Here is a 57,671-nt window from a genome sequence, read left to right on the forward strand (position 1 = left end):
TTTTCGTCTCATAATTTAAGATTGTGGTACTGCCACTGGTAAGGCTGATGGCAAACATGGCAATAACAATGATAATCAGCACAATATTCACAGAAAGTAAGATGCGGCAGCGCTTCTGTAATTTCGTTTCCTGTTGTTCCTCTGAATTTTTATCAGTATTTTCATTCTGGTGCTCACCAGATTTTTCTTTGCCAGCTACATGGTCAAGGTCTAAGCCCATATCTTTCACCGGAATACCTGGTATTTCGGATGCATCCACCCCGGGCAGTCCTTTCAGATAATCCTGCAGTTCTTTTAGATAGGCATATCCTATCGGTGTATGGAACAATTCCTGAGCCATGATTCTCTGGTAGATTTCCTGTACCATCTGTGGATTATCCATGTTCATATTATCATGTATGTACTGGATTCCTTCCACTTCCTTTTTTGCCAATTTTGCCTGTTCTTCATTTTCAAATACGAATCCACTTACTTCCCAGACTTTGCCATCTAATTCTTTTTGTTCCATATTTCCTCCTGCAATTTACAATCCCAGAAAAGTCTTTTTATAAAATGGTGCAACCTCACCAATCAGCTCCATTGCCTTTTCGTCTGCTTCATGCATATCAAGACGCATATAGCCAAGGGACGGCTTTACAGCTTCAGCAATTCCTTCAAAGACGCTCTTTCTCTCACCCTTAAACTCTACAACCAGCAAATAACTAATGTCATCCTTACGTTCAATCTTCGTTACCAGATATGCTTTCTTAATATTCTTCTGTTTCTTCATATATTCACTGAGTATCTGTTTCAGTTCATCCGCCTCCGCAATTGGCTCACCAACAAATACACCCGTTTTCTTTTCAACAAGATTGCCAGATGCCATCTCAGCTTCCTGCCTCTTATATCGTTTGAAATAACCTATAATAATTTTCTTCCGGTTCTCTTCTACCCGAAGTTCCATACTGCCCGGATTGATTACAAAATCTCGCTCTCCTGCAATCTTCATCAGCTGGTCAAAACTGACTTTCTGTCCCTTCCATTCCTTTACATTATAAATCTTCTGGAAACTCTGCCAGTCTGTATACACCGGCATCCACTGTGCTCCATTGCTATCCTGTAACAATGCAAACTGAAGGGCTGTTCCCTTTTTTCCGTCTGCATCCTTTTCTTCCTTCGGGTCCTCTACCACTTTTACCGGACATAAGAATTCCCCGCGGACTACCTCTTTTAACATACGGTCACATAAGAACTGCTCCGCACGTTTCCACTGTTCATCTTTCTTTTCTTCAAATAAAATCTGTCTGTGTCTTGCCATTGCAAGAATCAGAGCCGGATTTACAACCGGAATCTGTGCTTTGGAAAGCTCGGAAAAATCCGGTGGTGGAAGCAAATCATCTCTTTTTAATCTGCAGGAATAGCTTCCCACATCCAGTATCAGATCTTCCATACCCCACCAGTGGAGGTTTGCCCAGAAGAACATCTGCTTGTCTCCTCTGATTCCTTTTAATTCCAGTTCTACATTCTGCTCTTTATAATGTTCTATTGCCTTTTGGGCAAATTCTTTCGTTGAAAAGATTAATACACTTCCGTCCCCCATAACACGCGGGTAACCGGTATGCTTGTCCCATGCGCAGTAAAGCTCTTTGCATCCCTTTATTTTATCTGCCAGAATCTCGTTAAACACTTCTATCTTCTTTAAAAAGTTATCTGCCACAAAGGTTTTCTTCTTATGATGTACTTCTGCAGAACGAATCAGAAATTCCAGCTCCTCTAAAGTAAGCTTTGCAAGCTCCTGTTCATCCGGCATTTCATAATTCAAAAGATGGGTCTCTAATAATTCTTCTTTACGCTCTTTACTAATTTCCATGTTCTTCTCCTATATCTTTCCTTAAAACAATCACGTTATTTCTATTTTAATATAAAAATGCCATAAAGTAAAATAGAATCCTTCCGGATTCTACTTTATCTTTCACGCAGTTTACATCAGTTCTTCAATGACTCCTGTTTCATTGTATTTTCTGCAGTCAATGACACGCTGATTGGAAGAACCTTTGAATTTTAATGTAATATCATATAGCTCTGCCACATAAGGGCCATCCACCAGCACATCGATTAAGGATAATAATTCTTTCGTATCCTCGGTATATCTTCTTCCCTCCGGTACCAAATCCTTATCCAGTACATATCCGGTATATGCCCATATGTCTTTTTCCGGATGTTCCGTCCGCACCCGCTTGATAAATGGAAGCAGTGCATGCTGGTTTTCCGGTTCAAAAGGGTCTCCTCCCAAAAGAGTCAGTCCCTTGATATAGGGAGATTCCAAAGATGCAAGAATTTCATCTTCTACTTCTTTTGTAAATTCCTCTCCATTTTTAAAGTCCCATGTTTCCGGCTGAAAACACTCTTTACAGTGGTTCCGGCAGCCGGATACAAACAGCACCGTTCTTACACCGGTGCCGTTCGCAATATCATTATATTTAATCGCTGAATAATGCATTTTCTTTTCACTTTCTTTTTATAAGTGAAGTACACGCTCCTTGATTTCCTGGGTTCTTCCCTGATTCCAGAACTGGGAACCAATATAACCACAGGTACGTCTTGCCACGTTCATCTTATCCTGGTCACGGTTGTGGCAATGCGGGCACTCCCATACTAATTTTCCATCATCATCTTTTACAATCTGAATTTCACCATCATAGCCGCATACCTGGCAGTAATCGCTCTTGGTATTTAACTCTGCATACATGATATTCTCATAGATGAATTTCATTACAGATAAAACAGCATCCAGATTATCCTGCATGTTCGGAACTTCCACATAGCTGATTGCTCCACCCGGTGAAAGTGCCTGGAACTGGGATTCGAATTTCAGCTTGGTAAATGCATCAATGTTTTCGGTTACATGCACATGATAACTGTTGGTAATGTAATTCTTATCGGTAACGCCCGGAATAACTCCGAATCGTTTCTGTAAACATTTTGCAAATTTATAAGTGGTAGACTCAAGCGGTGTTCCATATACGGAGAAATCAATATTTTCTTTCTCTTTCCACTCCTTGCAGGCATCATTTAACCGCTGCATTACCTTTAAGGCAAATGGTGTAGCTGCCGGGTCGGTATGTGGTTTTCCAGTCATATATCTGGTACATTCGCAAAGTCCTGCATAGCCCAGTGAAATAGTAGAATATCCACCATATAAAAGCTTGTCTATGGTCTCGCCCTTTTTCAGACGGGCAAGTGCTCCGTACTGCCAGAGAATCGGTGCCACATCAGAAGGTGTTCCCTTCAGGCGGTTATGACGCGCCATCAATGCACGGTAGCAAAGGTCCAAACGCTCATCAAATAGCTTCCAGAATTTTTCAAAATCTCCGCCGGAAGAGCACGCCAGATCTACCAGATTCAAGGTTACCACGCCTTGATTGAAACGACCGTAGAACTTTGGCTTGCCATCTTCATCATGATATACGGTAAGGAAGGAACGGCAGCCCATACAGGTATAGCAGTTGCCATCTTTTAATTCCTTCATTTTCTTCTCAGAAATATAATCCGGAACCATACGCTTTGCAGTACATTTTGCTGCTTTCTTGGTCAGATAATAGTATTCCGAATCCTCATGGATATTATCCTCTTCCAATACATAAATCAACTTTGGGAATGCCGGTGTAATCCATACGCCATCCTCATTCTTAACACCCTGATAACGCTGGTCTAACACTTCCTCTATAATCATGGCAAGGTCTTTTTTCTCCTGCTCATTCTTTGCTTCGTTCAGATACATGAACACGGTTACGAATGGGGACTGTCCGTTGGTAGTCATCAGGGTTACTACCTGATACTGGATAACCTGTACGCCCCGCTCGATTTCCGCATGAAGTCTTCTTTCCACAATGCTGTTAATCTTCTCTTCGCTCAGCTCCACACCGCTCTCTTTTAATGTCTGCAGCAGCTCTGCATGAATTTTCTCACGGCTGATCTGGACAAATGGTACTAAATGTGCCAGTGAAATACTCTGTCCGCCATACTGGGAGCTTGCCACCTGAGCAATAATCTGGGTTGCAATATTACATGCTGTAGAGAAAGAATGTGGCTTGTCAATTCTGGTTCCGCTGATAACGGTTCCGTTCTGTAACATATCCTCTAAATTTACCAGATCACAGTTATGCATATGCTGTGCAAAATAATCTGCATCATGGAAATGGATAATTCCCTGTTCATGTGCCTCTACAATATCCTCCGGGAGAAGGAATCTTCTGGTAATATCCTTACTCACCTCACCAGCCATATAGTCACGCTGCACGCTGTTTACGGTTGAATCCTTATTGGAATTCTCCTGTTTTACTTCTTCATTATTACATTCAATCAGACTTAAAATCTGTTCATCCGTAGAGTTGGATTTACGTACCAGGGCACGTTTATAGCGGTAAGTAATGTATTTCCGGGCAACAGAAAAAGCCCTCTTGTCCATTAACTGATCCTCCACTAAGTCCTGAATATCTTCTACATTCAGGGCATGGTTGGCATCCTTACAGGAATCCTCTATATATTGTGCAATCTCCTTAATCTGGTCTGCAGTCAATCGTTCCGCTTCCACCACCTCATGGTTCGCTTTATTGATTGCAATAATAATTTTTGAAATGTCAAAAACAGCCTCTGCGCCGCTTCTTTTAATGATTTTCATTGAAATCCTCTCCCATAAAAAAATAGTCTATTCGCATAAAATCGGCACAAAACTGTACTAGATTTTGTGTCGAATCTCTTCAACGCATATACAGTATACCATATCTTGTGTTTTACGCAAGGGAAATATACAAGATTCATGAATTTTTTTCAGAAAAATTTTTTTAGAATTTAACGCTTTTTTCATAATCTGGACAATTATTTTTCACAAAATCCGGGTATACTACAAATATCAATAGAGAACAGGTTCATCCCCCAATGTCTTGTCTCTCTATTTGATAAAACTTTTTTCATAAATTTTCATAACTCCCCTTTGTACCCCCGCAGTGCTGTGGGGGTATTACCTTTGTAAAACCATTTTTCAGACTGTAAAAACCCCGTCTCAAATATCAATGCGATATCGAAACGGGGCTTACTTCATTTTTAATCTATTTTTTAGAAATCTACTTCTGTGTCATAGTAACAGCATTTCAGCAGTTTTTCCATTTCTTCCTGACTTGGCTGTCTTGGGTTGGAGCCGGTGCAGGCATCCAAAATTGCATTGGCTGCAATCTCAGGCAGTCTCTCTAAGAATACTTCTTCCGGTACAAAGCCCTGCTCAGCCGGATAGCTGTCCGGTCCGTAGTTCTTAATACAGTGCGGAATATTCAAGTCATCATTCATCTTACGCAGGTACTGGATTAAAAGTGCGACTTTCTCGTCCAGTGTCTCTCCGCCAAGCTTCATAAAGTCTGCAATCACGCCATAACGTTTCTTTGCAGTCTCATCCTTTGCATTAAATGCAATAACCTTCGGCAGATACATGGCATTAGCTGCGCCATGAATAATATGTGCACCGTAGTCGGCAAATGCGGCACCGGTCTTATGTGCCATAGAATGTACGATTCCAAGCAGTGCATTGGAAAATGCCATTCCAGCCAGACACTGGGCATTGTGCATGGCATCACGTTTTGCCATATCTCCGTTATAGGAATCAATCAGATCATGCTGAATCATTTCGATAGCATGGAGTGCCAGCGGGTCTGTATAATCACTGTTGGCAGTTGAAACATATGCTTCAATTGCATGCGTCATCGCATCCATTCCGGTATGGGCTACCAGCTTCTGCGGCATGGTCTCTGCCAGTTCCGGGTCAACGATTGCTACGTCCGGTGTGATTTCAAAATCCGCAATCGGATATTTGATTCCCTTCTCATAATCCGTTATGATGGAAAATGCAGTTACTTCTGTTGCTGTTCCTGAGGTAGAAGAAATTGCACAGAAATGTGCTTTCTTTCTTAATTTCGGAATTCCAAATACCTTACACATATCTTCAAAGGTAATATCCGGATATTCATATTTAATCCACATTGCTTTCGCAGCATCAATTGGAGAACCACCACCGATTGCTACAATCCAGTCCGGCTGAAACTTCTCCATAGCGGCTGCACCCTTCATCACGGTCTCAACAGATGGATCCGGTTCAATTCCTTCAAACAGTTCCACTTCCATACCTGCTTCTTTCAGATATGCCTCTGCTTTATCCAGGAAACCAAACCGTTTCATGGAGCCTCCACCAACACAGATCATTGCGCGCTTTCCTTCGAAGTTCTTCAGTGCCTCCAATGCACCTTTGCCGTGGTATAAATCTCTTGGTAATGTAAATCTCTGCATTCGTAATACCTCCTTGATAATCATTGTATATTTACTGATATATTTTTATCATAACACAATAATATACAAAAGGTAACTGGATTTTTCTTATTTTTTGTGAAATTTTTATAAAATTTGGTTATATTTTCCTCTTACTTTGTTGTTTCAGCAGCAGCCGCATCCTGCACCAGCGGATTCGTATCCCGGGTAGTATCTGCCGCCGTCTTTCCTGTCCTGTTGCTTACTGCCTTGCTGATTTCTTTCACCTTATCTGTCGTTTCATAATCCTCTACATCAAATAAATAGCGGTGCAGCAAATCTACATTAGTCTCCAAATCCGTTGGTACAACTACTGCTCCGATGGATTTTTCCATCATCTTGGTGTCTAACTGGAATGGCCAGCCCTGGGTATCTGCAAGCTCATACTCTTTGACATGGGCTGCAAGTCCCAATATCTCTGTGGTAGAAAGGCTGGTAGAAATGTCCGGAAACAGCTTGTCTACCAAATCATTTAAAGTAAGGATGTCTGCCTGCTTTGCTTTTTCTACAATCTTTCCTACTACAATACGCTGGCGCTCGGTCCGACGGAAATCGTCTCCGCCGCTCATTCGGTCGCGGCAATAGGCAAGTGCCTGTATTCCATTGACCTGCTGCACGCCCGGTCCGGAAACCGGCTTGCCATGGGTTCCCATGACTTCATTCATTTCATCAATCCAGATATGCATATTGCTGGCTTCTTCCTTGGTAATATCCAACTCTATTCCACCTAATGCATCCACAACTTCCATTACCGCATTGAAGTCTACGGATACATATTCGGTAATATTCAAATCCAGATTCTTATTTAACGCCGCTACTGCACCGGTCGGTCCTCCCTTGGCATAAGCTGCATTCAGTTTCCGCAGGCTGTCTTTATCATCTACTGCCAGAAAGGAATCCCGGTATACGGATACAAGCTTCACTTCCTTGGTATCATCATTGATACTGGCAATCATGATACAGTCGCTGTTTCCACTTTCATAATTTCCACTGCTCCGGTTGTCAATTCCAAAGATAGCTATATTGGTATAATTATCTAACACTTCCTGGGTCTCGCTGTCTATATTAATATTCAGCTTCTTCGCGTCTAAGGAACCGGTATTATTGATTTTATTCAGCTTACTCATTACATAAAATACTACCAGCAAAATGAGTATCACTAATACTTCTACAATAAAAAGTATCAGTTTTCTCTTTCTTCTCTGCCTTTTTCCAACCTTCTTTTTCGGACCTGTCTTCGCCTTCTGCTTTTCCATGCCCATAGTTCCTCCTTACTTTGATATACTTATACTCCTTAATCCGGACTGTTTTTCCACAGTCCATTAATTCAAATATATCTTACTGGAATTGGTTGGTCAATGTCTCACAGACAACCTTAAGAATCGGTTCCATAAATTTAACGAAATCTTAAGTTTTCGTATTAATCGAAGGCAGAACTCTTTCCATTATACCAATGATCCCACATTGCATCATTTACCACAACATACTGTCCGTTATAAATTGCAATGGCATGGGTACCGCCATCCAGTGTACAGCCAATAATAAGAAGCTCATCCTCATAGCCATCTACATCATAGGTAACTTCTTTGATAATCTGTGTCATATCCCAGTCTGCATAAATCGTTCCCCTGACACCGTCAATCCAGCAGGTTGCCTTTACCGGCTCGTCCCAGAATTCAAAATAGTCTTTATCATTACGCACGGAACTTGGAAGCACAGATTCCGGAATATCAGCATATTTTTCACTTCCATTTTCATCCTCTGGTGCATCCGTTGTCTCTGTATCCTCAACCACGCCATCTATTGGCTGGTCTGCATTTACCGGAACTTCTTCTACTGCCGGAACATTTTCCTGTACGGTCGTATTTTTATCATTTGATTTATTGTAGCTGATGACACCAACTGTCACTGCACTTGCTATAGATGCCGTTGCCACGATTCCAATTACCGCTTTTCCAGCTGCAGTTGACAAAAATGATATCTTTCTTGCTGTGCCTGCGGCTTTTACCGCTGTTGAGGCTGCAGTTTTTCCTGCACCATATGTACTCTTTGCTATACTTTTTCTACATTCACTTAATAAAAGCTGGGTGGATGGCTCTGCCGCAGATACAACCATTTCCTTTTTCAACAGATACAGCAGTAACGGCATTGGTGCAACACTGTAAAGCTTGTATCCCCTCTTCTGCAGTTCCTCTGCCTTTGTCTTGATATTATTCCTGCCATAACGCAGTCTTGATTTCACTGTAGCTTCCGGGCAGCCCAGCTGTTCTGCAATTTCTTTTGTGGTAAGTCCCTCTAATTCAAAGGCAATTACCACCAGACGCTGCTCGTCAGACAATGCATCGATCAGCTCATGCACCAGCTGTCTGGTCTCTTCTTTCGTATATTCTAATTCCGGCTCATTTTCCCAGACGCTTACTGCCTGATCCATGATTTCTGCATCTTCTTCCTCACCACTTTCCATGCGTAAATCTAGCGGTGTATGATTGCGTTTTTCCAGTTCATTTTTTGCTGTATTTACCACAATCTGTGCTAACCAGAAATCAAACTTTTCCGGTTCTTTTAGTTTATCCAGATTTTTCCACGCTCGTATGTATGCTTCCTGCAAAACATCTTTTGCTGCCTCTTCATCTTTCACATATTTTAAAGCCAGATAATATTTATTATTTTTTGTTGTATCATAAAGAAATTCAAATCCCGTCGAATCTCCATTACATGCTTTTTCAACTGCCTGTGTATATATCATTTTCTTTTCCTTCTTTCTTCCTTATTTCTCATGTGTTTTTCCTATAACGCCTGATTTCTTAAAATTTTAACAGAAACAGCTCTTCCACCGCAAGCACATTTCCATCTTCTTTTCTCACCAGTCACGACTGTCAATATACTCATTTAAAGCTGCTTCTGCCTCCGGTCCATAGGCATTGCAGGATAACGTTCCACCACTGTTTTCACTTTCTTCCAGTGCAAAATTTTCCACTGCATACCAGACACCCTGATATACATATATGGCACAGGCACCTTTTACATAGGAAGATAACATATAGTTATTGTGATGACCGGTTGAGTAAAACCACTGCATGTGGATTCTATATGCGCTTCCCGCAGAATTTAATGCTATGTTTTCTCCATAATTGCCACAGCCATTATGGGAAAAATCTGATACAATTGCTTGTGCTCTCTGACATGCAAAATTGTATATGTCCTCATCCCAGGTAAGTGCATTGAGGCCTGCTGCTGTTCTCTCTGCATTCACATAAGACCACACCTCTTCGGCCGCACTTCTGTCAAAACCATCCGGATGAACCTCCGGCATATCAATCCATGTTCCTTCATTGACATCATATATCATTCCGTCATGTGGCGGCTTATTTGAATCGGTTGTATCTGCTACTGTTGTATTCTTTTTCTTACCGCTTTTATTTTTATCTGACTGTTCTGTCTCCCCAGTCTTTCCTTGCTCTGTTCCTGTCTCATTTTCTCCCTCTGTGTTTTCTTCCGCTGTATCTTCTTCTACCCCAAGTTCCGGTTCTAAATTTTCAGTTTCTTCTGTCTTCTGCGCCAATCTGACTGTTTCAATAGCTGTTTCTGCAGCATTTTCTACTATAACTTTTACCCTCTTCTGTGGTGTTTTCTCTGCTACTTTTTCTTTTTCCGTAGTCGGACTTCCCTTTGCTTCTGTCACATTACTACATCCTGTTAATGTGAGCGTTGCTGCCATCAAGACAGCAAGTGCAATATATCCAGGTTTTCTCATTTTCATCCTAATCTTTCACCTTCCTTTTTGTGATTTGTTCTGTTCATAATCTGTTTGCGAACCGAGCAATCCGTATCCTCGTTCATTTCAAAATTCTGCATGTCCTTATGCATCAGCAGCACAAACCATTTTATTATGTTTTTCATCTGTCCTTCCTCCCTTCTATTAAGTAAGACAGGAGGGATTGGAAAAAAGATTTAAATTTTCAAAAAAAATAAGAGCAGTCTGTGAAACCACTCTCATTTCTATAACATTTTATTTTGCACTTCTTTTCGTATAACCGCAGTCGCAATACGGTCCACCCGAAGCGATTGTATATTCCCTGGCAAAATTACTGACACAATCTGCTTCACTCATTGTATAGTCAAGGCGGCACATTGCAGGTATCAGCTTAGTCAGTCCCAGTTCATTCATCAGTGTGCAGATTCCACAAGTTGTAAATCTCGCTTCGTATCCGCTGCCATCCTCATACTCATAAAATTCCATATTCCAGGAATAAGGATTTCTGTCACCTGCTTTGAATTTTGCAATCTCTTTCTTTGCTTCGATATCTGATTCTGAGAATTTTTTCTTTCCACCTGTCCGGCAAAACCACTGCATAAATCCCGTCATCATGGATTGCTTGTAATATTCCGTTGCAGATTCAACCTCCGGCAGTTCCGGCATACTTCATATTAATTCGCCCTCCACTTTTCCAGCACCGATGATGATTTCTCACAATCCGGATATTGCGAATACGCTTTCGTATTCTGCAAATATTTCTACTTGTACATTTGTCGAATATACCGACAGAATTCTCATCTAATATTAGCTTTCCTTAACACATTATAAATTAACACTTCTCAGCACAAATTCTCTATCTCTGCAAATCCGAATCTGGAACGTGCTTTATAAATTTTTTCCGATCCCCTCAAGTTCGTTCATGGAATCCTTGTTTTTTTCAAGTTCATCTCTGGCTGTTGCGTAATATGATTTTTTGAAAAGCATATCCCATGAAAGATATTTTGCCATACAGTCAAACTGCTTATCAATCAGCTCATACTGGATACTGTCTACGGGAGAACCGCCTACAATAATCGTGCCAACTTTTTTATTTTTTAACTGCAATCCACGACAGTAGCACTTATCAATGATAAGTTTCAATTGTGCTGACATTCCCCACCAATAAACTGGTGTAGCAAAAAGAATCATATCTGCGGCAGCAATTTTATCAATTGTAGGATTTGTATCATCCTTATCGACGCATCCCTTAGAGCATTGACAGACACCACATCCCTTGCATGGTGCAATGTTGAGTTTGTCAGGTTCAATGATTTCAATTTCATTCTTTTCTGATGCTCCTTTTATAAATGCATTGATTGCTGTCAGCGTGTTTCCTTTTCTGGCACTTCCATTAATGATTACAATTTTCATACGTGTATCCTCCAACTTCCAATTGTTTTAATTCTTCTCAGTTCCACCTTCTTGCCCTTCGGACAAGAAGTATCCCCCGCTCAAAGAGCTCGGTCAATTCAAATCTTCTATTGCTTTCAGCCTCTGCTGAAGACTGAAAGTTACCTTCGCTTTACTATTTCTAATAGTTTTCTCACATAATCATCTGCGTGGTTTATTGAAAACTCTCCATGATACATATTAGGAAGAACTTGTATAAAACTATCCTGCAATTTTTCATGAATGATTTTAGCAGATTTTTTCATTAATTGCTTTTCTTTTTCTCCAACATAAATTTGAACGGTTGCTTCACACTCTCCAATGCCATCTTTTAGTGAATATACTGAGTTTTCCTGTAAAAAGGCAATCATATCACTCTTTCTAATAGCACAAGTATCTTTGTAATATTCATCAAACAAATTCGACTTTATTCGTAGTGATTTGAATTGCAATTTTGAAAACCACTTATACTTTATTAAGCCATAGCAACTTCCAAACGCCGGTTTAATCATAGAATATGTAAATTTTGAAGGTATCACAAGTACACTTTCCACTATTGCATACTTACATATATCTTTGCGTTGAGATAAAATTTCAAGCAAAATCTGCCCTCCAAGCGATAGTCCTCCCATCATTAAAACAGAACCGCCCAATTTGCTATTTACAAATTCTATAATATCCAAAGCATTATTCTCTATCGTTGTAAACTGCTTATCACATCCTGCATGACCATCTAATATAGGCAAAACCACATGATAATCTATTTGAAGTCTTTCAGCAACCTCTTTGTAATTCCACCATGATAAACCGCCTCCGTGTAAGAGGATAATTACATCGCTGTTTTCTTTTCCATATTCTACATAATTCAACCTCTTTCACCTCGCTGTAAACTTCCGATTCTAATGTTTCTATTATACCATAATGATACTATTATAAAAAAGGAAAAAGAGCTCCTTCGAGCTCTTTTGAGTCAGTTCTGCAACTTGAATTTTCAAATTAGTCTTTGCAAATAACCTTTGAACCTTCACCATCAATTACAATTCCCTGACGGTTGTTAATCGGGCATAGATTCAAATCCGAAAACTCAGTCATTATTTTCTCGGTAACTTTCTTAAATGGTGCTGTAAGATAATGCGGAAGAACATAGAAATCAATCAAATCAAGCCCTGCATCATCTTCTTGTGAGTAGTCCTCTGGCTTTTCATCCATTTGCTCGATATATTGGATGCTTGGAGCGCATATAATTGCGCCTGCCGACTCGCCGATCATCAATTTTCCATTTGCCAATTCCTTTTTCAGTAGCCCATCAGTTCCCGTTTTACGGAGCTGGTCCATAAGAAAGAAAGAATTTCCGCCGGTAAAATATATCACATCTGCTTCTTCAAAAACAGACTGTATCGTTGAATAAGCCTCCGTTGAAATATCAATTTCAGTTACGATTGCTCCCAACTTTTTGAATAATTTTCGAGCCGAGCCGACATAACCGGTGTAGCCTTCACGCAGTGAAGCTGTTGGAATAAATGCGACTTTCTTATTTTCAATTTCTTCCTTTATCAGACTTCCCACACTTGAAAAGTGCGAACATAAAAATAGCTTCATCAATATTCTCCTTTATAAATTTCGATTTGTCAAATTCAAATCCGCATTATATCTTAAAAATAACGGCATTATATATCACTTTCGCAACCATACAATGCCGTTACTTTTATTTTCTTCGATACACCAAACCAAACATATTCCTGTATACGATAATATCATATACAGAGTTCGACTTGTTCAGCTTTAGTGGACTAGACGGGAGTCGAACCCGTGTCCAAAAACCAATCCCCTGTCCTTCTACGAGCGTAGTTCATAATTTGACATTCCCTCTGCAATTCCGGTATGAACACCGTAACTGTTTCAGTAGCTTCATCATACGCCCACGGGTTCAAAGCTTTGCCCGTGTCGTTTCTCACATAGTCGAAGCCTGGGTCCTAAAGTGTGAGTGCTCTAGGTCAGACTGCTGCCATTAGGCAGCGTAAGCTAATTTATTATCGTTAGCGTTTAATTTTAAGTTTGGAATTTAACGCATCACCCTGCGGCTCGCTTCTCCAGCTTCATAATCCCTGTCGAAACCTTTACTAGCCCTTATATATTTATTCTATTATAACCTGCCTCCGCTATTCCTGCAAGAGGCAAAGATAGAACCACTGTTTGTATTGCCATTAACTGACAATTTTTATCCGCCTATTAACCAAGATTTCTTACTTTGAAATCCCGCTCTGCTTCACGGCGCATATCTTTCTTTGCAATATCATTCCGCTTATCATAAAGCTTCTTACCTTTTGCAAGCGCAATCTGGACTTTTACCAGACTTCCCTTGAAATATACTTCCACCGGAACAATGGTATAACCTTTTTCCTTAATCTTCTGCTCTAATTTACGAATCTCGTTTTTGTGCATCAGAAGCTTCTTCGGACGAAGCGGATCACGGTTAAAAATGTTTCCCTTTTCATATGGGCTGATATGCATACCATATATGATGACTTCCCCATGTTCAATGTGTATGAAAGACTCCTTGATACTGCATTTTCCCATACGGAGTGATTTTACTTCTGTTCCATGCAGGCTGATTCCTGCCTCATAAAGTTCTTCCAAGAAATAATCATGTCTTGCCTTCTTATTATTGGCAATCATCTTAATCGATTCTTTTCCCATTCTTCATTTCTCCTGTTCCTGTTGCCTCTGCCAATTCAAAATCGATGGTTCTTACAATCTCATCCACACCGATTACCCGGATATATACTTTCTGTCCCAGCTTATAATGGCGGTTTGTTACTTCGCCCACCAGTTCAAAAGTGTCTTCAAAATACTGATAGTAATCATCGGTAAGACTGGTTACATGCACAAGACCCTCTACCGTATTTGGCAGCTCGACATACATGCCATAAGATGCCACACCGGAAATAACGCCTTCATAAACTTCTCCAATATGCTCTGCCATATACTGTGCTTTTTTCAGTTTCTCCGTCTCGCGCTCTGCCTCATCTGCCCGGCGTTCTGTTTCGCTGGAATGCTTGGCTACTTCCGGCAGAATCGTTTCGTAATGTGTCATCCGCTTATGATTCATCCTGCCCCGCAAGGTTTCTTTGATAATGCGGTGTATCTGCAAATCCGGATAACGACGGATTGGTGAAGTAAAATGGCAATAACAGCTTGCTGCCAGTCCGAAATGTCCGGTGTTTTCTGTGGTATATTTTGCCTGTTTCATGGAACGGAGGGTCAGCCGGCTGATTAATGCTTCCTCCGGTGTTCCTTCGATTTTTCCTAACAGCTTCTGCAATTCCTTCGGGTGAATTTCCTCCTGGCTGATATGCAGTGTATATCCGAAATTTCCAATTAACGTTGCAAGTTTTCGGATTTTTTCTTCGTCCGGTGTCTCATGGGTACGATAGAGAAATGGTATCTCCTGCCAGAAAAATTCCTGCGCCACCGTCTCATTGGCAATCAGCATGAAATCTTCAATTAATTTTGTAGCTGTATTTCTGTCGTATGGCTTGATTTCCAATGGTCTTCCATTTTTATCCAAAAGGATTTTCGTTTCCGGGAAATCAAAATCAATCGAGCCGCGTTTCATACGATTCTTACGAAGCAGTGCTGCCAGCTCTCCCATTTTTTCAAACATCGGAACCTGTTCCCGATACTCTGCAATTGTTTCTTCGTTATGGTCTTCTAAAATTTCTTTTACTGCTGTATAAGTCATTCTGCGGTCAATTTTTACCACCGACTCTACAATTTTATGGTCAATGACTTTGCCCTTGGGGTTAATGGTCATGATGCAGCTCAATGCCAGCCGGTTCTCTCCTGCATTCAGGGAACAGATTCCATTGGACAATGCATGGGGCAGCATCGGAATTACGCGGTCAACGAGATATACACTGGTTCCGCGGTTCAGTGCCTCCACATCCAGTGCGCTGTGCTCCTGCACATAGTTGGACACATCTGCAATATGCACACCCAGAATATAATTTTCTCCATCCATGGTAAGGGATACCGCATCATCCAAATCTTTGGAGTCTTCTCCGTCGATTGTCACCATCTGCCAGTCCCGCAAATCTTCCCTGCCTGCCATATCAGCCTCACTGACTTCTTTGGCTACATTTTCCACCTGTTTCATAATCTTCGGTGCAAATTCTGTCGGCAGGTCAAAACCTCTTACAATGGATAAAATATCTGTTCCCGGGTCATTGATATGACCAAGTATTTCAACAATTTTTCCTTCCGGTTTCTTACCGTTTTTACCATAATCAGTGATCTCAACGACAACTTTGTGTCCATCTACTGCTCCTTTGGAGCGTTCGATTGGAATAAAAATATCCTGCGCCAGCTTCTGGTTATCCGGCACCACAAATCCGAAGTTCTTACTGCTCTGATAAGTTCCGACAATCTGATGCAGACCTCTGGATATAATTTTTATAATTCTGCCTTCCCGGCGTTTTCCGGTCTTCTGCGGATTTACTGCAACAGATACGGTGTCCATATGCATGGCTCCGTTGGTATTCTCCTCCGGGATATAGATATCTTCCTCTTCGCCCTCTACCGTCACAAAGCCAAATCCTCTGCTGTTTCCGGTATAAACACCGGTTAAGAATCTTCCGGAAGCCTTTACATATTTGCCCTTCTGGGTCAGCTCTACCTTGCCTTCTTCCAGCAAAGCATCCAAAACCGCATGCAGCTCTTCCCGCTGCTCTTTGGATACCTGCAGAATCATTGCAATCTCTTTGGCTTTCATCGGGACATATAAGTCATCACAGATAAACTCATATACAATTTTCTTTCTTTTTTCCAGTGCTTCTCTATCCATTCTTTTCTTTCCTATTTTTTCTTGCTGCTCACATAACTTCAAGAAACTGCTTTACACTTTTCTTGCGCCTGCGGCGGTCACTTGCGGCGGTCGCCTGCGGCATCTACCTTATACACCGCAGTGTGCATCCTCGCGGAGCTTTTTTACTTTACAGGAAAGCAATTCCTGTAAAGTAAAAAAAGCTGTCGTTCACACGACAGCTCTTTGGTTCTTAGAAACTTCCAATATTCAGTACGATGGAAATTAACAGGAATAAGATTACCAGTACTCTGGTTACCTTTACCAACATTCCTTCCATAGAACGACCTTTATTCTTGCCCCAATAAGTATCAGCTGCTCCGCTGATTGCTCCAAGTCCTGCAGACTTACCTTCCTGAAGAAGAATAATTACTGTCAATGCGATAGATATAATAATAAATACAACTGTTAAAACCGTTTTTAAAACTGCCACGAATGACACCTCCTGTGGATTTATAATACTCGTAACTTTGACAGTATATCATACACAAGGACAAATTACAACCACTTATTTCGCATTTGTATTGAAATTTTTGCTGAAATCTATTACGATTCTTCGATCCGAATCAGACGATTATATTTTGCCGTCCGCTCGCCACGGCACGGTGCTCCGGTTTTAATCAGGTCACTGCCAAGCCCTACTGACAAATCCGCTATAGTCGTATCCTCTGTCTCGCCGCTCCGGTGGGACATGATGGTCTCATAGCCATGTTCTTTTGCCATGCGGATGGCTTCCATAGTTTCTGAGAGAGTTCCAATCTGGTTTGGCTTAATCAGAATCGCATTACCGCATCCCATGGAAATTCCTTTATTCAGGCGCACCGGATTCGTGACAAATAAATCATCGCCTACCAGAATCACTTTATCTCCCACTTTTTCTGTCAGACGTTTCCAGCCATCCCAATCCTCTTCGTCCAGCGGGTCTTCAATGGAATAAATCGGAAAACGGCGAAGCATCTTTTCCCAGTGCACAATCAGTTCATCCGTGGTATAACGTTTGCCGGATTTTGGCAGATAATATTCTCCCGGTGCATTACCTTTCCATTCGCTGGCAGCCGCATCCAGAGAAATCATAAACTGTTTGCCTCTGCCACAGCTGTACCCTGCTTTGGTAATGGCTTCCATGATAAGCTGGATGGCTTCTTCCTCATTTGCAATGTTTGGGGCAAAACCGCCTTCATCTCCCACTGCCACAGACAACCCACGGTTCTTTAATAATTTTTTCAAATGATGATAGACTTCTGCACACCAGCGGATTCCTTCGGTAATGCTGTCAGCACCAATTGGAAGTATCATAAATTCCTGAACATCCAGATTGTTATCGGAATGTGCACCGCCATTTAAAATATTCATCATCGGCACCGGAATTGTTACTGCATTTACGCCGCCCACATAGCGGTAAAGCGGCATCTGCAATGCTTTTGCTGCTGCTTTGGCACAAGCTAAGGACACACTTAAGATTGCATTGGCACCAAGCTTTCCTTTATTTTCTGTTCCATCCAGTTCCAGCATCAGCGCATCTAAATTTTCCTGCCGCAATACGTTTCTGCCTATCAGTGCTTTTGCAATTCTTGTATTTACATTTTCTACCGCCTGCTGCACACCATTTCCACCATAACGCTCGCCGCCGTCTCTTAATTCAATGGCTTCAAATTCTCCGGTGCTGGCTCCGGAAGGTGCTGCCGCCCGGGCAGTCGACTTCTTTCCGGTTGTCTCCGTCTCCACAGTTACTTCTGTTTCTATTGTGGGATTTCCTCTGGAATCTAATATTTCTCTTGCATGAATTCGTGTAATCGTCATTTTTACAGCCATAAAAAAATCTCCTTTTGAAAATATTCTGAATTAATAGTTCAGTATCTCCAAAAGAAGATTTTTTATTCTTTCGAAATAATTCGATTATACGTTAATCTCGGCTGTCATACCAAGAATCTCTTTGTTGTCATCCAAAATCGGCTGTACCACATTCTTTAAGAAGGCATCTACCTGAATTGGTGCTCTTCCTACATATTTTGCAGGGTCCATATTCTGCTTCAACTCTTCTAAGGTTGTATGGAATGCAGGTTCTGCTGCAATCAGCTCAAGAAGGTTGTTCTCTTTACCCTCCTGTTTTACATTTTTGCCTGCTTCCATGGAAAGTACACGAATCTTCTCATGTAATTCCTGACGGTCACCACCAGCTTTTACAGCATCCATCATAATATTTTCGGTTGCCATAAATGGAAGCTCGCTCATCATATGTTTGTAAATAACTTTTTCATATACAACAAGTCCGTCTACTACATTTAAGCAAAGGTCTAAGATTCCGTCGATTGCAAGGAAGCCTTCCGGAATGGAAAGACGCTTGTTTGCAGAGTCATCAAGAGTTCTCTCAAACCACTGGGTTGCGGATGTAATTGCCGGGTTTAATGCATCAATCATGACATAGCGGGAAAGGGATGCAATACGTTCACTACGCATTGGATTTCTCTTATATGCCATTGCAGAGGAACCAATCTGGCTCTTCTCAAACGGTTCTTCCACTTCTTTCAGGTGCTGCAGAAGACGGATGTCATTGGACATCTTATGTGCACTTGCTGCGATGCCTGCTAAAATGTTGGCAACTCTGGTATCTACTTTTCTGGAATAAGTCTGTCCGGATACTGCATAGCACTCCTTGAAGCCCATTTTCTGTGCAATCATCGGATCAATTTTATCGATGGTTTCCTGATCTCCGTCAAAAAGCTCCTGAAAGCTTGCCTGTGTTCCTGTGGTTCCCTTGGAACCTAAAAGTTTCAGGCTGCCTAATACATAATCTAAGTCTTCCAAATCCATAATAAATTCCTGGCACCACAGTGTTGCACGTTTTCCAACGGTAGTTGGCTGTGCCGGCTGGAAATGGGTAAATGCCAGTGTCGGCTGATTCTTATATTTATCTGCAAATTTTGCCAGTTCTGCAATGACATTTACTAATTTCTTACGAACCAGTTTTAATGCCTCTGACATAATGATGATATCGGTATTATCTCCAACGTAGCAGGAGGTTGCTCCTAAATGGATGATTCCTTTTGCTTTCGGACACTGTACGCCGTAAGCATATACATGGGACATAACATCATGACGGACTTCTTTTTCTCTTGCCTTTGCCACATCATAGTTGATGTCATCCTTGTGTGCCTTTAATTCGTCAATCTGTTCCTGTGTAATATCAAGTCCAAGTTCTTTCTCGGTTTCTGCCAGCGCAATCCAAAGTCTTCTCCAGGTACGGAATTTCATATCCGGGGAAAAGATGTACTGCATTTCTTTGCTGGCATAACGCTCTGATAATGGGCTGTTATATCTATCGGTACTCATATGTGTGCTCCTTTTTATTTTTTATATTTATAATTGCAGACTCAGCTCCACTCAAAAGTTTCGCTCCACTCGGAAGCTTCGCTTCCTCGTTGTCCGTTGCACCTTCGTGCACCGTACAATCCTTACAACCATACCGGCTGGTTCATGCAAGCATGACAGCCGGTACGGTTATAAGGATTAGCCGCTGTGTCAGTCTGCTTATCGCTCATATTCGCCACGGATATCCTCTTTTGGCGGCTCCATCGGATATTTTCCGGTAAAGCATCCTTTACAGATTGGAAGTCCTCCTACCAGCTGCTCCAGACGCTCTATCTTTAAGTATCCCAAAGAATCTGCACCGATTATTTTCCGGATATCTTCGATGGTTCTGTTATAGGCAATCAACTGCTCCCTCTCCGGAATATCGGTTCCAAAATAACATGGCCATAAGAATGGAGGGGAACTGATTCTTACATGCACTTCTGTGGCACCGGCTTCTTTTAACATATTTACAATACGGTCAGATGTGGTTCCACGCACGATGGAATCGTCAATCATAATAACACGCTTGCCACGGACTGATTCTGCCAGTACATTTAATTTTACTCTTACGCTGGATTCTCTGCTACTCTGCTTTGGTTTGATGAAGGTTCGTCCCACATAACCATTTTTTACAAAAGCAGTTCCATATGGAATTCCGGACTGCAGGGCATAACCCTGAGCTGCTGCATTTCCGGACTCCGGTACTCCTACTACCAGGTCTGCATCTACCGGTGAATCCATTGCAAGGAAACGTCCTGCCTGGATACGGGATGCATAAACGCTGACCCCGTCAATATGGCTGTCCGGTCTCGCAAAATATATGTATTCAAAAATACAACGTGCTTCCTGTTCTTTTGGAAGACACATAGTCATATCAGACTGAATGCCGCCTTCCGGTGAAATTGTTACCACTTCTCCCGGCAATACGTCTCTGACATACTCCGCATCAATGGTCTCCAAGGCACAGGTCTCAGAAGTAATGATATAAGCATTGTCACGTTTTCCGATTACAAGGGGTTTGAAGCCATATGGGTCTCTTGCGCCAATCAGCTTACGAGGGCTGGCTACAACCAGAGCATAAGCTCCTTTTAACTTCTGGCAGGCTCTGCGTACTGCTTCCTCGGCTGTCTTGGAATTCAGACGCTCTCTTGCAATGTGGTAAGCAATTACCTCAGAATCAATGGTGGTCTGGAAAATTGCTCCGGTATATTCCAAATCTTTGCGAAGCTCCTTCGCATTGATGAGGTTTCCGTTGTGTGCCAATGCCAGCGTACCTTTTACATAATTCAATACCAGCGGCTGTGCATTCTCACGGGTGGAAGAACCTGCAGTGGAATAGCGGACATGACCGACTCCGATATCACCCTTCATTGCTTCTAACTGTTTTCCGGTAAATACTTCGTTTACCAGTCCCATATCTTTATAGGAAGTAACTTTTCCCTTCGGTCCGTTTGTCTCACTTACTGCAATACCACAGCTCTCCTGTCCTCTGTGCTGTAATGCAAACAGACCATAATAAATACTGGAAGCCACATCATTTCCGTCAAAATCATACATGCCGAAGACGCCACATTCTTCATGCAGTCCGTCCCATGGGCTTTCCTTTAATTCATTGTTATTCATAGGGTTCTCCTGACTATATTTTTAAGCAAATTTCTTACCGGTCAGTAATTCAAATGCTTCTTCGTATTTCTCAATTGTCTTCTCGATTACTTCATCCGGAAGGAGATAATCACTGTCTGGATTTGCTTTTAACCAGTCTCTTACAAACTGTTTGTCATAAGAAGGCTGTCCCTGTCCCGGTTTATATCCTTCTAATGGCCAGAAACGGGAGCTGTCCGGTGTCAGCATCTCATCACCTAAAACTACATTTCCATTCTCATCGAGACCAAATTCAAACTTGGTATCTGCAATGATGATTCCTTTGCTTAATGCGTATTCTGCACATTTCTTGTAAAGTGCGATGGTATATTCTTTAATCTTTTCTGCGTACTCAGCACCCTTGCCCGGGAATGCTTTCTCTAATACGTCAATACTCTGTTCAAAAGAAATATTCTCGTCATGGTCACCAATCTCAGCTTTGGTACTTGGTGTGTAAATCGGCTCAGGTAATTTATCGGATTCTACAAGTCCTTCCGGTAATTTGATTCCGCAGACGGTTCTGTTCTCTTTGTAGCTTCCCCAGCCACTTCCGGTAATATATCCACGAACAATACATTCGATTGGAATCATTTCCAGTTTCTTGCACATCATGCTGTTGCCATCATATTTCTCATTCTGGAAAAATTCCGGCATATCTTTTACATCAACGGAAAGCATATGGTTTGGCACGATATCCTTTGTAAAATCGAACCAGAATCTGGACATCTGTGTCAGAATTGCGCCCTTATTGGTAACCTTGTTCTTTAAAATATGGTCAAACGCTGAAATTCTGTCTGTTGCAACAATGATAAGGCTTTCTCCATTATCATATACTTCTCTTACTTTTCCTTCTTTAAATGGTTTAAATTCCTGCATACTGCTTTTGTCCTCCATTTTATGCTTTCGCAAATTTTTGTTGTGATAAAAAACACTACTGGAAAATTATAATACAGTGCCTTTTAGAAAGTCAATGAATTTGGGCGAAGTGCGCCTTTTGCCCCATATAGAAAAATGAGCGAAATTTATTAGTTTTTTTGTCTAATATTTTCTATTTATAAGTATTATTAATATATGTGCCGGAAAATACTTATCTATAGCAAAAGATTCTGTACCTTACACTTGAGATACAGAATCTTTTTATTTACGCGAGCAGCGAGATAAATTACATGCTTGCATGCAGATTTGCCAAGCACTGCGATAACTTGAGAAACTCGCAAAGCGTGTTTCTCGTAGTTAGTATTTCACCCTTACGGTCTTATTTTTTGATTAACAAAGATTTCCCTGTCATTTCTTTTGGCTGTTCCATTCCCATCAGCTCGATTAATGTAGGAGCGATATCTGCAAGACATCCACCCTCTCTTAAACCGTATGCAGGGTCTGCATTTACCAGAATGAATGGTACCGGATTGGTAGTATGTGCTGTAAATGGTTCGCCTGTTTCATAATCGATTAACTGCTCTGCATTTCCGTGGTCTGCGCAGATGAACATCTGTCCGTCAACCTCTTTTAATGCTGCAACAGCTTTGCCTACGCACTCATCAACTGCTTCTACTGCCTTGATTGCTGCAGCCTGAACTCCGGTATGTCCAACCATATCCGGGTTAGCAAAGTTGATTATGATTACATCATATTTTTCAGATTTGATGGCATCTACTAATTTATCACATACTTCGTATGCACTCATTTCCGGTTTCAAATCATAGGTTGCTACCTTTGGAGATTTTACCAGAATTCTTTCTTCGCCTTTGTTTGGCTCCTCTACACCGCCGTTAAAGAAGAAGGTTACATGAGCATATTTCTCAGTCTCAGCGATTCTTGCCTGAGTCTTGCCATTGTCTGCAAGGAACTGTCCAAATGTATTGGTAAGTTCTACCTTGTGGAATGCAACGGTTTTGTTTGGAATGGTTCCATCGTATTCTGTGAAACATACATAAGTTACGTTCTTTCTTGCGCCTCTGTCAAATCCGTCGAACTCATCTGCACAGAATGCTCTGGTAATCTCTCTTGCACGGTCAGGGCGGAAGTTAAAGAAGATAATGGTATCGTTATCCTGTACGGTTGCAGTTGGAGCACCATTTTTCATAATTACAGTCGGAACTACGAACTCGTCTGTTACATCTTTTGCATAAGATGCATCAATTGCTGCAACAGCGCTGTCTGCTGTCTCGCCAACACCTTCTGTAATTGCTTTATATGCTTTTTCTACACGATCCCAACGGTTGTCACGGTCCATTGCATAGTAACGTCCGTTGATGGTTGCGATTTCACCAACACCGATTTCTTTCATTTTTGCTTCCAGCTCTTCGATAAATCCTTTTCCGGAAGTAGGTGCGGTATCACGGCCGTCTAAGAAGCAGTGTACATATACTTTGTCTAAGCCTTCTTTTTTTGCCATTTCCAGAAGTCCGAATAAATGTGTAATGTGGCTGTGAACTCCACCATCGGATAACAATCCATATAAATGAAGTGCAGAACCGTTGTCTTTTACATTTTTCATGCCGGCAAGCAATGCTTCGTTTTTAAAGAAATCTCCATCTTCGATTTCTTTGGTAATTCTGGTTAATTCCTGGTATACAATTCTTCCTGCACCCATGTTCATATGTCCTACTTCGGAGTTACCCATCTGTCCATCCGGAAGTCCTACGGCAAGTCCGCTGGCATTTCCCTTTACCCATGGATAATCTTTCATCAGTGCATCAATGTTTGGCTTGTTTGCCTGGGCTACTGCATTACCCTCAGTTTTGTCATTCAGACCAAAACCATCTAAAATCATCAATACGGTTGGTTTTTTACTCATGTTTTTTCCTCTTTTCTTTAAAATCTTCTATTGAAACGGATTACTCCGTTGCTGTCACATAACCATCATCATCTATGGTAATTCCCACGGAAAGGGATTCCATAAAATCAAAAATACGTCTTTTCTCACTTTCATCTGTCACCAGTGAGGTCTTGTAATTCTTCTGTATACACGGCAGAAACCGGAAATCAATAGTTCCGTCATCCCGGATGATTACCTGGGATAAGCCGGTATCTAATGTTGACGCCGAAAACCAGAAATTGCCAAGGCTATAGATAATCGGCACGCCATCCATATATTCCATGCCCTGCAGGCAATGGGTATGTCCGCCGATAATGACATCCACACCGGCTTCCACAAACTGTTTTGCAAGAGCCACCTGGTCGGAACCAAAATAGTTATTTCCTTCTGTTCCCCAGTGTACAAAAGCAATCACATAATCACTGTTGTCTCTTGCTTCTTCTATTACTTTCAGGAACTTGTCCGGATTTAAGGTCTTTAACACTCCCGGTGTCGTCTCAGTTGCTTCCTTCGTATAATTTAAAGAGCGTTCAATCTGTGTAGCTGATACAATTGCTATTTTCTTTCCACTTGCCACAAAATATACCGGACGCATGGCATCCTTTAAATCTTTTCCTGCTCCTACATACGGAATTCCTGCCTCTTCCAGTGTATCTATGGTATCAATCAATGCGGCTTCGCCATAGTCATAGACATGATTATTGGCAAGACTGACAATATCTGTTCCAAATGTTTCTAACAAGTCGACACGCTTTGGATCTGCCCGGAAAGTATAATCCTTGCCAGCTAAAGGTTCCCCTCTTGTACTGTAGGTGAACTCATTGTTTATCATCATAATGTCTGCATTATTCATTTCCTGCAATAAATCTTTGGAAAAGCAGTCATTGATTCCATTTGGCTGTCCATCCATGTGTTCCGTTGTGCCCCAGCCTTCTGCAAAATTAATATCGCCGGTAAAATCCAGCACAATCTCATCCTCAGAGCTGCATGTTTTCCAGTAAACCTGCTGCAAATCCTCTTCATTCATGCCGGTGTCCTGACAATAAAGAAGCCACAGCACATGTATGGAATTTCCGGTCTCTTCGTACCAGACATTCACATTCTGGTCTTCCTGAGACTCCTGTGCAATATTTAATACTGCTTCTTTTCCGTAATTGGCATAAACCCAGTTTAAGAAACTTTCGTCAATCCGATAATCCCCGATAAATTCTTTGCTGCAGGAATCCAGCAGTGCTTCGTATGCATCATCCAAATCTTCTATCACCAGCTTCTTCGTCTCTGTAGAGACTTCTTCCGTTTCCGTCACTGCATATTCTATTTTCTCGCTGCTTTCCGGTTCTGCATTTACCTGCGCTTTCCTGTCACATCCACTGCAAACCATTCCAAACAACAATATTCCTATCCCTGCCATCTGCAAAGCTTTTCTTCTCAAATCAGTATCCTCGCTCAACTCCTCTTTCATCTCTTGTGTCCTGCTTTATTGCCGATAACATTATACACTATCTTTCTTTTTCTAACAATCCTTATTTTAGGCAAATAGCGTATTCTGTTATCGGATAAACTATCCGTGCGAATCATTCGTCGGCAAGACCACATAAGGGCAGAAAGGGGTACTGGGAATTTCCACTATACGCCTTTTCTTCCCGCAACCGGTGCATATTCACATCCATGCTCAAATGCACCTCGCAGACACATCCCTGTGCCTGCGTTGCTAACTTTATATAGGAAATTCCAAGTACCCCTAACAGCCCTTACAAGGCTTGCCGGCGAATGACCTGCACAGATAGTTTGCCGTATATCAGAATCACACTTCTTTTATATCAAACCTCATCATTTAACATTTCTTCTAAGGTATGCCAGCCTAATACGGCGCACTTTACTCTTGCCGGCATATGGGAAATATCCTTTAATGCCGAAGCTTCTTCCAGCTCGTCAATTTCTTCATCCGAAGCTTCTCCTTTTATCATTTTTAAGAATAATTCTCCTAAATGCAGCGCTTCCTCTTTCTTCTTTCCGACAATCATGCCCAGCATAATATCGGCAGATGCCTGGGAAATAGCACAGCCATCTCCTACAAATGCACCGTCTACGATTTCATCACCATCTAATTTTAATTTTAAAAAAATGTCATCCCCGCAGTTTGGATTCACGCCTTCCAACACCAGGTCGGCATCTGGAAGGTCATGCTTGAACTCCGGGTGAATATTGTGTTCGGTAAGAATTTCATTGTAAAAACTTCTACTCTCCATATCCCATTCTCCTTCTGACTCCTGCCACGCTTTTTACCAGTGCATCGACTTCTTCTTCTGTATTGTAAAACATCAGGCTTGCTCTTGTAGCGGAGCGGACGCCCAGATACTCTAACAGCGGCTGTGCACAATGATGACCTGCACGGACAGCCACACCGTCGGATTCCAATACCGCACTGACATCATGCGGATGCACGTCTTCAATAGTAAATGTCAGGATTCCGGTATGCTCTTCTGCCAGTTCAGAGCCCAGCACATGAACCTTTGGAATTGCTTTCAGTCCTTCCAAGGCTCTTTTCGTAAGTGTAAGTTCCCGCTCCTGCATGGTTTCAAAACCGATTTTGTTAATATAATCAATGGCGGCAGCCAGTCCCACTGCGCCTGCTGCATTGACGGTTCCTGCCTCAAACTTATGCGGAAGCTCTGCATATTTTGCACCGTCTCTTGTTACAGAATCTATCATTTCTCCGCCGGTAAGGAATGGTGGCATTGCCTTTAAAAGTTTTTTCTTTCCATATAAGACACCGATTCCCATCGGTCCCATTAACTTGTGACCGGAAAATGCCAGAAAATCCACATCCAGCTTCTGCACATCAATCGGCATATGTGGGGAGCTCTGGGCGGCATCCAGCACGACTACCGCATTGCTCTTTCTTGCTCTTCGCACAATTTCCTCTACCGGAGTCGGACGTCCCAGCACATTGGACACCTGTGTGATTGCCACCAGTCTTGTTTTATCAGAAAAAGCTTCGTCTAACTTTGCTTCGCTTAAACTACCGTCCTTTTCACATTCCAGATAAATAAGCTTTGCGCCGGTCTGTCCTGCCACCATCTGCCACGGCAGCATATTGCTGTGATGTTCCATAATGGAAACCACAATTTCGTCCTCCGGACAAAGATTATTTAAGCCATAGCTGTACGCTACTAAATTCAGGCCCTCTGTGGTATTTCTGGTAAATATAATTTCTGTCTCAGATGCAGCATGGATAAACTGCTGAACTGTTTTTCTCGCTGCCTCATAGGCATCGGTTGCTTCCAGGCTCAAAGGATAGAATCCACGCATCGGATTGGCATTATGTTTTTCATAAAATTCCTTTTCCGCTTCAATGACGCATGCCGGCTTCTGTGCGGTTGCTGCATTGTCAAGATAGATAACATCCCGGTCTTTAAAAAGAGGAAAATCCTTCTTAAAATTGTACATCCTAAATCACCTCTTCCAGCGCTTCCTTCGCAATTTTTTCTGCTGCTTCATCCTTCATCAAATCACAGATATGCTCCAATTTTGCACCTGTCACAATACGTTCTGCAGCTTCTTTATCAATACCTCTTGCTCCAAAATAGAACATGGTATCTTCATCTAATTCTCCAATGGTTGCTCCGTGATTTCCCTTTACGTCTTCCTGTGCACATAAAATCAGCGGAATGGTCTTATTTTCCACATCATCACCCAGCAGAAGTACGCTTTCCTCTTCCTGTCCTTCTGCGCCGGAGGAACCACGTTTAAAATCAATGGTTCCGCGGAAAACTTTATGTGCCTGTCCGCGAAGAGCTCCGTCAGAATTAATATAGCTCATGGTTTTCTCGCCAAAATGATTGGCTACCATATTATAGTCTAAAATCTGCTGTGCCTGGCCAAGATATCCGGTCTCTGTGGCAAACTTACTTTCTTTTCCATTCAAATCCATGCGGCATCCGGAATAGAGATTTCCTTTTCCAAGGAACAACTGGATATATTCCACCTTTGCTCCTTCGCCAATTAAATTGCCGCCTATATCACTTAATAAAGTCTCATGCTCCTGCGGCATCTGAACCTGAACTAATCTTACAGATGCACCGCTTTCGACTTTCATCTTGACACGGACTGCCAGAGATGCTTCTGCGGTACTGTCTTCCTCTTTTGTGGCATCCGGAGCCACACGGCTGTCCATCACAACAGTAAGTGTACTGTTTTCTTTTGCAACTATCTCTACACAGCCTGCCGTATGTGCATCTTTTTTGCCGGAAATGTGCAGTCTTACGGTTTTATCCTGTCCTGCATTATCTGCAAGAATCTGATATTTTGCAGTATTTTCTGTTGCAAAGATTGCATCTGCTTCTCTTCCGGCACCGGTTTCAATGTCCGAAAGCTGCTCTGTTTCAGTAGATACTGCATCTCCCTCTGCTGCAATCTCACAAGGTTCTATCTTATTGCTCCATTTTATTGGAGTTTCATTTACCTTCAGCCAGTTCCAGGTAGGAGAAGGCAATTCATTGATTTTCATACTTACATTTTGTTCCATGCTCTTTCCACATCCCTTCTGCTATCCTATGCTGCCCTTCATCTCAAGGCGAATCAAATTGTTCATTTCCAATGCGTACTCTAAAGGCAGTTCCTTGGAAACATTATCCGCAAATCCGCTGACGATGCAGGCTCTTGCGTCCTCTTCACTCATGCCTCTTGACATCAGATAGAAAATTGCTTCATCACTGATGCTTCCAATCTGGGCTTCATGTCCCACATTGGCATCCTTGGTACGGATGTCCATTGCCGGAATGGTATCGGAACGGGACTCAGAATCTAACATCAGAGACTGACAGGATACTGCTGACTTCGTGCCTTTCGCTTCCTTCGTTACCACAACGGAACTACGGAAAGTACTGATACCACCATCCTTGGAAATGGAACGGGTATTCATATAGGAGCTGGTGTCCGGTGCGCAGTGTACCACTTTGGCTCCGGTATCAAGGTTCTGTCCTTTTCCTGCAAAAGTTACACCGGTAAATTCCATGCGGGCACCCTTTCCTTTTAAGACACTCATCGGATACAGATAAGATACATGGGAACCGAAGGAACCGGATACCCATTCAATGGTTCCGCCCTCTTCTACCAGTGCCCGCTTGGTATTTAAGTTATACATATTCTTTGACCAGTTCTCGATGGTGGAATAACGAAGTTTTGCATTCTTGCCAACATACAATTCCACGCATCCTGCATGCAGATTGGCCACATTATATTTTGGTGCAGAACATCCTTCGATGAAATGAAGAGATGCTCCCTCATCTACGATAATCAATGTGTGTTCAAACTGTCCGGCACCTTTTGCATTCAGTCGGAAATAGGACTGCAGCGGAATCTCTACGTCCACACCCTTTGGCACATAAACGAAAGAACCGCCGGACCAGACTGCACCGTGCAATGCTGCAAATTTGTGGTCATTTGGTTTTACCAGCTTCATAAAGTGCTTCTGTATCATATCTGCATATTCACCATGCATTGCACTTTCCAAATCCGTATAAATAACGCCCTGTGCAGCAACTTCTTCTCTTACATTATGATAAACCAGTTCGGAATCATACTGTGCGCCAACACCTGCCAGTGACTTTCTCTCTGCCTGTGGAATTCCAAGACGTTCAAAGGTATCTTTAATGTCCTTTGGCACCTCAGACCATTTTCCCTTCATCTTTGTGTTTGGGCGGACATAGGTTACGATATGCTCCATATCCAGTCCTTCAATCGATGGTCCCCAGTCTGGCACTTCCATTTCATTGTAAATCTGTAAAGACTGTAAACGGAAATTCTGCATCCAGACGGGGTCATTTTTCTCTTTTGATATCTGCTCTACGATTTCAGGAGTAAGACCTTCTTTCAGCTTATAAGCATCCTTCTCATCATCCCGGATATCATATATGCTTCTGTCGATATCTTCTACATAGCTTTTCTCTTCCATTCCTTACACTCCTTACTCGTATTTTGCAAAACCATTCTCGTTTACTTCATCAATCAGGGATGCATCTGCGGTCTTAACAATGTGTCCCTCCACCATGATGTGTGTGAAATCTACGTGTAATGCCTCTAAAATCTTGGTGCTGTGTGTAATAATCAAAAGGCTTCCCTTACTGCTCTTCTGGTATTCTTCGATTCCCTTTGATACGGTTCTTACCGCATCTACATCCAGTCCGGAATCGGTTTCATCCAGAATCGCAAGCTCCGGCTTTAACATCAACATCTGTAAAATTTCAGCTTTCTTTTTTTCGCCGCCGGAAAATCCTACATTCAAATCACGTTCTGCATAAGACGGATCCATCTGTAAAAGTTCCATTTTCTCTGCCAGTTCTTTCTTAAAATCATAGAAACGGACTCTCTTTCCAGTCTTCTGTTCCAATGCACTACGGATAAAGGAACTTAAGGTAACGCCCGGTACTTCCAGTGGGTTCTGGAAAGATAAGAACATGCCGCTCTTTGCGCGTTCATTCACCGGCTCTCCGGTAATATTTTTTCCCTGGAAAAAGATTTCTCCGCTCTCTACCTGATAACGTGGATTACCAACCAGTGTATAACCCAGTGTAGATTTACCGGTTCCGTTTGGTCCCATCAGTACGTGTGTCTCATGTCTTCCTATTTCAAGATTTACGTCATGTAAAATATGTTTTTCTTCTACACTGACGTTCAGATTTTTAACCTCTAAAAGTAATTCTTTGCTCATTTTTCTTCCTCCTGCATCTATTGTTTCTTCTTCGCTGCTTTCTTCTCCGCTTCCTGCTTCGACTGCAGAACATCCGCCAGCGTCATTTCATCAAAATATTTATCTATCAAATCTGCCAGTCCCTTCCAGATTGGAAGTGTACAGCAGGAATCTGATTTTTCACATGGCTCCTGGTCTTCTCTTAAGCAGGATACCGGTGCTAGCGTTCCTTCTGTCAGCCGCAGGATATCACCAACCCTGTATTCTTCCGGTTTCCGCTTCAGACGATAACCGCCCTTCTTGCCGCTGACTCCTTCTATCATATGTCCCTTGGAAAGAATGGCCGAAATACTCTCTAAATATTTCTGGGAAATATTCAGTTTCTCGGCAATTCCTTTTAACGGAATATATTCTTCCGCATCATGCTCCGCCAGCTCGACCATAACCTTTAATGCATACCTTCCTTTAGTTGAAATCATGCTCTGCATTCCTCCTTTTCTGGTTCATTCGCATCATATACCCATTCGCCTACTATGTCAATGGGTGAATCAGTTTTCGTTTGTTCTTTTCGGGGAACAAAAAAACGCCACCAAATGCATTTCACCGGTAAATACTACCAATGTCATAATGCATTTCGTGACGTTTCTTCTTTCTTATGAAAATATTCTATTTTCCGAAAAGCTTATTTATTGTAATTTACAATTTTTCCGAAGTCAGCCTTTAAGGAAGCTCCTCCTACCAGACCACCATCGATATCAGCTTTTGCGAACAGCTCTGCTGCATTTCCTGCATTTACAGATCCGCCGTACTGGATACGGATAGACTCAGCTGTTGCTTCATCATATACTTCACGGATGCATGCACGGATTGCGCCACAAACTTCTTCTGCCTGATCAGAAGTAGCTGTTTCACCAGTTCCGATTGCCCAGATTGGCTCGTAAGCAATAACTGCTGTTGCAGCCTGCTCTGCTGTTACGTTCTGGAATGCAATCTTAATCTGCATACGGATCCAGTCAAGGTAGATACCCTGTTTTCTCTGTGTTAAAGTCTCTCCACAGCAGATGATTGGTGTAATACCATGTTCGAAAGCTTTTAATACTTTCTTATTTACAGTTTCATCTGTCTCTGCGAAGTACTCTCTTCTCTCAGAATGTCCTAATACAACGTATTTTACGCCAGCATCTGTAAGCATTGCCGGAGAGATTTCTCCTGTGTATGCTCCGCTCTCTTCAAAATACATGTTCTCTGCACCGATGCAGATGTTAGAACCTTTTGCTGCTTCCATTGCTGGAATAATATCAATTGCTGGTACGCAGAATACTACATCTACGTCTTCATTTGCTACTAATGGTTTTAATTCATTTACCAGAGCAACTGCCTCGCTAGGAGTTTTGTTCATTTTCCAGTTGCCGGCAATAATTTTCTTTCTTGCCATTTTAAAATGTCCTTCTTTCTTAAATATATAAGTGTTTGCCTGCATACAGGCATGTGCTTTAATTCCTTATTTATCGTTTGCTGCTGCAACGCCTGGAAGCTCTTTACCCTCTAAGAACTCTAAGGATGCTCCACCACCTGTTGAGATGTGGCTCATCTTGTCACCGAATCCAAGCTGGTTAACTGCTGCTGCAGAATCTCCACCACCGATGATGGTTGTTGCATCTGTATCAGCTAAAGCTTTTGCTACAGCGATAGTACCTGCTGCAAGAGTTGGGTTCTCGAATACACCCATAGGTCCGTTCCAAACAACAGTTTTAGCAGTCTTAACAGCATCTGCGAAAAGTGTCTGTGTCTTAGGTCCGATATCACAGCCTTCTCTGTCTGCCGGCATCTTGTCTGCATCATAAGTTTCTACTTCAACTGGAGCATCGATAGGATTTGGGAAATCTTTGATTGTTACAGCATCTACCGGAAGAAGAAGTTTCTTTCCAAGTTTCTCTGCCTTTGCCATCATTTCTTTACAATAATCAATCTTAGTATCATCTACTAAAGAGATTCCGATTTCATATCCTTTTGCTTTTAAGAATGTGTAAGCCATACCACCACCGATGATTAAGGTATCACATTTCTCAAGTAAGTTGTTGATTACATTTAATTTATCAGCAACTTTTGCACCACCAAGAATTGCAACGAATGGTCTTACCGGATTCTCTACTGCATTTCCAAGGAAGTCGATTTCTTTCTGCATTAAGTATCCAACTACTGCAGTGTCAACTAACTGTGCAACACCTACGTTAGAACAATGTGCTCTGTGAGCTGTTCCGAATGCATCATTTACAAATACATCACAGATAGAAGCAAGGTCTTTAGAGAAAGCTTCTCCGTTCTTTGTCTCTTCTGGTCTGAAACGTGTATTCTCAAGCAAGATAACATCGCCATCGTTCATAGCTGCTACTGCTGCTCTTACGTTCTCACCAACAACTTCAGGGTCAACAACGAATTTAACTTCCTGTCCTAATAACTCTGTAAGTCTTGCTGCTACTGGTGCAAGAGTTTTGGTCTGTTTATCTTCTTCTGTTTTTACTTTTCCTAAATGGGAGCAAAGGATAACCTTTCCACCATCAGCGATTAATTTCTTGATTGTAGGAAGTGCTGCAACCAGACGGTTCTCGTCTGTAATCTTTCCTTCTTTTAATGGTACGTTGAAATCACATCTGCAAAGAACGCGAAGTCCTTTTACATTAATATCATCTATAGATTTTTTATTTAATGACATATTAAGTAGTCTCCTTTAAATTTTATTTCTAATAGCAAGAAAGAGCCCGGTCCCAAAAGACCGGACCCTTTTCCTGAGTCTTATCTGCACTCTGGCAGCCTGTCGCTTAAAAAAGTAGTCTACCGTGCAGTGATTGTTCGTTAAACTACGGGAAACACGCTTTGCGGGTTTCTCTCGTAAATTATGCTAACTCGCTGAAGTATTTGATTGTACGAACCATCTGAGATGTGTAGCTGTTCTCGTTATCATACCAAGAAACAACCTGTACTTCGTACAGATCATCAGATACCTGGTTAACCATGGTCTGTGTTGCATCGAACAGAGAACCGAATCTCATTCCAACGATATCAGAAGATACGATTTCGTCTTCATTGTATCCGAAGGACTCGTTAGCTGCTGCTTTCATAGCTGCATTGATATCTTCTTTTGTAACGCCAGCTTTCTTAACAACTGCTGTTAAGATTGTTGTAGATCCTGTAGGGGTTGGAACACGCTGAGCAGATCCGATTAATTTTCCGTTCAGTTCTGGGATAACAAGTCCGATAGCTTTTGCTGCACCAGTGCTGTTTGGAACGATGTTAACTGCTGCTGCACGAGATCTTCTTAAATCACCTTTTCTCTGTGGTCCATCAAGAGTCATCTGATCACCTGTGTAAGCATGGATTGTTACCATGATACCAGACTGGATTGGAGCATATTTATTTAATGCATCAGCCATAGGTGCTAAGCAGTTTGTTGTACAAGAAGCTGCTGAAATGATTGTATCAGATGCTTTTAATGTCTCATGGTTTGTGTTGTATACGATTGTAGGAAGGTCATTACCTGCTGGAGCAGAAATAACAACTTTACGAGCACCTGCATTGATGTGTGCCTGTGCTTTCTCTTTGCTTGTATAGAAACCTGAACACTCTAATACAACGTCAACTTTTAATTCACCCCATGGGCAGTTGTTTGCATCTGGGAATGCATAGATTTTGATTTCTTTTCCACATACGATGATAGAATCATCTGTGCAAGATACTTCATCAGCATGCTCATATTTACCCTGAGAAGAATCATATTTTAACAAGTGTGCTAACATTTTAGGGCTTGTTAAATCGTTGATTGCTACTACTTCGTATCCTTCAGCACCAAACATCTGTCTGAATGCCAGACGACCAATACGGCCGAATCCATTAATTGCTACTCTTACTGCCATTATTAATTCCTCCTAGAAATTTAATATAAAATATCTTTATTTGGGATTGTACCCAATCTGGTATTATTCTAACCAATTTTTGTCGAAAGTTCAAGTAGTTCCCATCACTTTGTTAATTTTTTCACTATTTTTATTTCTTCTTTCTCATTTTCAAACAAATGTTACAATAGCTTTTCCATTTTTCATACTGTCTTTTGACAGATTGTCAAATTTCTATTATAGTATTCTGTGTATTATATACAAAGATTTTACTATACTCGTGAAAATGTAACATTTTTCTTAGTAGAAATGTGTAAACACCGGGTAAGGTTTGTGCAATATGTAGGCGAAAGGAATGGGAAAGCTTCTCCCCGAAAACACTGGAACAGTTATGATGTGAGAATCCGCAGCACTTCACGGGCAGTATTTTTCTTGAAATTAGGCTGTCTTTCCGGCTGCTTTGACCGGATACTGCTTTTGTCTGCCAGCAGCGGATACCACACTTTGTCTGAAGGGACTCTAAGAATTCCTAACAGACGCTGTTCACGGTATCCGCACGCCGGCAGACAAAATGCAGTATACTGTCAAACATTGGAAAGACTGCTTATTATAAAAGAAAGAAAAATACTGCAGGTTGAAGTGCCGGCTTCTTACATACAAACGTTCCGGTGCTTTTTGGAAGAAGCTTTCTCATCCAGTTCCCCACCTGCACAACCTTACCCGCCATACACCACCCACAGAAAGGAACACACTATGCTTTGGGACACACATATGCACACTGCTTTTTCTACCGACAGTGAGACCTCACCAGAATCCATGATTAAAGCCTCTATCGAACTGGGACTTGGCGGAATCTGCATTACCGACCATATGGATTATGATTATCCAAAAGAACATCCGGAGGATGAACCGGAATTTATCTTAGACACTCCGGTCTACTTCCCAACTATCCAGAAGCTGGGCCAGCAATACAAAGATAAAATAAAAGTGCTGACCGGCATTGAGCTTGGATTGCAGCCTCATCTTGCAGCGAAACATCAGGAACTGATAAGCCGATATGACTTTGATTTTGTCATCGGCTCTTCCCATGTAATCCACGGCAAAGACCCTTACTACTCCCGCTTTTTTGAAGGAAAAACCGAACAGCAGGCTTACCAGGAATATTTTGAATCTATCCTGGAAAATCTTGCGGTATTTGATAATTTTGATGTATATGGACATATCGATTATGTGGTACGCTACGGTCCAAACCGGAACCTTAAATATTCTTATCAGAAATATGCCGATGTCATTGATGCGATTTTAGAAAAGCTCATTGATATGGGAAAAGGAATTGAAATCAATACCGGTGGTTTCAAATATGGTCTGGGACATCCGAATCCAACAGAAGATATTATAAAACGTTATCACGAACTAGGCGGTGAAATCATTACCATCGGTGCCGATGCCCACAAACCGGAGCATGTTGCATTTGATTTTGCAAAAGTACCGGATATTTTAAAGGCCGCAGGCTTTCAGTATTTTACTGTATTCGAAAAGAGAAAACCGGCTTTTCTTCCGTTGTAAACTATGGGAATCACGCTTTACGAATTTCTCACCTTATTGCGGTGTTCATCAAATCTGTATGCAGGCACGCGATTTTTCCTGTGTATGCAAAAGTAACGGCGCGGTTCGTCAACTGCGGAAACAACATAAATACAGTAAAGGGCACTTATCATGTCTCCTAAGTTGACGAACCACGCCGCCTTTTTCTATCATAAGAAAATTGTTTTTACTTCAAATCCTACCCCAGCAGATGCAGCCGTTCGAATGCATGATACAGTCCGTCTTCATCAATCTTATCTGTAACCATATCCGCATACTGTTTTACTGCCGGAATCGCATTTCCCATTGCCACACCTGTTCCTGCAAATTGCAGCATTTCCACATCATTTGGTCCATCTCCAAAAGCAATGGTATCTTCCCTGCCTATCTTTAACTCATCCATAAGCCGCTGCATTCCAGTTGCTTTGTTGACGCCCATCTTCGTCATTTCACCGGACATCTGACGGTCCTTGCCAAAGCTTGCTCCGGTTATCTTGATATAATTTCCGACTTCCTTCTGCATCACATCCACCGGAATATCGGCATCAAAATACATTCCACTTTCAAGAGCCGGCATCTGTTCCGGATGTTCAACAAGCGTCAATCCGTTTAGAGCACCGTCAATATCAAGTCCAAGCCGCATACAGCGTTCTCTCATTTTCTTTGCATTCTCTTCATCCACATAACGTCCGTTGATTCCCTGCAGCATAAAGCATGCACCGTGCTCCTTCAGCACCTCTACCATATCCTGCACCTTATCATTTGCCAGAACGCTATGGTAAATCACCTTATCATTTGCAGACACATAAGCACCTGCCGAAGCCACAATGGCATCAAATCCAAACTCTAAAAGCCATGGATACACATTCGTTACAGTTCTTCCGGTACATAACGAAATCAGATGTCCCCGCTTTCTGGCAATGCTTAATGCTTCCCTGGCAGATTCCGGCATATGCATGGTGAAATCCACCAGGGTTCCGTCTACATCCAAAAAAATCAGTTTACGGCTCATTATTCTGCGTCCCGAATCGCTTTTCGAACCGGAAGAACACAGCCAGGAGAAACAGATAATTCATCTACCCCCATCTCTAAGAAACGCTGGGTCAGAGTTGTATCTGCCCCAAGTTCTCCACATATTCCTGCCCAGATGCCTGCCTTGTGTGCATTTTCCACGGTCATCTGAATCAGCCGGAGCACTGCTTCATGATGCGGATTATAGAAGCTGTCAAGCTTTGCATTCTGACGGTCAATTGCCAGTGTATACTGGGTCAGGTCGTTGGTTCCGATACTGAAGAAATCAACCTCTTTTGCCAGTTCATCACTCATTACTGCTGCTGCAGGAGTTTCAATCATGATACCCTGCTCCACATTTCCAAAAGGAATCCCTTCCTTTGTAAGTTCTTCTTTCACTTCTTCTGAAATTGCTTTAATCTTACGCACTTCATCTACCGAAATAATCATCGGATACATAATTGCAATATTTCCGTAATTGCTTGCGCGGAATAAAGCACGGAGCTGGGTCTTAAAAATTTCCGGCCGGGTCAGGCAGATCCGGATGGCACGATATCCCATTGCCGGATTGTCTTCTTTGTCGAGGTTAAAGTAGTCCACCTGCTTATCGGCTCCGATATCCAGGGTACGGATAATAACCTTCTTTCCTGCCATGGTCTCTGCGACCTGCTTATAAGCTGCAAACTGTTCTTCTTCTGTTGGGAAGGTATCTTTTTCAAGATAAAGAAATTCACTACGGAAAAGTCCGATTCCACCGGCATCATTTTTAAGTACTGCCGCTAAGTCAGAGACATTTCCGATGTTGGCATAAAGATTGATTTTCTGACCACTCTTTGTCACATTTTCTTTTCCCTTTAAAGTCAGCAGTAATTCCTTCTGTTTTGCATCCTCTTCTGCTTTTTTCTTATATTCTGCCAAAGCTGCTTCATCCGGTTCAATGATAAGAGTTCCGGTATAGCCATCCACAATTGCCTGTTTTCCGTTCCACTCTTCCTTGATTTCCACACCAATCAGTGCCGGGATGCCCATAGTTCTTGCTAAAATTGCAGTATGTGAATTCGTAGAGCCCAGCTGTGTTACAAATGCCAGCAGCTTACTTTTATCCATCTGTACAGTTTCACTCGGAGCTAAATCCTTTGCTACGATAATAACCGGCTCATCTCCAAGGTCGCTTCCCATATCATTTCCACATAATACATTGATGACACGCTCAGAAATATCCTTCATATCAATGGAACGGGCTTTGAAATACTCGTCATCCATATTTGCAAATACTTCTGCAAAGTTATCTCCGGTAACACCTACCGCATACTCTGCATTTACGCTCTGGCTCTCAATAAGATTGTGAACAGAATCATTATAATCTCCATCCTCTAACATCATGGCATGCACATCAAAAATCTGTGCATTTACTTCACCCACTTCTTTTAATGCTTTCTTGTAAAGCGTGTGGAGCTGTTCAATTGCAGTCTGCTTTGCTGCTTCATAGCGGGCAATCTCTGCTGCCGGGTCTTCTATTCTCTTTCTCACCACCTGATTTTCAGCTTTTAAAAGGAATTTTACCTTTCCGATTGCAATACCGCTGAATACCTTTTTTCCATTAAACTTTTCCATAGTCCATACCTTCTTTCTTTTATAAGTTTTCTCCATTTGAAGCAATTACTTCTTTATACCAGTCGAAGGATTTTTTCTTTCTTCTTGCAAGAGTTCCGGTTCCATCATCATATTTTTCTACATAGATGAAGCCATATCTCTTTGCCATTTCTCCGGTGGATGCACTTACTAAATCAATGCAGCCCCATGGTGTATATCCCATCAGGTCAACGCCATCTTTTACCGCTTCTTTCATCTCTTTGATATGATCCCGCAGATAGTCGATACGGTAATCATCCTGAATGCTTCCATCTTCTTCTAATTTGTCATAAGCGCCAAGACCATTTTCTACTACCATAACCGGAATCTGATAACGGTCATAAATTTCATTTAAGGAATAACGTAATCCCTGTGGGTCAATCTGCCAGCCCCAGTCACTTGCCTTAAGATATGGATTCTTAAGACCGGCAATCAGGTTTCCATCCGTCTGCTCGCCATTTGGATCTTTTGATACACAACTGCTCATATAATAGCTGAGTGTATAGAAATCCACACAGCCTTCCCGCAGAATTTCTTCATCGCCCGGTTCCATTTTAACATGAATATTATTTTCTTCAAAATACCGCTCCATATACGCCGGATATTCTCCTCTTACCTGCACATCGGAACAGAACCAGTTCATAATCCGCATTTCCTTCTGTGTTGCTAATACATCCTCCGGATTGCAGGTAAATGGATACTTGGTCATAAAGACATTCATATCACCGATAAGATATTCCGGATATTTTTCATGTGCTAATTTTACTGCTTTTGCGCTGGCAACAAACTGATGATGCAATGCCTGGAAACGAACCTTCGGGTCATCCGGAATCTCTGTAATTTTTCCCTCATAGCCTTTTACAGTTCCAAGGGAAAGCAGGTTGCCAAGCGGTGTGGTTCCGCCATTGATTTCATTGAAGGTCAGCCAGTATTTTACTTTGCCCTGATATCTTTCGAAAATTGCCTTGCAGTAATTCAAGAAATAATCAATACATTCTCTGGCTTCCCAGCCATTGTATTTTTCAATCAGTGCATATGGCATTTCATAATGGGAAATGGTTACCAGCGGCTCAATGCCATATTTTAAACATTCATCAAATACTTTATCGTAGAATGCCAGTCCTGCTTCGTTTGGTTCATTCTCCATTCCGGTCGGGAAAATTCTTGTCCATGCAATGGATAAACGGAATACTTTAAATCCCATTTCTGCAAATAATGCAATATCCTCTTTGTAATGATGATAGAAATCAATTGCTTCGTGGCTCGGATAGAGATATTCCGGATGAATGGTTCTTGTTACCTTTTTCGGCTCGGTATGGGAACCATTCGTACACATATCAGAAACAGATGCTCCTTTTCCATCTACATCCCATGCTCCCTCAAACTGATTGGCTGCGGTTGCACCGCCCCAGAGAAAATCTTTACGAAATGTCTTCATTGCTTTTTCCTCCTGCTTCTTATTATTTTTATTTGTGAAAATTTATAATTTCTGTTTTTATATTTTTCTTTTCTCATTCTGCCCTGCAATAAGGCTTCTGATTTTGTTGGATAGAGCACGAGCCCTTTATCAGAGCCCGCACCCTTAGGTATAAAAAACTATGGAAAACTAATTTATAAAACGGTAATCAATGCGTCCAACGCTGCAACTTTCTTTGCATCTGTCGGAACTACATCTGCGTAATCTGCTGTGTTGCTGATGATAACCGGAGTCAGAACGGAATATCCTGCTCCTGTAATCTTTGCAATATCAAATTCCAATAAAAGGTCACCTTTCTTTACTTTGGCTCCCTGTGCTACCTTCGGTGTAAATCCTTCTCCATCTAATTTCACGGTATCCATGCCCACATGAATCAGGATTTCTGCTCCGCCATCGGATACTATTCCAATGGCATGACCGGTTGGGAAGAAGGTTACTACTTCGCCATCACATGGTGCATATAATTTGCCTTCGGACGGGAGAATAGCAACACCCTGACCTAATGCTCCGCTTGAAAATGCTTCATCTTCTACTTCTTCCAAGGCTTTTACTTCTCCGGTAAGAGGAGATGCAATTACCTGGTTTGCTGCGGTTTTTGTGCCTTTCTTTTCTATTTTTGCTTCATCATTCTGTGGAGCATCATCATGATAGGTAATGTAAGTTGCTACGAATGCAACTACCATAGCTACTGCCATACCGATTAATACCCAGATCAAACTGTAAACGCTCTTTGACTCACCATCGATGAATGCCGGAAGTCCGAAGAATCCAAGACCCCCCATCATATAAGTTTTAACTCCGGCAAATCCTATGATTCCACCACCGATAGCGGATGCAATACAGGAAATTACGAATGGTTTTTTCTTTGGAAGTGTAATACCATAAATACATGGCTCTGTTACACCAAAGAGTCCTGAGATAAACGCCGGTAATGCAATATTTCTAAGTTTCTTATCTTTTGTCTTTAATACAATTGCCAGTACAACCATGGACTGCGCAAAAGATGCTGCGAAATATGGAGAAAGGATGAAGTCATATCCTAAAGTTCCATAATTAATCATTGCCAGTGGAACAAGTCCCCAATGTAATCCGAAGATTACCAGTACCTGCCAGAATGCTCCGACTAAGATACCTGCTACAAGACCTCCTACAACCGGAAGGTTATAGATTGCTCCGAAAATAATACCGATAATGTTGCAAAGGAAAGTAGATACCGGTCCGATTACCAGATAGGTAAGTGGAACCATTACTGCCAAAGTTACAACCGGAACGATAAATGTTTTAATAACGTCCGGAATTACTTTCTTTAATCTCTTTTCCAGCCAGGCAGCACAAGCCACTGCAATAACAATTGGTACTACCGAAGAAGTATAACCACTGGATGGCATAATAACAGGAATTCCAAAAAAGGTTGTATAATAATTCATTTCAAAGGAAGTTCCTGCAAACAGGGAACCTATCAGTTCTCCTGAAGTCAGATTAACCAGTGCCGGATAGGTAAGTGATATACCAAGTGCCATTCCGATAAATTCATTCATCTTAAATTTCTTTGCTGCAGTATATCCTAAGATAATCGGCAGGAAATAGAAGAATCCGTCTCCAATGGAATACCAGAGCTGATATGCTCCGCTTGTGGTAACATCAATTCCTGACTGACTTGCGATAAAAGACCACAGCGCCAAAAGACCTTTGATAATACCTGCTGCACAAAGCACACCAAGGAATGGCTGGAATACACCGGAAATCAAATCAATGAGTCTTGCACCAAGCCCCATCTTCTCTCCGCCGTCTTCTGCATCCTCGGAAACAGCTCCGTTTCCGGCCAGATGTGCATGTTCACAAACCACATCATAGACATCCGGTACATGATTTCCGATTACTATCTGATACTGTCCGCCGGATTTCATTACTGTCACAATTCCTTCCGTTGCTTTTAACACTTCGGTGTTAGCCTTGGACTCGTCTTTTAATTTAAAACGAAGTCTGGTAACACAGTGCGCAAGGCTTATGATATTCTCCCTGCCGCCTACGTTCTGGATAATAATTCTTGCCAGTCCATCATACTTACTTGCCATAACAATCCCTCCATTTTTATTTTTTATAGCATGTTCATTTTTATCTAAAACACTCCTGTGTTTTATTCATTTTGTTAAAAACAACGAATGTGCCTTGGCACATTCTCGCGCCTGCGGCGGTCGCTTGCGACATCTACCTTATACGCCGCAGTGTGCATCCTCGCGGAGCGTTTTTTAATTTACAGGAAAGCAATTTCCTGTAAATTAAAAAAGCCCAAACAAATAAAACTCTTCCTATGAGTCTTATTCGTCTGGGTTTTGCCGTCTTAACGTAACAATCCCTTGCCGAAAGGGTATTTACTTATTCATACTGTGAATCACACGATGAATGTGTACTGCCAGATAGGAAATCTCTACATCCGAGACTTCATAATCAAGCTTCTTCTTCATGTAACTCTTTATCTTCTGTGCACATTCGTAGGAACGCGGGAAACGATCCGCAATCAACTGGTCAAATTCTTCATCATTACGTTCACTGTCTTCCCGACTGATTACCCGCTGTACAAAGAATCTTAAATGCGTTACAAAACGCTCATAGGACAGGCTCTTTTCATCCAATTCCACCTGAAAGGTATATCTGACTATATTGAGTATATCCTTTATCATTGCCGGCATGTTCCTGGACTGATTCATCTGACCGCCCATCTGTGCATTTACCAGATGCATCGCAATAAATCCAGCTTCATCCTCCGGCAGCTCCACGTCTAGTTCCTGTTTTACAATATCTAAGGCTTTCAATCCCACCTGAAATTCTGCATTGTAGAATTTCTTCATCTCCCAGGAAAGCTCATTCGCAACAACGATGCCCTGCTGCTTTCTCTCTATGGCGTATCCCAAGTGGTCTGTTAATGTCACATAAATATTTTTACTTAAATGATAACCTAATGTTTCTCTGGCATATGCGATAACCAGCTCGGCTGTCCGGATATATTCATACGGCATGTCCTTTACCACCTGCATGAACTGGCTGGTACTTTCGTCCGGAAGGGAGAATACTTTTTCTATCTTTGTCTCATCTATTTCTTCTCCGGCTTTCTTTCCGAAGCCTATGCCCTTTCCCATAACGATGATTTCTTTACCTTTATCGTCCTCGGAACTGATTACATTATTGTTAATTACTTTGATAATCTGCATTACGTTTCACCTGTTTATGATATAAAAAAAGCTGCATTACACTCTAAATAATCCGACCTAACAATTATCTTAAAGTGCAATCCAGTCTTGCCTATCTCTAGTAACAATCCGGTTTGCGTCCCTGCTTATTACATTACAAATGTACTATATTTTATCAGAAACGTCAAGTCCGGAATGTAAACTTCGTATATAATATATAATTTTATCATTTCATTTTTGTGCAAAATTCACTATTTTCCTATAATAATTCCACCGCCTGCGACAAATTCCCCATCATAAAATACCACCGCCTGACCCGGTGTCACAGCACGGACCGGTTCTTCAAAATGACAGCGGATCCTGCCCTCTCCGATATTTTCCACGGTACACATGGCTCCTGCATGTCCATAACGGATTTTACCTAAGAGACGTCTGCCATCAAAATCGGTAAGTCCCATATAATTGACATGGTCTGCAACCAGTGTATCCGTAAATACATCCTCTGGCGAACCTACCACTACTTCATTGGTTTCCGGTCTTATTTCTGTTACAAAAATCCGTTTGCCATATGGTATATTCAAGCCACGGCGCTGTCCTACGGTATAGTGGGTAATTCCTTTGTGCCGTCCGATAATTTCACCATCTTTTGTCACAAAGTTTCCCTCTCCCGGAACTGCATCTCCAACCTCACGGTCAATAAAACCTGCATAGTCATTATCCGGGATAAAGCAGATTTCCTGGCTGTCTCTCTTATGAGCCACCGGAAGTCCCACCTCTTCTGCAATTTTGCGGATTTCATCTTTATGATAAGCACCTACCGGCATCAATGTATGGGATAACTGCTCCTGTGTCAGGTTATATAATGCATAGGTCTGATCCTTGGCTGCTGTTACAGATTTTGCCACTGCGAAACGTCCGTTGTCACATTTTGCAATTCTTGCATAATGTCCGGTTGCAATATAATCTGCTCCGATGCTTAAGCTTCTGGCAAGAAGTGACTCCCATTTCACATAACGGTTACAGGCAATACATGGATTCGGCGTTCTTCCTGCCAAATATTCTGCCACAAAATAATCCATTACATACTGTTTAAATTCCTGCTTAAAGTTCATCACATAATATGGTATTTCCAACCGGTCAGCCACTCTTCTGGCATCATCCACGGCACTGAGGCCACAGCAGCCACCATTTTCCTGCTGCTGTGTCTCTTCCTCATCCTGCCAGATCTGCATGGTTACACCAATCACATCATAGCCCTGTTCCTTTAAAAGATATGCCGCAACGGAAGAATCCACTCCGCCGGACATTCCAACTACTACTTTTTCCTTCATATATTTAATCCTATCCTACAGGCAAATTTTTAGCTGCACTCACAGTTTACCCACACTGCCAGCATCCGTCAAGTGAATTTTACGGTTTCCTTCTGTCCCCTTAGGATTGTGACATTCTTTTTGATGCAGGCAGTCACATAATCAATCTGCTCTGCCGTAATTTTTTCATTTAAAGTAAGCCGCAATGCTCCCCTTGCAATTTCCGGCGGTACACCGATGGCTGTTAACACATGGGATGGCTCATGTTCTCCGGAAGAACACGCTGAACCTGCCGATGCACAGATTCCATCCATATCCAGCATAACCAAAAGATTCCCACCTTCTAACTCATCAAAACAAAAGTCCACATTATTCGGAAGGCGGTTGTTCCATTCCCCATTCAGCCTTACCTTCGGCACCTGCTTTAATACTGAATAAATCAAGTAATCCCGCATCCTTGTCTCGATTTCCATCCGCTCTTTTAAGCTTTCCATTGCCATGGCTGCCGCTTTTCCCATGCCTACAATTCCCGGCACATTCTCAGTTCCCGCCCGGACACCGCTTTCCTGGCCTCCTCCATGGATAAAAGGAGGTATCCTCTTTTTCTTTCGCACATATAAAAATCCGGTTCCCTTAGGTCCGTTGAATTTATGTGCGCTGGCACTCATCATATCAATATTCATTCTGTTGACCTCAATGGGAATATGTCCATATGCCTGTACGGCATCCGTATGAAAACAGATTCCATATCTCCTGGCAAGCATACCGATTCCTGCTATAGGTTCTATGGTACCAATCTCATTATTTGCCATCATAACAGAAATCAATATGGTATCCGGCCGGATTGCCCGCCGCACCTGCTCCAAGGAAACCGTTCCCTTGTCATCTACCGGAAGGTAAGTAATCTCATAACCATTCTGTTCCAGATATCCGCAGGTTCTTAAAATGGCATGATGCTCTATTTTCGTGGTAATGATATGCCGGCCACGCATAACCATACTTTCTGCGGTACATTTCAATGCCCAGTTATCAGATTCACTTCCTCCGGCTGTGAAATATATTTCCTCCGGCTGCGCCCCGATGCTCTGCGCAATGATCTGCCGGCTTTCTTCTATGGCATCATGACTTTTTTGCCCCAGATCATACAGGGCAGATGGGTTTCCATAACGGCGCTCATAAAAGGGCAGCATTGCTTCGATTACTTCCGGTGCTGTCAGTGTTGTTGCTGCATTATCAAGATAAATCATTTTCTTCATGCTTCTTTCCCTCTGAGAATAGTTCTTTCTGCCTCTGATTTATCATATACTTTTGACAAATCTGCTTTTTCATGGAGGCTCCAATTGAAACCGTTGAAATCCATTTCAAATCCACTGATTGCCGGTACTCTCCTGCTTACTGTGACCGGACTTTCCAGCAGAGTAATCGGTTTCTTCTATAGAATATTCCTCTCCCGCATAATTGGTGCAGAAGGTCTTGGAATTTATCAGCTTATTTTTCCGGTTTTTGCCCTCTGTATTGCCTTCAGTTCCTCAGGCATCCAGACCGCTGTCTCCCGCTTTGTTGCTGCAGCCGACCATAAAAATACCGGCATGAGTTACCTCTATGCCGGTCTGGTTCTTTCTGTGGGAATTGCACTCTCACTTACTGTTATTCTGATTTCTTATTCTGATTTTATTGCCATTCATATTTTAGATGAAGCCCGTTGTGCTCCACTCCTTGTTATTCTTTCCTACTGCCTGATTCCTGCCAGTGTCCATGCCTGTATCAATGGTTATTATTATGGGAAGAAGAAAACTCTGGTACCATCCGTAAGCCAGCTTATGGAGCAGGTTGTCCGGGTCTTAAGTGTCTATACACTTTATCTTATCTGCCTGGAAAAAAGTTATCCCATCACACCATCCATTGCTGTCTGGGGTGTTGTCTGCGGTGAACTGGCTTCTTCACTCTTTTCCGTAAGCTGCCTTCATTTCCAAAAGTGCAGCAGGCATATAAAAAGAATTTTTAAGGAGCTTTCCCTCTTTGCGCTGCCCCTTACCACCAATCACGTAGCATATCACTTATTTTCCAGTATTGAAGCCATTCTGATTCCCATCTGCTTAAAAAAATATGGCTACAGCAATCAGGATGCCTTGAGCGTCTTCGGCATTTTTACCGGAATGGCAATGCCAATGATTCTTTTTCCCAATGTCCTTGTAAATTCTGTCTCGGTGCTGCTGATGCCTGCTATTTCAGAAGCCTATGCAAGAAAGGATTTTCACTTAATCCGCCGTACTATTAAAAAAACGGTGTTTTATTGTCTGCTTCTTGGCTTTTCCTGTACCTTCGGTTTTCTTCTGACTGGGAAATGGATTGGACAATTCGTTTTCCAGAACACATTAGCCGGCAGTTTCATACTCATATTAAGCTGGATCTGCCCTTTCCTCTATCTGTCCACCACCCTTACTTCCGTTCTTCACGGTCTAGGGAAACCGGGGCGTGCGTTCTACATTAATATGAGCGGCTGCACTTTACGCATTTTCTTTATCTATGCACTGATTCCAACATATGGCATCCGCTGCTACCTCTATGGCATGCTTGCAGGCGAACTGCTGACTACTTTTTTATCCTTTCTTGCGCTCCTTCGGTTTGCCAGAAAAAAATCGCAAAAAAACAGTCTGCTTTAGTCTATTGATTTTAAGGATTCTGCCATGTTGATACGTTCTAATTTGCCTGTCATCATACAGTTTACAATCCATGCAAAGCCCATCGTCAGCAAAACACTAAAGAGATAACTTACTGCATTAATCTGTACATTAAAGGATACCATATCAATCTGTATCTCACCCATTACAAAACGATGGAACCATTTTCCTAAAATCAGTCCCAGTCCGCAGCCGATAGCAGTTAAGACCATATTCTCCCGAAACACATAAGATGCCGTTTCCTTTGGATAGAAGCCTAATACTTTAATGGTAGCTATCTCCCTCACCCGTTCCGTAATATTGATATTATTAAGATTATATAATACGATAAATGCCAGTGCTCCGGCACAGATAATAATGATAATGACAATATAATTCATACAGGACATCATCTGTGAAATCCGGCTTAACATATCGGAATTAACGGTTACTGCCGTCACACCATCTGCTTTCATCAGTGCCGCACTCACTTCATGAATATCTGACGCATCCGGCAGTCTCACATACACATTTTTAAATACCACATCCCCAATCTGTTTTTCATAGGATTCCGGTGCAATGTATACATAATTATAAATATGATTCTCACAGATTCCGGTGACTTTTAAGTGCATCTCATTGTTGTCACTGTCACGCAGCAGAATCGTATCGCCTTTTTTGACTGCATAGGTTTCTGCCACTTTCTTCGAAAGTACTGCTTCTCCTTCTTTTGGATAAGCAATCGGCTCCTGTTTCTTTGTATGCAGCGAAATAAAGTCTCCTACTTCATCCGGATTTTCCACTGCCACCATATGAATCGACTTAGTTCCTTTATCTGTCACCAGGTCAATGGTCTTTTCCATGGCATACATGCCTGCTGCATTTTCCTTTTCCAATACAGAATCTAAAGATTTAAGGTCAGCCTCTCCCGGCATCTTTCCATCTTTTAATGTAACTCCAATGTCGTAAAGCTGGATTTCTTCATACTGCTGGTCTGCCACTGCCACTACAGAATCTCTTACACCAAAGCCCATCACCAGCAATGCCGTACAGCCACTGATTCCGATTACCATCATAAAGAAACGCTTCTTATAGCGAACAATATTTCTTACGGATACCTTCTGCAAGAATTTAAGTCTCTTCCAGATAAATGGTACATGCTCTAAGAATACACGTTTTCCGGCTTTTGGTGCTTTCGGCCGCATCAAATCTGCCGCCACTTCTTTTAACTCTTTATGGCAGGACAGCCAGGTCGTCCCAACGGAGCAAAGTACTGCAACGGTAAGTGAAACCAGTGCCAGTGGCAGGTCAGACACATAATAAATCCCACCCATTTTATAGACAATTCCATAGGCGGTTATGATGACTAACGGAAAGAAATGGATTCCCAGCACATAGCCGATTAACGTTCCGCTGATGGCTGCAGAGCCGGAATAGAAAAGATATTTTCCCATTATCTTTCCTTCACTAAAACCCAGTGCCTTTAATACTCCAATCTGTGTCCGCTGTTCTTCTACCATACGATTCATGGTCGTCATGCAGATTAACGCTGCCACCAGAAAGAAGAATACCGGAAATACATTGGCAATTCCTTTTACTACACCGGAATCATTTTTCAGGCACACATAACCCACATTGGTATTCCGGTCCAGTACATAAGTCTCCGGTTTCTCGATTTCATCTATCTTACTCTGTGCATCTGCTATCTGGTCATCCGCATCCTGCATCTGCTCATCAAATTCACTCTGCTTCTCCTGATACTGCAGTAAGCCGTCTGCCAGCTCTGTTTCTGCAGCCTCAAGCTGATCTTCTTTTTCTTCTATCTGTTCTTTTGCTGCCACAAGCTGGTTCTCCCCATCCGTAAGCTCTGCCTTTGCAGCTGCCAGTGCATTTTTTCCATCTTCTATCTGCTGCTTTGCGGCTGCCAGCTGGCTTTCCGCAGAAGAAAGCTGACCTGCGGCTGCTTCTAATTCCGCATTCTTTGCATTTAATTCTGCTTCTGCACCGGCAACCTCCGTTAAACCGGCTTCAATCTGTGCCAGCATCTCTTCATAGCCCGGAGTATTTTCCGTCAACTGCGCTTTTGCAGCCTCAAGGCTGTTTCTCTGATCCGTCACCTGCTGCTTTGCTGCCAAATAAGCATTCAATCCCTGCTCATACTCTGCCTTTTTTGCTGCCAGTGCACTTTCCTGCCCGGAAATCTGCTGCGATGCGCTCTCTAATTCTGCCGCCTTAGAAGACAATGCATCCTTCCCGGACTGCAGCTCCGATGCTTTAGCAGAAAGCTCGGTCTTTGCAGAAGCAATCTGATTTTTTCCATCGGAGATCTCTGTTTCTCCATCCGTAAGCTGCTGCTTTGCCGATTCTAATTCCGCTTCCGCTTTTGCCCGCTTTTCCTCTAACTCTTCCTTCTTCTCATCCAGTTCGTCCTGTGCGTCTTTTACAATCTTTTCATAACGGATATCTGCCTGTTCCTTTGTATAGGCCTCCCAGTCTGCTTCCTTTGCGTCCATATAGGAATCATACTCATCGGAATAGATGTCATAATCTTCATCAAATTTAATATAGATTTCTGTGTCATAATCTACTGCAAATCCATCTTTTAATATATAGGCAAATCCGCTGATTCTGCCATTTCCAATGGATGTATTGCCACGTTCAAACTGGATATAGCACGGTGACTGTACCAGTCCGGTAATCGTATATTCTTTGTATGCAAATTTATCTAAATCATCTGTTGTATTATTTTCCGAAAGAACCAGCTTGCTTCCAATGGCATCTTCTGAAAAAAGTGCGGAATCTACCACACATTCATCAGCAGACTGCGGCATTTCTCCGGCAATCAGCTTCAGTTTATTGACCTTCTCTGTGATGGAATGCATCTTGATAACGCGCTCATTTTCTCCGGCATCCTTATAAAGAACCTCTGCCGATATGGCACCCTCTGCCGCCCGGACATCTTCTTTTTCTGCCAGTGCTTCTACATTTTCTTCTGTAAAGCCAAGTGTGGATACCAGACGATAATCATAGAATTGCAAATCCTTTAAATAGACATCCGCAGAATGCACCATGACCGACTGGGTAATCTTAAGGCCGGAAAAAAATGCAACACCCAGTGCAATAATGGCAAGGATAGCAAAATATCTTCCAAAGCTTTTCTTTATCTCACGAAATGTATTTCTCTTCATCATGGATTTCATATTTCAAACCCTTTCTTTTCCACATGGACTACCATTCAATCTCATCGACATCCACGATATGTTCATTTTTCTCTATCTTTTGAATGGTTCCGCTCTTTACGGTAATGACACGGTCTGCCATTGCAGTCAGTGCCTGATTATGTGTAATTACAATGACGGTTTTGCCCTGTTTTCTGCAGGTGTTCTGCAGCAGTTTTAAAACGGCTTTTCCGGTATTATAATCCAGTGCCCCTGTCGGTTCATCACAAAGCAGCACCTTCGGATTCTTTGCCAGTGCTCTCGCAATTGCCACTCTCTGCTGTTCTCCACCGGATAGCTGTGCCGGGAAATTGGCTTTCCGTTCACTTAAGCCCACCTCATCTAAAACTGTTGCTGCATCTAACGGTTCCTTGCAAATCTGTGCTGCAAGTTCAACATTTTCCAATGCTGTAAGATTCTGCACCAGATTATAAAACTGGAATACAAATCCCACATCATATCTCCGGTAACTGGTAAGCTGCCGCTTATTATATGCTGAGACTTCTTCTCCATCCAGATATACTTTTCCGGTGGTCAGATAATCCATTCCTCCCAATATATTTAATATTGTTGTCTTTCCCGCTCCGGACGCTCCTACGATAACGCAGAATTCTCCCTTTTCTATCTCAAAATTCACATCATGTAATGCTTCTATCGTAACTTCTCCGGTTTTATATACTTTACTTACATTCTGAAAGGATACAAATGCCATTTGATAGCTTCCTCCTTTTATTCTGGTTATTCAGGTGATTGTGCAAACGGGATAGCGAACTTTGTTCCAATTATATTACGCTGATACGCAGGGGATTATCTTCCGCTATGAAATGCCATGGTTCTAAAATACGTGTTTTCCTTGTTGTTATAAAAACCGTCTTTCCAATGTTTGTCAGAAGAGCTACACGGTTCGTCGAAATACAGATGCCTGATAAGGGCTGTTTAGGGACACTTGGAATTTCGTCTGGCAACAGGCAACGCTAGTGCACGGATGCACCAGCGAGGCACAACTGAACAAGGATGTGAATTTGTGCCGGTTGCCAGATGCGATTACATATAATATCGAAATTCCCAGTGTCCCTTGCAGGCATTATGTGGCATCTGCCTTCGACGGACAGTGCAGCTATTCCGCCAAAGCAACCGGAAAGACAGTTTACAAACAAGAAAAACACGCATTCTAAGAACGATTGGCATTTCATACCGAATAAAGATAATTCCTCTGTGCATCCCGTAATATTTTCAGACCAAAATCTATCTCCTTCATAACCACCTGTTACCTGCTTATTGTAATGGTAGCACAATCTTTCCTCTTTTTGAAATTAAATTTTTCTAAAGTCAGGAAGTACGCTTTCCAAATTACACCTACAAAACCTGCCACCAGCATTTTCTTATGAATGCCTGACAACGAAAAATCCACTTTCTTAGAATCACAGTCAGAATCTGCTATTCTAAAAAAGTGGATTATACATTCAAATATCCGAAAAATTTTTTCTTATAACAACGGAGCTATCACTGCATCAAACATACAATTTAAACTCTCTTCATATATCTCCTGATACGTACGGTGAAAAGTCTCAGTAATTGCCATTGCCTGCTTTGGTACTTCTTCGTAAAGTCCAAATGCCGCCTCATATACTTCCGGATTCTTATCGTAAAATGCTTCTGTCATGGCATTTTCAAATTCAAATCGTGCGCCCTTGGAAAGATGCTCTTTAAAATCCTCTTTCCGTACATTTTTCACATAATCATCCTGAAATATATTTAATCCTTCTGCCTTGACTAATTCCTCTAAGCCTTCTTTTACATCTTCGTAAGTCATGGTCTTGAAATTCTCTACAAAGAATTTGTCAAATGTCTCCTTATCCGGAAACTGCTTTGTTAAGCTCTCCATCTCTTTTTCCTCCTGTCTTATACCGCATGCAAAATCATGCGTTCCCGATATACCACTTCCATATGGTCTAATACTCTTCTCGCCCGCTGATACTGGTTATAATGTGTGCTGATAACGCAGACTTCCTTCGCCCCATTATAAGCAACTCTCTTATAAAATGGAACTCTCACCCAGTTCTGTGTAAACGGAATCTCATGGCTTACCAGTGTCCGCATCATCTGACTGCTGACTCTGGCATTGGTAGTTCTGCATAATTCCACATCCCGGTCAATATTTTTCCCCATGGTCTTCGGTTTGTTCTTCTTCATAATAATACCCTGTCTCCTTCTATTTGTCCATAATCTGAATCTCTACGGTCTTCCCCAGACAGCCTGCTACCTTCACCAGAAAATCCAGACTTGGATTATATCTTCCGCTCTCCAATCTGGAAATATTGGATTTCTTCGTGCCTGCCCGCTCTGCAAGCACTTCCTGGGTAATATGCTGTTCCTTGCGCACCGCCTTCAACTGACGCACCACATCCGAACGCGTCGACTGCTCCCTGCTCTTATTCTTCTCCATTTCTCACCTCAACAACTGTCTCTATGTTATCATATATGATAACTTATTGTCAACGAAAAAGAGCCTCAAAAGGCTCTTTTTGAACTATTCTTCTATCTGACGCAGCACCTTGCGGAACTGGAAATAGAACAGTACAGACGTAAAGCTTACCGCCAGCACATCCGCTACCGGCTCTGCCATATAAACTGCCATTGCCTGATTGCCGGTAAAAATGTGTGGCATAATATAAATAAGCGGCAGTAATAATACGAATTTACGCATGACCGCTACAATAATAGAAGATACTGCTTTTCCCAGTGATGTAAATGCCATCTGACACGCCATCTGGATTCCGAATATCATAATTGCCATAAGATAAATCCGGAGTGCATTTCCAGTATACGCAATCAGTGCCGCATCTGAGGTAAACATGGCTGCAAATGCTCTTGGAAATGCCATCACCAGTGCCCACAAAACAAAGGAAAATCCAACATCAATTTTCAATAATAAGAAATAGGCTTCTTTTACCCTGTCTGCTCTTTTGGCTCCATAATTATAGCTGATAATCGGCTGCGCTCCCTGACCCAATCCCTGTAACGGAAGTAGTGCAAACTGCATGACACTGGTTAATATGGTCATGGCTCCTACTGCCATATCTCCGCCATATCGTAATAACGAAGAATTAAAGCAGACTGAAATCACGCTCTCGCTTGCCTGCATAATAAACATTGCTGTTCCAAGTGCAATACTCGGCCAAATAATATTTGCCTGCAAAACCATATTTTTTCCTTTCAGGCGAAGATGCGTTTTCTTTCCGCATAAGAAAGCCAGCACCCAGATACAGGAACATGCCTGGGAAAGAACCGTTGCCAGCGCTGCTCCTTTTACACCCATTCCAAATCCAAAGATAAATACCGGATCCAGCACAATGTTAATCACTGCACCAATCAGTACCGACAGCATACTGGTTCTGGCAAATCCCTGCGCCGTAATAAATGCATTCATCCCCAGGGTCAACTGCACAAAAATCGTTCCTATAGCATAAATATTCATATAATCAGCAGCAAAAGAAATTGTATTTTCGCTGGCTCCAAATGCCAGAAGAAAGCCTCTGTTTCCAGCCAGCAGAAATGCAGTCAGTATCAGCGATACAATAATCTGGGTGCCAAAACAGTTCCCCAGCGTTTTTTCCGCCTTGTCCTTCTCTCCTTTTCCCATAAATATGGTTGCCCGTGGAGCACCGCCATTGCTAATCAGTGCTGCAAACGCAGATACTACCATAATAAGCGGCATGCATACACCAACTCCGGTCAGTGCCATTGCACCATCCCCCGGAATATGGCCGATGTACATACGGTCTACTATGTTATACATCATATTAATCAACTGGGCTGCAACGGTAGGCAATGCCAGTTTTAATAACAGCTTTCCTACCGGTTCTGTTTCTAAAAATGTTCTGTCATTGGTCTGTTCCATGTAATCCTCCTTACCTTCTACTCGCGTAACTACGGGAAACACGCTTAGCGAGTTTCTCGAGTTATCGCGGTGCTCGCCAAATCTGAACAGAAAAGAAGTTCGCCAAAGCGAGCTTGGCTCCTCCTTTTCTCCCAGATTTTTCTCGCTACTCGCGTAAAAAAAGAACCGACCAGTAGTCGATTCTTTTCCAAAATATTAATGCCGGCAGCGGGACTTGAACCCGCACGTGGTTGCCCACAACAGATTTTGAGTCTGCCTCGTCTGCCATTCCGACACGCCGGCATTTATTCGGTTCAGTCGAACCGAACAAAAGAAAGTTTATCATATTTTCTAATAGATTGCAAGTTTATTTTTCCGGGTCTTTCATATTTTTCAAAATATCAAAGCAGTCAAATGTTGCAAAATAATCCTTCGGTGTCTCTGCACGACGGATAAGCTGTACGGAACCATCTTCCTTCAAAAGTAACTCAGCGGATTTTAATTTACCATTGTAGTTATAACCCATGGAATAACCATGTGCTCCGGTATCATGAATTACCAGATAATCGCCCATGTCAATCTTCGGCAACATACGATCCACGGCAAATTTATCATTGTTCTCACAAAGAGAACCGGTTACATCATATTTGTGGTCGCATACGCTGTTGTCCTTGCCCAGCACGGTAATGTGATGATATGCTCCATACATTGCAGGACGCATCAGGTTTACTGCACAGGCATCCACACCAATGTATTCCTTGTGTGTATGTTTCTCATGAATTGCCTGCGTCACAAGGCATCCATAAGGTGCTAACATAAAACGGCCCATCTCAGTATAGATAGCTACATCACCCATACCTGCCGGAACTAAAATTTCATCATAAACCTTGTGTACGCCTTCGCCGATAACACGGATGTCGTTTGGTTCCTGGTCTGGTGTATAGTTCACACCAACTCCACCGGAAAGGTTGATAAAGCTGATATGGCAGCCTACTTCTTCTTTTAATTTAACAGCTACTTCAAAAAGCTGTTTTGCAAGCATCGGATAATACTCGTTGGTTACGGTATTACTTGCTAAGAATGCATGAATACCAAAATTCTTTGCACCTTTTTCTTTTAAAATCTTAAAGCCTTCAAATAACTGCTCTGTTGTAAATCCGTATTTTGCATCTCCCGGGTTATCCATGATACCGTTGCTCATTTTGAACACTCCGCCCGGATTATATCTGCAGCTGATGGTCTCCGGAATCTTACCGATTGTCTTCTCTAAGAAGTCGATATGGGTAAAGTCATCCAGGTTGATGATTGCGCCAATCTTGTCTGCAAATTTATATTCATATGCAGGGGTATCATTGGAAGAAAACATAATATGCTTTCCGTCAAATCCCTGGGAATCAGCTAACATCAGCTCTGTCTGGGATGCACAGTCGCAGCCGCAGTCATACTCTTTTAAAATATTTAAGATAAATGGGTTAGGGGTTGCCTTTACTGCAAAATACTCACGAAATCCCGGATTCCATGCAAATGCTTCTTTTACTGCCTTTGCATTTTCACGGATGCCTTTTTCATCATAAAGGTGAAACGGGGTTGGATATGTCTTTACAATTTCTTCAATCTGTTCTTTTGTCACAAATGGTTCTTTCTTCATAATAGTTAGTCTCCTTCTCGCCTGCAGGCTTCCCGCCGCAGACCTCTTGCCTCAGCTAAGTAGTATTCTAAAATTCCCATTGTGACTTGTCAACCCGTCATTATCATTTTTATATTGTATCTTAAGACTTTTTCTCAATTATGATTCATTTCCCACATGATGTGGAAATGTCAGCGTCACTTTAAAGAAATCCCCATCGATAAGCAGCCCGAACGTTCCATTCATAAGTTCTGTCAGGCTCCGTGCGATAGATAATCCAAGGCCGCTGCCTTCCGTATTTCTGGAGCTGTCTCCCCGGACAAAGCGTTCCTGCAGTTCCTCTCCCGTCATATGCAAAGGACTCTTTGAAATATTTCGAAATACGATGGCAACATTTCTCTCATCCTGCTCCAGGTCAAGATATACTCTGGTTCCCGGCTGTGCATATTTATAAATATTGCTCAGCAGATTATCAAAAACTCTCCACAGATGTCTTCCATCTGCCAGAACAACAAGCTCTTCCTGCGGATGATGAATCACCAGTTCCAGATTCTTTTGTTCCAGCCGTTCTTCATATTCGCCTGCTGCCTGTGTCAGCAATACCTCCGGTACACATTTCTCCCAGTTCACCTTCAGCACTCCGGATGAAGCTTTGGATGCCTCAATCAGATCTTCAATCAATTTCTTCAGGCGGGCAGACTGTCGTGTCAGCACTTCTAAGTATTCCTGCACCTTCGGATTTTCCACATCCTCTTTGGTCAGCAAATCCACATAATTAATAATAGAAGTAAGCGGTGTTTTAATGTCATGGGATACATTGGTAATCAGCTCTGTTTTAAAATGCTCGCTCTTCATCCGCTCATCCAGTGCTGTCTGCATTCCGCTTCCAATCTGATTCAGATGCTCTGCATAATTTTTAAATTCTCCACGCATATGGCTGGTGTCCATCTGATAATCATAGTCACCCTCTGCAATCTTCTCACCACCCTGCTTCAACTGATTGAGATTTGCCAGTATGATGCAGAATATCAGGAAAAGTGCTGCCTTTTCTACCAGAAATACCAGAAAAATCCACTCCCAGTTGTAACTGTCTTCCAGCATCAGAACACCGATAAATTCTATGAAAGTAATGCCCAGTGCAATCACTACACCTTTATAAATAAACGGCATATGCTTTTTAATATAAGACAATGCCTGTTTCAGCCATTTTACAAACCGGCATAACAGCGTGTTGCTCCACAGCGTCTTTGTCTTATGCCTTACTGAGCAGCTCATGAGAAATACTAAAAGCAGGGTTGCTGTCAATACTGCCAGTAT

At 42.1% G+C, this 57,671-nt stretch carries 48 protein-coding genes, 1 tRNA gene and 1 other RNA gene (2 of these 50 cut by a window edge); 2 read left to right on the plus strand and 48 right to left on the minus strand.

What is annotated here, in order from left to right; all coding sequences use genetic code 11:
- From DXB39_RS04790 to gap, 32 genes are all read right to left on the minus strand, one after another.
- Positions 1-508, minus strand: partial view of a hypothetical protein gene (locus tag DXB39_RS04790; protein WP_117840800.1) — the 5' portion only. Its footprint begins 80 nt before the window's first position; the window shows 508 of its 588 coding nt (coding positions 1-508); it begins with the start codon at positions 506-508; the stop codon falls past the left edge of the window.
- Positions 509-523: 15 nt separating this feature from the next.
- Positions 524-1,849 carry an enhanced serine sensitivity protein SseB gene (locus tag DXB39_RS04795; RefSeq protein ID WP_117840799.1) on the minus strand — a complete coding sequence of 442 codons (1,326 nt, stop codon included), beginning with the start codon at positions 1,847-1,849 and terminating at the stop codon, positions 524-526.
- Positions 1,850-1,960: 111 nt separating this feature from the next.
- The gene (gene nrdG / locus DXB39_RS04800; RefSeq protein ID WP_117698216.1) at positions 1,961-2,479 is read right to left on the minus strand and encodes an anaerobic ribonucleoside-triphosphate reductase activating protein; all 519 of its coding nucleotides are present in this window, start codon (positions 2,477-2,479) and stop codon (positions 1,961-1,963) included.
- A gap of 18 nt (positions 2,480-2,497) precedes the next feature.
- Positions 2,498-4,660: an anaerobic ribonucleoside-triphosphate reductase gene (gene nrdD, locus DXB39_RS04805; protein WP_117840798.1), complete on the minus strand. Its 2,163-nt coding sequence runs from the start codon at positions 4,658-4,660 to the stop codon at positions 2,498-2,500.
- 434 nt (positions 4,661-5,094) lie between these two features.
- Positions 5,095-6,312: an iron-containing alcohol dehydrogenase gene (locus tag DXB39_RS04810; RefSeq protein ID WP_117840797.1), complete on the minus strand. Its 1,218-nt coding sequence runs from the start codon at positions 6,310-6,312 to the stop codon at positions 5,095-5,097.
- 131 nt (positions 6,313-6,443) lie between these two features.
- Positions 6,444-7,586, minus strand: a complete 1,143-nt coding sequence (locus tag DXB39_RS04815; protein WP_243005987.1) for an LCP family protein — start codon at positions 7,584-7,586, stop codon at positions 6,444-6,446.
- A gap of 164 nt (positions 7,587-7,750) precedes the next feature.
- On the minus strand, positions 7,751-9,076 hold the full coding sequence (locus DXB39_RS04820; RefSeq protein WP_117840795.1) for an RNA polymerase sigma factor: 1,326 nt from the start codon (positions 9,074-9,076) through the stop codon (positions 7,751-7,753).
- A gap of 114 nt (positions 9,077-9,190) precedes the next feature.
- Positions 9,191-10,090: a CAP domain-containing protein gene (locus tag DXB39_RS04825; RefSeq protein ID WP_117840794.1), complete on the minus strand. Its 900-nt coding sequence runs from the start codon at positions 10,088-10,090 to the stop codon at positions 9,191-9,193.
- Complete coding sequence (locus DXB39_RS14745; protein WP_158552062.1) at positions 10,087-10,230, minus strand: hypothetical protein; 144 nt, start codon at positions 10,228-10,230, stop codon at positions 10,087-10,089. Before DXB39_RS14745 ends, DXB39_RS04825 begins: the two co-directional genes overlap by 4 nt.
- Before the next feature lie 109 nt (positions 10,231-10,339).
- Entirely contained in the window at positions 10,340-10,750 is a 411-nt protein-coding gene (locus tag DXB39_RS04830; RefSeq protein WP_117840793.1) for an L-2-amino-thiazoline-4-carboxylic acid hydrolase, read from the minus strand.
- Between the two features lie 222 nt (positions 10,751-10,972).
- Positions 10,973-11,497 (minus strand): flavodoxin family protein, encoded by a 525-nt coding sequence (locus DXB39_RS04835; protein ID WP_117840792.1) that lies wholly within the window; start codon positions 11,495-11,497, stop codon positions 10,973-10,975.
- Between the two features lie 140 nt (positions 11,498-11,637).
- Positions 11,638-12,384, minus strand: a complete 747-nt coding sequence (locus tag DXB39_RS04840) for an alpha/beta hydrolase (RefSeq protein WP_117840791.1) — start codon at positions 12,382-12,384, stop codon at positions 11,638-11,640.
- A gap of 127 nt (positions 12,385-12,511) precedes the next feature.
- Positions 12,512-13,114 (minus strand): Type 1 glutamine amidotransferase-like domain-containing protein, encoded by a 603-nt coding sequence (locus DXB39_RS04845; RefSeq protein ID WP_055271744.1) that lies wholly within the window; start codon positions 13,112-13,114, stop codon positions 12,512-12,514.
- Between the two features lie 184 nt (positions 13,115-13,298).
- Positions 13,299-13,642: a transfer-messenger RNA gene (gene ssrA, locus DXB39_RS04850) on the minus strand.
- Positions 13,643-13,744: 102 nt separating this feature from the next.
- Complete coding sequence (gene smpB / locus DXB39_RS04855; protein ID WP_022242388.1) at positions 13,745-14,212, minus strand: SsrA-binding protein SmpB; 468 nt, start codon at positions 14,210-14,212, stop codon at positions 13,745-13,747.
- Complete coding sequence (gene rnr, locus DXB39_RS04860; protein ID WP_117840789.1) at positions 14,193-16,358, minus strand: ribonuclease R; 2,166 nt, start codon at positions 16,356-16,358, stop codon at positions 14,193-14,195. Before rnr ends, smpB begins: the two co-directional genes overlap by 20 nt.
- Positions 16,359-16,569: 211 nt before the next feature.
- Positions 16,570-16,809: a preprotein translocase subunit SecG gene (gene secG, locus DXB39_RS04865; protein WP_117696942.1), complete on the minus strand. Its 240-nt coding sequence runs from the start codon at positions 16,807-16,809 to the stop codon at positions 16,570-16,572.
- Between the two features lie 113 nt (positions 16,810-16,922).
- Positions 16,923-18,188, minus strand: coding sequence for a phosphopyruvate hydratase (gene eno, locus DXB39_RS04870; protein WP_117840788.1), 1,266 nt, complete (start codon positions 18,186-18,188; stop codon positions 16,923-16,925).
- 84 nt (positions 18,189-18,272) lie between these two features.
- A complete protein-coding gene (gene purB / locus DXB39_RS04875) occupies positions 18,273-19,706 on the minus strand; it encodes an adenylosuccinate lyase (RefSeq protein ID WP_022242392.1) in 1,434 nt (477 codons plus the stop codon).
- A gap of 198 nt (positions 19,707-19,904) precedes the next feature.
- Positions 19,905-21,350 carry an amidophosphoribosyltransferase gene (purF, locus tag DXB39_RS04880; RefSeq protein ID WP_117840787.1) on the minus strand — a complete coding sequence of 482 codons (1,446 nt, stop codon included), beginning with the start codon at positions 21,348-21,350 and terminating at the stop codon, positions 19,905-19,907.
- Between the two features lie 21 nt (positions 21,351-21,371).
- Positions 21,372-22,244 carry a phosphoribosylaminoimidazolesuccinocarboxamide synthase gene (locus tag DXB39_RS04885; protein ID WP_117901601.1) on the minus strand — a complete coding sequence of 291 codons (873 nt, stop codon included), beginning with the start codon at positions 22,242-22,244 and terminating at the stop codon, positions 21,372-21,374.
- A gap of 379 nt (positions 22,245-22,623) precedes the next feature.
- Complete coding sequence (gpmI, locus tag DXB39_RS04890; RefSeq protein ID WP_117840785.1) at positions 22,624-24,165, minus strand: 2,3-bisphosphoglycerate-independent phosphoglycerate mutase; 1,542 nt, start codon at positions 24,163-24,165, stop codon at positions 22,624-22,626.
- Between the two features lie 40 nt (positions 24,166-24,205).
- A complete protein-coding gene (locus DXB39_RS04895) occupies positions 24,206-25,648 on the minus strand; it encodes a CapA family protein (RefSeq protein WP_117840784.1) in 1,443 nt (480 codons plus the stop codon).
- Between the two features lie 358 nt (positions 25,649-26,006).
- Complete coding sequence (sufU, locus tag DXB39_RS04900) at positions 26,007-26,435, minus strand: Fe-S cluster assembly sulfur transfer protein SufU (RefSeq protein WP_022242397.1); 429 nt, start codon at positions 26,433-26,435, stop codon at positions 26,007-26,009.
- The gene (locus DXB39_RS04905; protein WP_117840783.1) at positions 26,425-27,636 is read right to left on the minus strand and encodes an aminotransferase class V-fold PLP-dependent enzyme; all 1,212 of its coding nucleotides are present in this window, start codon (positions 27,634-27,636) and stop codon (positions 26,425-26,427) included. The genes sufU and DXB39_RS04905 overlap by 11 nt, the downstream gene beginning before the upstream one ends.
- Before the next feature lies 1 nt (position 27,637).
- Complete coding sequence (locus DXB39_RS04910; RefSeq protein WP_117840782.1) at positions 27,638-28,714, minus strand: SufB/SufD family protein; 1,077 nt, start codon at positions 28,712-28,714, stop codon at positions 27,638-27,640.
- A 21-nt stretch (positions 28,715-28,735) separates the two neighbouring features.
- Complete coding sequence (gene sufB, locus DXB39_RS04915) at positions 28,736-30,142, minus strand: Fe-S cluster assembly protein SufB (RefSeq protein WP_117840781.1); 1,407 nt, start codon at positions 30,140-30,142, stop codon at positions 28,736-28,738.
- Between the two features lie 12 nt (positions 30,143-30,154).
- Positions 30,155-30,898, minus strand: a complete 744-nt coding sequence (gene sufC, locus DXB39_RS04920) for a Fe-S cluster assembly ATPase SufC (RefSeq protein ID WP_117840780.1) — start codon at positions 30,896-30,898, stop codon at positions 30,155-30,157.
- A 17-nt stretch (positions 30,899-30,915) separates the two neighbouring features.
- Positions 30,916-31,356, minus strand: coding sequence for an RrF2 family transcriptional regulator (locus DXB39_RS04925; RefSeq protein WP_117696912.1), 441 nt, complete (start codon positions 31,354-31,356; stop codon positions 30,916-30,918).
- Between the two features lie 203 nt (positions 31,357-31,559).
- On the minus strand, positions 31,560-32,312 hold the full coding sequence (gene tpiA, locus DXB39_RS15015; protein WP_022242403.1) for a triose-phosphate isomerase: 753 nt from the start codon (positions 32,310-32,312) through the stop codon (positions 31,560-31,562).
- Between the two features lie 66 nt (positions 32,313-32,378).
- Complete coding sequence (locus tag DXB39_RS15020; RefSeq protein ID WP_022242404.1) at positions 32,379-33,590, minus strand: phosphoglycerate kinase; 1,212 nt, start codon at positions 33,588-33,590, stop codon at positions 32,379-32,381.
- Positions 33,591-33,771: 181 nt separating this feature from the next.
- Positions 33,772-34,788, minus strand: coding sequence for a type I glyceraldehyde-3-phosphate dehydrogenase (gene gap / locus DXB39_RS04940; protein ID WP_022242405.1), 1,017 nt, complete (start codon positions 34,786-34,788; stop codon positions 33,772-33,774).
- Positions 34,789-35,520: 732 nt separating this feature from the next.
- Between gap and DXB39_RS04945 the strand changes: the two genes are divergently transcribed.
- Positions 35,521-36,333: a histidinol-phosphatase HisJ family protein gene (locus DXB39_RS04945; protein ID WP_117840779.1), complete on the plus strand. Its 813-nt coding sequence runs from the start codon at positions 35,521-35,523 to the stop codon at positions 36,331-36,333.
- Between the two features lie 217 nt (positions 36,334-36,550).
- Here the strand turns inward: DXB39_RS04945 and DXB39_RS04950 are convergent, their stop codons facing one another.
- The 7 genes from DXB39_RS04950 to DXB39_RS04980 all read right to left on the minus strand — a co-directional run bounded on the left by DXB39_RS04950 (position 36,551) and on the right by DXB39_RS04980 (position 46,225).
- The gene (locus tag DXB39_RS04950) at positions 36,551-37,363 is read right to left on the minus strand and encodes an HAD family hydrolase (protein ID WP_117840778.1); all 813 of its coding nucleotides are present in this window, start codon (positions 37,361-37,363) and stop codon (positions 36,551-36,553) included.
- Positions 37,363-38,976: a phosphoenolpyruvate--protein phosphotransferase gene (ptsP, locus tag DXB39_RS04955; RefSeq protein WP_117841236.1), complete on the minus strand. Its 1,614-nt coding sequence runs from the start codon at positions 38,974-38,976 to the stop codon at positions 37,363-37,365. Before ptsP ends, DXB39_RS04950 begins: the two co-directional genes overlap by 1 nt.
- A gap of 19 nt (positions 38,977-38,995) precedes the next feature.
- Positions 38,996-40,432 (minus strand): glycoside hydrolase family 1 protein, encoded by a 1,437-nt coding sequence (locus tag DXB39_RS04960; protein ID WP_117840777.1) that lies wholly within the window; start codon positions 40,430-40,432, stop codon positions 38,996-38,998.
- Positions 40,433-40,605: 173 nt separating this feature from the next.
- Positions 40,606-42,546, minus strand: a complete 1,941-nt coding sequence (locus tag DXB39_RS04965; RefSeq protein ID WP_117840776.1) for a beta-glucoside-specific PTS transporter subunit IIABC — start codon at positions 42,544-42,546, stop codon at positions 40,606-40,608.
- 297 nt (positions 42,547-42,843) lie between these two features.
- Positions 42,844-43,680: a BglG family transcription antiterminator LicT gene (gene licT / locus DXB39_RS04970; protein WP_022242411.1), complete on the minus strand. Its 837-nt coding sequence runs from the start codon at positions 43,678-43,680 to the stop codon at positions 42,844-42,846.
- Between the two features lie 230 nt (positions 43,681-43,910).
- Positions 43,911-44,990 carry a tRNA 2-thiouridine(34) synthase MnmA gene (gene mnmA, locus DXB39_RS04975; protein ID WP_022242412.1) on the minus strand — a complete coding sequence of 360 codons (1,080 nt, stop codon included), beginning with the start codon at positions 44,988-44,990 and terminating at the stop codon, positions 43,911-43,913.
- Between the two features lie 68 nt (positions 44,991-45,058).
- Positions 45,059-46,225, minus strand: a complete 1,167-nt coding sequence (locus tag DXB39_RS04980; RefSeq protein WP_117840775.1) for a cysteine desulfurase family protein — start codon at positions 46,223-46,225, stop codon at positions 45,059-45,061.
- A gap of 84 nt (positions 46,226-46,309) precedes the next feature.
- Here DXB39_RS04980 and DXB39_RS04985 point away from each other — a divergent pair, with 84 nt between their 5' ends.
- The gene (locus tag DXB39_RS04985) at positions 46,310-47,632 is read left to right on the plus strand and encodes a polysaccharide biosynthesis protein (protein ID WP_117840774.1); all 1,323 of its coding nucleotides are present in this window, start codon (positions 46,310-46,312) and stop codon (positions 47,630-47,632) included.
- Here the strand turns inward: DXB39_RS04985 and DXB39_RS04990 are convergent.
- The 9 genes from DXB39_RS04990 to DXB39_RS05030 all read right to left on the minus strand — a co-directional run.
- Entirely contained in the window at positions 47,629-50,829 is a 3,201-nt protein-coding gene (locus tag DXB39_RS04990; protein WP_243005986.1) for an ABC transporter permease, read from the minus strand. The two genes, DXB39_RS04985 and DXB39_RS04990, sit on opposite strands and share 4 nt — an antisense overlap.
- 28 nt (positions 50,830-50,857) lie before the next feature.
- A complete protein-coding gene (locus DXB39_RS04995) occupies positions 50,858-51,559 on the minus strand; it encodes an ABC transporter ATP-binding protein (RefSeq protein ID WP_117840773.1) in 702 nt (233 codons plus the stop codon).
- 774 nt (positions 51,560-52,333) lie between these two features.
- A complete protein-coding gene (locus DXB39_RS05000; RefSeq protein ID WP_022242417.1) occupies positions 52,334-52,732 on the minus strand; it encodes a hypothetical protein in 399 nt (132 codons plus the stop codon).
- Positions 52,733-52,749: 17 nt separating this feature from the next.
- Positions 52,750-53,040: a hypothetical protein gene (locus DXB39_RS05005; protein WP_022242418.1), complete on the minus strand. Its 291-nt coding sequence runs from the start codon at positions 53,038-53,040 to the stop codon at positions 52,750-52,752.
- A 19-nt stretch (positions 53,041-53,059) separates the two neighbouring features.
- Positions 53,060-53,293 (minus strand): helix-turn-helix domain-containing protein, encoded by a 234-nt coding sequence (locus DXB39_RS05010; RefSeq protein WP_022242419.1) that lies wholly within the window; start codon positions 53,291-53,293, stop codon positions 53,060-53,062.
- Positions 53,294-53,377: 84 nt separating this feature from the next.
- Entirely contained in the window at positions 53,378-54,748 is a 1,371-nt protein-coding gene (locus DXB39_RS05015) for an MATE family efflux transporter (protein ID WP_117840772.1), read from the minus strand.
- 199 nt (positions 54,749-54,947) lie between these two features.
- Positions 54,948-55,030: transfer RNA gene (locus tag DXB39_RS05020), tRNA-Leu, on the minus strand.
- A gap of 64 nt (positions 55,031-55,094) precedes the next feature.
- A complete protein-coding gene (locus DXB39_RS05025) occupies positions 55,095-56,375 on the minus strand; it encodes a diaminopimelate decarboxylase (RefSeq protein WP_022242696.1) in 1,281 nt (426 codons plus the stop codon).
- A 138-nt stretch (positions 56,376-56,513) separates the two neighbouring features.
- A protein-coding gene (locus DXB39_RS05030) for a sensor histidine kinase (protein ID WP_117840771.1) crosses the window boundary here: on the minus strand, positions 56,514-57,671 show its 3' portion. 816 nt of this gene lie beyond the right edge of the window; the window shows 1,158 of its 1,974 coding nt (coding positions 817-1,974); its start codon lies off the right edge, out of view; the stop codon is at positions 56,514-56,516.

It is taken from the genome of Roseburia sp. OM03-7AC (assembly GCF_003462625.1).
GTDB lineage: Bacteria > Bacillota > Clostridia > Lachnospirales > Lachnospiraceae > Roseburia_C > Roseburia_C amylophila.

Excerpts from the sequence above, each read along its gene's own strand:
- DXB39_RS04795 (WP_117840799.1), bottom strand. The coding sequence starts at position 1,849 with ATGGAAATTAGTAAAGAGCGTAAAGAAGAATTATTAGAGACCCATCTT.
- nrdG (WP_117698216.1), bottom strand. The coding sequence starts at position 2,479 with ATGCATTATTCAGCGATTAAATATAATGATATTGCGAACGGCACCGGT.
- nrdD (WP_117840798.1), bottom strand. The coding sequence starts at position 4,660 with ATGAAAATCATTAAAAGAAGCGGCGCAGAGGCTGTTTTTGACATTTCA.
- DXB39_RS04810 (WP_117840797.1), bottom strand. The coding sequence starts at position 6,312 with ATGCAGAGATTTACATTACCAAGAGATTTATACCACGGCAAAGGTGCA.
- DXB39_RS04815 (WP_243005987.1), bottom strand. The coding sequence starts at position 7,586 with ATGGAAAAGCAGAAGGCGAAGACAGGTCCGAAAAAGAAGGTTGGAAAA.
- DXB39_RS04820 (WP_117840795.1), bottom strand. The coding sequence starts at position 9,076 with ATGATATATACACAGGCAGTTGAAAAAGCATGTAATGGAGATTCGACG.
- DXB39_RS04825 (WP_117840794.1), bottom strand. The coding sequence starts at position 10,090 with ATGAAAATGAGAAAACCTGGATATATTGCACTTGCTGTCTTGATGGCA.
- DXB39_RS14745 (WP_158552062.1), bottom strand. The coding sequence starts at position 10,230 with ATGAAAAACATAATAAAATGGTTTGTGCTGCTGATGCATAAGGACATG.
- DXB39_RS04830 (WP_117840793.1), bottom strand. The coding sequence starts at position 10,750 with ATGCCGGAACTGCCGGAGGTTGAATCTGCAACGGAATATTACAAGCAA.
- DXB39_RS04835 (WP_117840792.1), bottom strand. The coding sequence starts at position 11,497 with ATGAAAATTGTAATCATTAATGGAAGTGCCAGAAAAGGAAACACGCTG.
- DXB39_RS04845 (WP_055271744.1), bottom strand. The coding sequence starts at position 13,114 with ATGAAGCTATTTTTATGTTCGCACTTTTCAAGTGTGGGAAGTCTGATA.
- smpB (WP_022242388.1), bottom strand. The coding sequence starts at position 14,212 with ATGGGAAAAGAATCGATTAAGATGATTGCCAATAATAAGAAGGCAAGA.
- rnr (WP_117840789.1), bottom strand. The coding sequence starts at position 16,358 with ATGGATAGAGAAGCACTGGAAAAAAGAAAGAAAATTGTATATGAGTTT.
- eno (WP_117840788.1), bottom strand. The coding sequence starts at position 18,188 with ATGGCTGTAAAAATGACGATTACACGAATTCATGCAAGAGAAATATTA.
- purB (WP_022242392.1), bottom strand. The coding sequence starts at position 19,706 with ATGAGTACCGATAGATATAACAGCCCATTATCAGAGCGTTATGCCAGC.
- purF (WP_117840787.1), bottom strand. The coding sequence starts at position 21,350 with ATGAATAACAATGAATTAAAGGAAAGCCCATGGGACGGACTGCATGAA.
- DXB39_RS04885 (WP_117901601.1), bottom strand. The coding sequence starts at position 22,244 with ATGCAGGAATTTAAACCATTTAAAGAAGGAAAAGTAAGAGAAGTATAT.
- gpmI (WP_117840785.1), bottom strand. The coding sequence starts at position 24,165 with ATGAGTAAAAAACCAACCGTATTGATGATTTTAGATGGTTTTGGTCTG.
- DXB39_RS04895 (WP_117840784.1), bottom strand. The coding sequence starts at position 25,648 with ATGAAAGAGGAGTTGAGCGAGGATACTGATTTGAGAAGAAAAGCTTTG.
- sufU (WP_022242397.1), bottom strand. The coding sequence starts at position 26,435 with ATGGAGAGTAGAAGTTTTTACAATGAAATTCTTACCGAACACAATATT.
- DXB39_RS04905 (WP_117840783.1), bottom strand. The coding sequence starts at position 27,636 with ATGTACAATTTTAAGAAGGATTTTCCTCTTTTTAAAGACCGGGATGTT.
- DXB39_RS04910 (WP_117840782.1), bottom strand. The coding sequence starts at position 28,714 with ATGGAACAAAATGTAAGTATGAAAATCAATGAATTGCCTTCTCCTACC.
- sufB (WP_117840781.1), bottom strand. The coding sequence starts at position 30,142 with ATGGAAGAGAAAAGCTATGTAGAAGATATCGACAGAAGCATATATGAT.
- sufC (WP_117840780.1), bottom strand. The coding sequence starts at position 30,898 with ATGAGCAAAGAATTACTTTTAGAGGTTAAAAATCTGAACGTCAGTGTA.
- DXB39_RS04925 (WP_117696912.1), bottom strand. The coding sequence starts at position 31,356 with ATGATTTCAACTAAAGGAAGGTATGCATTAAAGGTTATGGTCGAGCTG.
- tpiA (WP_022242403.1), bottom strand. The coding sequence starts at position 32,312 with ATGGCAAGAAAGAAAATTATTGCCGGCAACTGGAAAATGAACAAAACT.
- DXB39_RS15020 (WP_022242404.1), bottom strand. The coding sequence starts at position 33,590 with ATGTCATTAAATAAAAAATCTATAGATGATATTAATGTAAAAGGACTT.
- gap (WP_022242405.1), bottom strand. The coding sequence starts at position 34,788 with ATGGCAGTAAGAGTAGCAATTAATGGATTCGGCCGTATTGGTCGTCTG.
- DXB39_RS04945 (WP_117840779.1), top strand. The coding sequence starts at position 35,521 with ATGCTTTGGGACACACATATGCACACTGCTTTTTCTACCGACAGTGAG.
- DXB39_RS04950 (WP_117840778.1), bottom strand. The coding sequence starts at position 37,363 with ATGAGCCGTAAACTGATTTTTTTGGATGTAGACGGAACCCTGGTGGAT.
- ptsP (WP_117841236.1), bottom strand. The coding sequence starts at position 38,976 with ATGGAAAAGTTTAATGGAAAAAAGGTATTCAGCGGTATTGCAATCGGA.
- DXB39_RS04960 (WP_117840777.1), bottom strand. The coding sequence starts at position 40,432 with ATGAAGACATTTCGTAAAGATTTTCTCTGGGGCGGTGCAACCGCAGCC.
- DXB39_RS04965 (WP_117840776.1), bottom strand. The coding sequence starts at position 42,546 with ATGGCAAGTAAGTATGATGGACTGGCAAGAATTATTATCCAGAACGTA.
- licT (WP_022242411.1), bottom strand. The coding sequence starts at position 43,680 with ATGCAGATTATCAAAGTAATTAACAATAATGTAATCAGTTCCGAGGAC.
- mnmA (WP_022242412.1), bottom strand. The coding sequence starts at position 44,990 with ATGAAGGAAAAAGTAGTAGTTGGAATGTCCGGCGGAGTGGATTCTTCC.
- DXB39_RS04980 (WP_117840775.1), bottom strand. The coding sequence starts at position 46,225 with ATGAAGAAAATGATTTATCTTGATAATGCAGCAACAACACTGACAGCA.
- DXB39_RS04990 (WP_243005986.1), bottom strand. The coding sequence starts at position 50,829 with ATGAAATCCATGATGAAGAGAAATACATTTCGTGAGATAAAGAAAAGC.
- DXB39_RS04995 (WP_117840773.1), bottom strand. The coding sequence starts at position 51,559 with ATGGCATTTGTATCCTTTCAGAATGTAAGTAAAGTATATAAAACCGGA.
- DXB39_RS05000 (WP_022242417.1), bottom strand. The coding sequence starts at position 52,732 with ATGGAGAGCTTAACAAAGCAGTTTCCGGATAAGGAGACATTTGACAAA.
- DXB39_RS05005 (WP_022242418.1), bottom strand. The coding sequence starts at position 53,040 with ATGAAGAAGAACAAACCGAAGACCATGGGGAAAAATATTGACCGGGAT.
- DXB39_RS05010 (WP_022242419.1), bottom strand. The coding sequence starts at position 53,293 with ATGGAGAAGAATAAGAGCAGGGAGCAGTCGACGCGTTCGGATGTGGTG.
- DXB39_RS05015 (WP_117840772.1), bottom strand. The coding sequence starts at position 54,748 with ATGGAACAGACCAATGACAGAACATTTTTAGAAACAGAACCGGTAGGA.
- DXB39_RS05025 (WP_022242696.1), bottom strand. The coding sequence starts at position 56,375 with ATGAAGAAAGAACCATTTGTGACAAAAGAACAGATTGAAGAAATTGTA.